The following is a 46724-nucleotide window of genomic DNA, read 5'->3' on the forward strand; positions in this document are numbered from 1 at the left end:
GGCGGTTATGATCTGAACGCATTGGCCGAGGCGACACGCGCCCATGTGGAAGAACTGATGAAGGCAGCACGATGACCGATACCCCCGTTGAGCAGATGACGTTTGAACAGGCGATGAAAGAGCTTGAGGCTGTAGTCGGCCAATTGGAACGCGGTGATGTGGCGCTGGATCAGTCGATTGCGCTGTATGAGCGCGGCGCGGCTTTGAAGAAGCGCTGCGAAGATGAGTTGAAGCGCGCTGAGGAAAAAGTCGCCGCCATCACGCTGGACGCTAACGGGCAGCCAACCGGGACGACTCCAGTCGAAGGTCAGTAAATGTTTCGCGACAGGCTGGCGCAGGATGCGGCGCGGGTTCAGAGTCATTTTGACCTGGTTCTGGGCGCGCTTGACGATCTGGATGTGACGCGGGCCATGGCCTACGCCACCGAAGGCGGAAAGAGTCTGCGGGGGTTTCTGGTTCTGGAAAGCGCGCGTCTGCATGGCGTTGAGGCCGCTCAGGCAATCTGGCCCGCGACCGCGATTGAGGCGTTGCACGCCTATTCCCTCGTTCATGATGACCTGCCCTGCATGGATGACGATGACCTGCGACGTGGGCGCCCGACGGTTCACGTGAAATGGGACGAAGGCACTGCCGTTCTGGCCGGGGATGCCTTGCAGACCCTGGCCTTTGAGCTTTGCACGCGGCCCGAAGTCGGCAAGCCCGAGATTCGCGCCGAACTGGCGATGACTCTGGCCAAGGCGAGCGGGGCGCAGGGCATGGTTCTGGGTCAGGCGCTGGATATTGCGGCTGAAACGGCGTCTGCCCCGCTGTCGCTGGACGAAATCACGCGGCTGCAAGCAGGCAAGACGGGGGCGTTGATCGAATGGTCCGCCTGCGCGGGCGCTCGGTTGGCGCAAGCCGATCCGACACCGTTGCGCCAATATGCCCAAGCCCTTGGGCTTGCTTTTCAAATCGCCGATGACATCTTGGATATCGAGGGTGATGCCGAAAAGGCCGGCAAACGGCTGCAGAAAGATGCGGATGCGGGCAAGGCAACCTTTGTTTCGCTTCTGGGGCTGGATGCAGCCAAGGCCCGTGCCGCCGAGCTGGTGGGCGAAGCCTGCGCCGCGCTGGATGGGTATGGTACTAAGGCTGAAACCTTGAAGGACGCTGCTCGCTTCGTTATTGCCCGGGACAGCTAAGCCAGGAACGCGCCAAATGTCTGACCGTCCGAATACGCCACTGCTGGACCTTGTGAACCGCCCTGCGGATCTGAAGCAGTATTCGGACGCGCAACTGCATCAGGTGGCGCAGGAATTGCGGGCCGAGACGATCTCGGCCGTGTCGGTCACCGGCGGGCATCTGGGCGCAGGCCTTGGTGTGGTTGAACTGACGACGGCGCTGCATGCAGTCTTCGACACACCGCGCGACAAGATCATCTGGGATGTGGGGCATCAGTGCTATCCGCACAAGATCCTGACCGAACGCCGCGACCGTATCCGCACCTTGCGTATGAAGGATGGCCTCAGCGGCTTCACCAAGCGCAGCGAGAGCCCCTATGACCCGTTTGGCGCGGCGCATTCCAGTACCTCGATCAGTGCCGCATTGGGCTTTGCCGTCGCGCGTGATCTGGGCGGTGTAACACCTGAAGGGCTAGGCGATGCTATAGCGGTGATCGGCGATGGCTCGATGTCTGCGGGCATGGCGTTTGAGGCGATGAACAACGCAGGCCACCTGCGAAAGCGCCTGATCGTGATCCTGAACGACAATGAGATGAGCATCGCGCCGCCCGTGGGCGCTCTGTCGACCTACCTGTCGCGCATCTACGCTGAGGAACCGTTTCACGAGCTGAAGGCCGCCGCCAAAGGCGCGGTTTCTCTGCTGCCCGAGCCGTTCCGCGAAGGAGCCAAGCGCGCCAAAGAGATGCTCAAAGGGATGGCCGTTGGCGGGACATTGTTCGAAGAGCTCGGGTTCTCTTACCTCGGCCCGATTGACGGGCATGACATGGACCAGTTGCTGCCGGTTCTGCGCACCGTCAAGGCACGGGCCACGGGGCCGATCCTGATCCACGTACTGACCAAAAAGGGCAAGGGCTACGCCCCGGCCGAGCAGGCTCGCGACAAAGGCCACGCGACCGCCAAGTTCGATGTGGTCACGGGTGAACAGAAAAAAGCGCCCTCAAACGCGCCGTCCTATACGTCGGTCTTTGGCAAAACGCTGGTGGAAGAAGCCGCGCGGGATGACAAGATTGTCGCCGTCACTGCCGCCATGCCCGATGGTACCGGGCTGAACCTGTTTGCAGAACGCTACCCATCGCGCTGTTTTGACGTGGCGATTGCGGAGCAGCATGGTGTGACCTTCTCGGCGGCGCTGGCGGCAGGGGGGATGAAGCCCTTCTGCGCGATGTATTCGACCTTTTTGCAGCGCGGCTATGATCAGGTTGTGCATGACGTGGCGATCCAGCGCTTACCAGTGCGCTTTGCCATCGACCGTGCCGGCCTTGTTGGCGCGGATGGGGCCACCCATGCCGGGTCCTTCGATATTGCCTATATGGCAAATCTGCCGGGCATGGTCGTCATGGCCGCCGCAGATGAGGCCGAGCTGATGCATATGGTTGCCACTGCCGCAGCCCATGATGATGGCCCGATTGCGTTCCGCTATCCCCGAGGTGAGGGCGTTGGCGTTGACCTCCCCGAACGGGGCGAAGTTCTTGAAATCGGCAAGGGCCGGTTGATGCAGAAAGGCGCGCGCGTGGCTTTGCTGTCCTTCGGCACCCGTCTCGCCGAGGTGCAGAAAGCGGCCGAGGCATTGTCTGCTCGCGGCATCACCCCGACCATTGCGGACGCGCGCTTTGCCAAGCCGCTGGACCGGGATCTGATCCTTAATCTGGTCGAAAACCACGAGGCGCTGATCACCATCGAGGAAGGCGCTGTCGGCGGCTTCGGCAGTCATGTTGCGCAGCTTCTGGCAGACGAAGGCGTGTTTGATAGCGGGTTCAAATACCGCTCGATGGTCTTTCCCGACATCTTCATTGATCAGGCCAGCCCAGCGGATATGTACGCGGTGGCGGGCATGAATGCCGAACAGATCGAAGCCAAGGTTCTGGAGGTTCTGGGCGTTGCGACCATCGGCGAAAAACGCGCCTGATCGCCGCGTTTAACCCAGTTCTTTCAACCCCAGCCGCACGGCCCGGTTGGGGTTTTGCTTAAGGATATGTGCGCCAAGGCGACGGGCGAGGTCCTTGTGCCCTTTCTTGACCGCGCGATTGAACAGCTCTCGCTGATAGCGCGGGAATTGTCTGCGGGCGCGCAGAAGGGTGTAGAACTCAGCCTCGGTCAAGGTTCCGTTCAACGCCCCCAGAATGATCGGGTGCAGGATACCCATCTGCAGAAGAGAGGACCCCAACCGATGCCCCAGCAGCGGCGCGCGCAGATGCGAGACGTTGGTATTCGTGAACCGCGCTGCGTGGCCCGCATCCAGCGGCTCATAAGGGTCATAGAGGATCGACACCCGTCGTGCGGCCTGACTGACCTGCGCGGCATCGCCATAGGGGCCGGTAAAGTCCCGATCCCACACGGTTTTATAGCGCGTCTCCCACGGCACCACGGACTTGTCGACCGTGCTTTGCGGTGAGATCGCAACCACATCGCAGCCCGGTGCTGCCGGAGAAAAGGCGCAGGCCGCATAGCCGCCCATCGAGGCCCCATAAAAGACAACACGCTGAAACTGCTGGAAGAAACCGCTTTGCTTCAGGTTATCGAATTGGTCATAGACCCAGGGTTCGCGATACCAAGTCCAGCCGCCCGCGATGGCCGACAGCATCGACCAGTTCTGCTCTTTGATGAAGGAATATCCCCATGGGCGGCGATCTTTGCGATTGTTCATCGCCACGTCCAGATTGTCGAAGGTCACGACCAGAGTGTCCTTGGACCGCGGCATATAAAGCAGCGAGTGCCCGTTCTCACCGGGTCGATACCAGCCGTCCTTGCCTGCAAGATCCGTCGCGATCCGCGCCCAGCTGCTTGCGGCATCGGTGGGTTCTGGCGGTTTTGGCAGAACCTTCACGCGGGTGACCTCGTGCCCATCAACCTCATGCGTGGCGATCTTTTCATTGGTCCCGAAGGCCTTGAGGAAGGGAAACGCGCCCGAACCTTTGCGGATATCCATAAACAGCCGCGTGTCGGAATGCAGCATCCGGGTCAGGAATTTCTCAAGGAACGGCACCTTGTAGCGATCGCCGAATCCTTCGAGATTGCACAGCACATCCACCGGTTTGAGCCGGTCCTGGGAGGTGATGATTTCGATCCGGTCCCGGTCAACCTCATGATCGGTCAGAAAGGCGACATAGTCGGCGATCCACGGCTCCTCTTCGGATTTGAACTTGCCGCGACGGTTGACGTCGACCAGCTTGACGTCGCAATCGAACTTGTGATGCAGCGCCAGAACAAAGCTGCGCGCCTTGCCGGTCAAATCCGCGACCGAGCGGACCTCGGTCAGGTCGACCTCATCAATCAGCGCGCCGTCAAACACCGTGTGCCCACGCCCTTTGATCGGCGCGAGGACGGGGTTGATGCGCGTCTCGGCCACAAGCTTGGCAAGATATGTGCCCTTGGGCGGCAGGCCGTTGTGATGGTTGCCCAGCTGACGTTTGTTGGAGGCCCACAGATGAAGTGCCGTGGTGTCTTCGGTAATCAGCTGCTTGGCCAACGCCACACGACGCATGAACTTATATCGCTCGGGGAAGGTGACCGGGTAAAAAGCGCTGACGGGCAGGGCGTGGTGCTCCAAACCCATGGCGTGAACAAAATGGGTCACCATCATCGGCCCCCAGACACCCCATGGCTGCTGCGAAATGTGAACCGGATTGCCACTTTCCGCCGCCTGCTGCATGGCGCGCTGTTTCGCCTTTGGCAGGAACGGTGCGATGGAATAGCGATCCTCGGTGAAGTCCAGCATCTGGCGCAGTAGCTCACTGTCCGACGGCATTCCCAGCACCGCGTTGTTGATCCGAGGCGAGTCCGGCAGCTCATACCCAAAGACATAGTCGCTGTCATACGTCATGGGGCGGTGGCAGAAGACATCCGTATCGACCCAGATCATGCCCGGACATCTGTGGATCATGTGCAGCCGGAACCAATCGGCAAACAGGGCAAACGAGTTCTTCTGCTCGTATTTGATGAAATCGTCGGTATCTATGATCTCGCGCCCGTCACGACGTGTCACGCCATCGGGGACGTTGGGGATATCCTCGTAGGAAAACAGGGTGATCTTCTGCCCCTTATCCACAAAGGATTTCAGGCAAAGCTGTTCAAGCCAACTGAGCGGACCACCGATCCATAACGTGCCGACCTCGCGCGTGCGTGCCATCCGCGTATCCTTGTGCCTGCGTGTATTTTGGCACACGCGTCGTTTTCTTGATCCTAAGGTCTTGCGCCGCGCTTGGGTACCGCCAGATTACGCAGCAGGCGCGAATAGTTGGCCGGGCGTGACCTTGGTGCATCCCGTTTTGCGCCGCATAGACAAGACCCAAGCGCCAAAACAGGCAAGCGAGCAGACAGTCATGAGCAATGAGACTTATACAGTCGTCTCCACGATGAAAAACGAAGGCCCCTACATCATTGATTGGGTGGCGCATTACAAAACGCTGGGCTTTGACCACATTCTGGTCTGCACGAATGACTGCACCGACCCCACCGTCGAAATCCTTCTGCGCCTGCAAGAGATGGGGCTGGTCACCCAGCACAACACGATCATTCGCAGCGGCGGCATTCACCGTTCGGCCCTGCGGCAGGCCTCGCGTCGCTACGACATCGTGATGGAGGCCAAATGGGTCTTTGTCTGCGATGTGGATGAGTACCTGAATATCCATATGGGCGATGGCTCGGCCCGCGCGCTGGTCGAAGGGTCTGGTGCGGATGCGGATGTAATTTCGGTCCCTTGGCGGGTCTTCGGCCCGGACCATATCGAACGGTTTGATGACGCGCCCGTCACCCAGCAATTCACCATGGGTGAGTTTGAATGGAACGCGGAGGAGCGGCCCAACACCGGTAAGTTCGTCAAATCCCTCTATTCCAACCAGCATAAATTCAAGCGGATGGGCCTTCATGCACCGGTATCGCTGGATGAGCATGTCTCGGACACCAAACGTGTTTTGCCCGGCGGCGCGGATTACGTCGTAGATGGCGCCCGCACCGAGAACCCGCCTCTGTTTACCCACGCACAAGTAAACCACTACGCGCTGCGCTCGATGGAGAGTTTTCTGATCAAACGCGCGCGCGGGCGGGCGAACCACAGCCACCATGTGCTAGGTATGGAATACTGGGACAGGTTCAACCTCAACGACGAGAAAGACACCTCGATCGAGCGCTATGCACCCCAAAGCAACAAGCTGGCGGAGGAACTCAAATCCGACCCCGTGCTGGGCGATCTGCATGCACGGGCGGTGGAATGGCACCGGCGCAAGGCAGCCTCAATGAAGCTGGATCCGGAAATGGATGAGCTGGTCAAGGGGCTGAAAGCCGCGCTTTAGGCTCTAATGTTGGGTTTCCCCGTCATGATCGACGGTAAAGAACCAATCCTTGTCGGGGTCACGCTCCAGCACGTCATCCGGAATGGATGAGGGGCCTTTGAGGAACACGTTCGCCCCGAAATGCCGGTGCAGGCGCGCAAGCTTTTCCAGACGCGCGCCTGTCAGTTCGGCGTAGAAAGCGGCGTAGTTCGGTGTGGCCTTCAGTTCCGCGATCTTGGCACGGTGGCAATCTACCGAATGGGCATGCGCGGAGGCGATGTCGGGATCGCTGAGCAGCCGATCCAGTTCGGCTTGCATCGCTGGCACCATGCGCGCGATAGAGTGATCCTCGGCGTAGTTGTTGTTCATACGGAACCAGTAGGCGAGGCCCTGATCCCGCTCAACATGGTTCACCCGGCCCCTGTCGCGCTTGACCAGAAAACTCTCGGCCGAGCGGACGGCATAGTGGTTCAGCTGCACAAGATCATAGCCATAGGTGTTGATCGTGGAGCGCCAGCCATTGCGAAACATCGAACGCGGCATCGGCGCGCCGGACCCGTTGACCCAGTTGATCTCCTCCCACAATTGCGGATTGAGGCCCTTGGGGCGATGTACACCCAGCTTTCTGAACAGCCCGATATTGCGGAACAGCGTCTTGAACCCCCAGGCCTGATGCGGTTTGCGGGCGTATTCCGGGGCGCAGCGCTGGAACTGTTCGATAATGGGCCTGTCTTCGAACCCGTGCAGATCGCCATTTCCGAACAGCCGCCAGGTCATCGCGATCATGTTGGCGTCAGGCACAGCGGCAAACAGCGCGTCCAGAGTCCCGTCACCACATTTGATGTTCACGTATTCATCTACATCAATGCAGGCGACCCACGTGGCATCCCTGACGATCTGCTCATCATCGGCGGAATGCAGGGCCGCGTGCTGCGGGCGCATGTCCATCTGACGAAACGGGTTGTCTCGGTGCTGAACCAGGCCTTTGCTTTGCAGCATCTCCAGCATCGTATCGGTGCCGTCTGTGCAGTCATTGGTGTAGATCAGGAAATCATCGAACCCTATGGCACGGTGATAGGCGAGCCATTCCAGAATGAATGGGCCTTCGTTCTTCATCGTGGTCACGATGGCACATCGCCCGCGCCCTGTTTCCTTTGAATTGACCTTCAGCTCCGGCATCCGCACTGGCTTGTACCCCCAGGTCGTGACGGATTGGTGCAACAGCGGCTCATGCTCGATCAGAGAGGTCTTGGGCACGATTTTAGAGATCGAGCGTGTCGGGTGTCGCAACAGCATATGGCGGTAAAACCCCATAGTTAGGGTCGAATCCGGGCGCGCATTTCCGACCCGGACCAACCGCCAGACCGCATCAGGGGCAGACTTGGCCGGCGCGATGCACCAGCGCTGCCGACCGCCCGTGGCATCGAACTGCACACAGATATGATCACCGAAATGCGCCTTTTGTCCCGCACGCACGCGCCACGGATAGCAATGCCGTCCGAACAACGCGATCAGTCCACCCTCGGATGCAACGGCTGCGTCGAAGACGAATGTATCTGTTTCGACCATCAGATCATGCACGTCGATATTTGCCACGGCGCGCGCCTGCGCCAGAAACCGTGTGCGCAAGATCTCATAGACCGAAAACACGCCAAGCGGGCTGTCCCATGGGCTAGGGGGCGGGACCTCCATCCGGTCCTTGCCCGGAGACTCGCTAACGCAAAACGGGTGCGCCTCGGGTGGCAGGTCGGGTTTGCCCAGCGGCACCGGGCTTTGGACCAGAACCACCTGACAGGGCAAGGCATGGCTTTCCAGACCCTCGCGAAGCGCGGCGGCAAACCCATCCTCGGCACCGGGAGGGGCACGGTCGAGGATCACGGCAGCCTCAAGCCCCTGTGTTTCAATGTGGTAGGCCAACCACTCCAACACGATCCCAGCGCTTTCGCCGTTGCGTTGAGCGATGAACGCATTCTGCCCCTCAAACAGCGCGCATTCCGAGGGCGCACAGTTCAGATCAAAGGCCTCCCCGCAGATCGTAAATCGAGGGTGGGCGTCCTGCGGCAAGCGATATCGCAGAATGCGCGCGTCGCCCACGGCGCCTGCCTCCTCAGCTACGCTGCCCTCAGGGGGGATGACTTCCTCAGCCGCAATCAAACGATCAAAGAACAACGTGACTGCCTGCGCGCCATCGTCCTGATGCACGACCGCATCGAGCAGGATCGCGACACCCAAATCCTGACCTGCAAGCTGCCGTTCGATCAGCCCCATCACTCGGCCGCCTTTGACAAAAGCGAGACCTGTCGGGCAACAAACGCAGCCCCCTCTTGAGCGGAGGGCGGGATGCTGTTGACCAGCCCTAGGCGGAACTCCAGCCGCACGGCCTCGATGTCTTGCTGCAGGGCCGCATAGCTGGCACGGTGCCAGTTCAGGCAGGCCTCATGCGCGGCGGCTACGCCGGGCAGGTCCATCAGGTCGGCATAAACAGCCCGGGTCGCATTCATCATTGTGGAAATGCTTGTCTCTTCGACCGTGTTCCAATTGCGCTCGGCCCAATAGGTCGTCCCGATCTCGCGGTCCATGTGGTTCGGCAAACCGCGCGTGCGTTTGACCATGAACTCTTCGCGCGAGCGCAGGGCATAGTGGTTCAGCCAGACCTGACGCGCGCCCATTGGCAGACCATAGAGCGAAATCGCGCCATCATTCCCCGCGAAGCCCGCAGGCAGGTCCACCCCATCCGGGCCGATCCAGCGCGCGGGTTTTGACGGTTTACTGCGGGGCCGATGCACCCCCAGCTTCTGAAACGCAGCTGGACGGTGGAGCGATTTGAACAGGTGGCCGAGCGGAAAATGCAGGTCCTCGGGCGCGGCTTGCATGAACCTCTCGGGCGTTAACCCGCTTTCACGCTTCAACTGACCACCTGCGCCAAAGAACCGCCATGGCAGGGCAAGAGCGTCAAAGGACCCTGATGCTGCCTCGAACCGGGTCAGTAGATCGAGCAGCGAAGCCTCCCGCAGACAAAGAAACTCATCACAGTCGAAAAACAGCGCCCAGTCGACCGAAGCGTAAGCCGGGTGATCCGAGGCGTATTTCAACGCCTGCCATTGCACGGCCTTGTTGCCCTTAGGGGTGAAGGGAAGATGCTCAATCCGCGCGTCCTGGGCCAGCGCATTCAGCAACGCGTCGGACCCATCCGAGCAATCATGGCTTAGGACCAGAAACTGGTCGACGCCCGCCGCAAGGTGATGGGCCAGCCATTCCACCAGAAACGGCCCGTCATCCTTCTGACATGTGATGCCCAATAGGGTCATGCATGACCTCTGACTGCTCTTGGTCTTTTCATCCACTTATAGGCGGATCAGAACAAGAAAGCCACGCGGTTGATCAGGGAAGGGAGCCCTTGGGTAGCGCCAAAAAAACAACGCCCCGCGTCTGGAGGAACGCGGGGCGGGTGTTGCGGCAGTCAGGGAGGAGGAGACCGCCGCAGGAGCTTAAGGCGCGTTAGTTCACGGCCTTGGCATCAACCACATCTTTTTCGATGGCCTTGCCCGAGGAAATCTGAATCCGGCGCGGTTTCAGCGCTTCGGGCACTTCGCGCTTGAGGTCGATGTTCAGCATGCCGTTCTCATGGCTGGCACCTGTCACGCGAACATGGTCGGCCAGGGCAAAGCGACGCTCAAACGCACGGGTGGCGATACCGCGGTGCAGATAGCTGCGGTCTTTGTCGTCGGCGGCTTTCTTGCCAGCCACGATAAGTGCGTTTTCTTTCACTTCGACGGACAGGTCTTCTTCGGAAAAACCGGCGACAGCGACGGAAATCCGATAAGTGTCGGCGTCGGTTTTTTCGATGTTATATGGGGGATAGCTGGGCTGTGCCACGTCGTTGGTCAGAACGCGGTCCATCATGTCGGCGATCTGGTCGAAACCAATGGTGGCGCGGTGCAGCGGTGCAAAATCAAAACTACGCATGTGTCGTTATCCTCATCCTAGAGCGATTTACGATGTTCAGCCCTCCAATCTGGACGGGCCTCGGGTGATACCGGACCCCGTTGTGGCGATCCGATACAAATCAAATGGGTAACGATTTACGTAAGTTCAACCCCCGCCCGAGCTGATGAATTTCGCTCCTGAACCGGACTTGCCCGAACCCACCTGCAATCTGCGGATCGTGGCTTTGGGTTGGGGCGCATCCCGCCGCATGATCGCCTTGAGTTCGGAGACGACCGGAGACAGTTCCATCCCGAAGCCGATCTTGCGTCCCCCACTCTCGCCAATGGCGGAGACAACCGAAAGAATCTGCCAGCGCGACCCGTTTTTGGTCAGAACGGCCGACCCTGATGAGCCAAAGGTGACGTCGCAATCAAAGGTGATCAGCCCGTCTCGCCGATCCAGGATTCGACAGGATTTTTCGCGCGTTATGGCCTCGGACCGGCCTCGCCCGTACGAGGCGACACTGAGCTCCGAGCCGATGACGGGCCCCTGATACAAGACAAACGGATCGGCAATCGAATAGGGGATCGGCTCATCCAGCCGCATCAGCGCCACGTCTTCGCGCACACCTTGAGACGAAAGAGGGTCATTGGTCCCATAGCTTGGAAGCGTGGCAATCTGAACTACCTTGCGCTCGGCCAGAGCGACGCCATTGCTCAGCCCAGCGCGGAACGTCACCTCGCCCGGCTCATAGGCCTGTCCGGTGCGTTTGTCCAAGGCACAATGGGCGGCTGTCAGCACCATATCCTGCGCAATCAGCGTTCCCGTACAGAAAGACCGCGTGCCGACATCAAGCCGGCCGATCGCCTCCCACCCGTAGAGGTCATCGCGATCCGTCAGTGTGCGTTTGTTGCTTTGGGCCTGCGCCGCCGTGGCCACCAAAGAGGCGCACAGGACGAAAAGGGCAAAGGCATTCCTCATGGCCGGATAAACCTTGCCCCGACATTCTTGCCAGACCCGGTGCTGCCCGAAGACAGGCCAAACCCATTTCCATTGGACAGCTCCGCCTGCAGCAGTTGTAGCGATCCATCCAGCGCGGTGCCCAGCGATACGTTTTCCCCGTTAAGCTCGGCTTTGGCCGACACCACAGATACGATACGCGGACGCTCACCGCTCAGCGAGAAAATCGGCGCGCCAGAGGCCCCGAAATCGACATCGCAGGACATTACCAAAACGCCCCGATGCCCGGCCATGACCGAGCAAACCTGCTGCAGCGACGGGGCCTCGGCCCGGTCATGCGCGTAAGACACCACACCCACCTGCTCGCCTTGGTCGGGGCGCGCGCCGGTCTCAAAAGGAATAACGGTGGTGTTTCGAACCGGCTGCCAGAGCTCAATCAACGCCAGATCATAGCGGACACGGTCGCTGGTGGCCCTGCCATTGTATACATATTTCGGATGAATCACGGCCTGCCGCGCAGGACGATAAGCCGAAGCGCTCCCACGTCGCCAACCCGCCAGAAACTCGATCCGCGACGGGTCGATTCGCTTCTTGGTATGTTTTTCGAACAGGCAATGCGCGGCTGTCAGTACCAGCGTGGGCGAGATCAGCGCGCCGGTACAAAATCCGGTGCCATCAATATCCAGCCGCCCCACGGCCATCCATTGCCGCCCGGAATCCGACGTCTCAAGGCTTTTCAGCCCGGTATCCTGCGCCGAGGCAGCCATTGGCAGCACACTCAGCACGATGGCCTTGATCCAGTTGCGCACGCGGTTCTCCGGCTATCCGTTCCGATCAACTGTTCTACGGGTCGCGTGGGGCGAAAATAGGGCACGTCGGCTTGGCGGAAATTTCCTGTTCAACTGATGCCAAGGCGCATCATCGCTGCCTAGCGCAGAGTAGGCACCTCGGAGGTCGCCCCACCCGCCTGCAAACCACGCGGCTCGGGACCTCCGGTGGCCCAATCCAGAAGCTCGACCGTATGGACGATCGGCAGCTCGGTTCCCGATCCGATCTGCATCATGCAGCCGATATTTCCGGTAGCGATCAGGTCGGGCTTTTTCGCCTCTATCGTTTGCGCCTTGCGCTGCTTCAGCTGGCCCGAGATTTCGGGCTGCATCAGGTTATAAGTTCCTGCACTGCCACAACACAGATGGCTGTCAGCGGGTTCAACAACCTTGAAGCCAGCGCGTTTCAGCAGGTCTTTAGGGTAGGTCTTGATCTGCTGCCCATGCTGCAGGGAACAGGCCGCGTGATAGGCCACGGTCAACCCCTTTTCTGATTGCTCGGGCAGGTCCAACTGCATCAGCACCTCGCTGATATCCATGGCAAGGGCCGACACCCGTGCCGCGTCCTGCGCCAGAGGGTCATTTCGGAACATGTGCCCGTAGTCCTTAACCGTCGTCCCACAGCCCGAGGTGTTGATGACGATGGCGTCCAGCCCGTCCCCATCCATCTCCCGCACCCAAGCACGAATATTGGCCGCGGCCGCCGCGTGGCTCTGCTTGCTTTTGCCCATGTGGTGGGTTAGCGCGCCACAACATCCGGCCCCTTCGGCGACCACCACCTCGCATCCCAACCTGGTCAGAAGACGGATCGTGGCGTCGTTGATATCGGTGTTCAAAGCCTTTTGCGCACAGCCCGTCATCAAGGCCACACGCTTTTTGCGCGGCGTTTTGGGCGCAAAGCTCTGCGGGTCGTCATTGCGACTGACCGGAGGGATATGTTTCGGCGCCATGTCCAGCATCGCCCGCAGCCGAGCATCCGGCATCAGAAATCGGAACGGGCGCCCCAGCTTGGCCCCGATCAAGGCCCAACGAAATCGCATCGGATAAGGCAGGATCTGCGCCAGAACCCAGCGCAGCACACGATCGGACAATGGGCGCTTGTAGTTGTTTTCAATATACTCGCGCGCGTGATCGACCAGATGCATGTAGTGCACTCCCGACGGGCAAGTCGTCATGCAGGCCAGACAAGACAGGCACCGGTCGATATGTTTGACCGTCTTCTCGTCCGGTACACGCTCATTCTCAAGCATATCCTTGATCAGGTAGATACGGCCGCGCGGGCTGTCCAACTCATCGCCCAGCACCTGATAAGTGGGGCATGTGGCGGTGCAAAACCCACAATGAACACAGCTGCGCAAGATCTCGTTCGAGCGTTGGATCGCAGGGTCCTGCAGCTGTTCTTCGGTGAAAGTCGTCTGCATCGGCCTACCCCATCAATCCCGGATTAAACAGGGCCCGCGGATCGAACCGCTGCCGCAAACCTTGGCTCAAGGCTGCAACCGGTGCGGGTTCCGGTTGAAACCGGCCCAGCGCCTGAACGGTCTCGGGTTTCGCCCGCACAATAGAGGCATGACCCTGAAAACCGCCAAGACGCGCGCGGACGTCGGTGCCCTCATCCACCAACGCCCAGATCAAACCGCCGCCCCAATCGAGCAGGAGTTTATTCGCCTCAAGCCGCGCAGTGATTTCCGGCGCATCGCTGGGCTTGACTGAGATACGCCAGACATCGCCCTCTTTCACCGCGAATGGGGTCACGTCCCGGATCGCACGCCATGTGGCACCTGAATCCTCAACAACGGCGACCTCGCCGAACCCGGACAGCACTTCCTGCAATCGTCCGACACGATACGAAACTGAGTCCGCAAATCCCTCAATCCGCAGCAATGCCTGACCTGTTTCGGGGGCAAAGGCAGCCCCGCTCACCTCATAAGGCGACCTCAACGCGGCAGACAGAACCTCAACCGCGCCCGTGGCATGGGTAACCGGCACCCCCAGGGTCACGACCGCTTCGGGTTTCGGCAACACTTTCAACGACACTTCGGTCAGCACCCCAAGCGTCCCCCAGGAGCCTGCCATCAGCTTGACCAGATCATAGCCGGTGACATTCTTCATCACCCGCCCGCCATTCTTGACGACCTGCCCTTGCCCGTCGACATAGCGCACGCCCAGCAGAAAATCCCGACACGCACCGGCCTGCACCCGCCGTGGCCCCGAGATATTGGCGGCAACAACCCCGCCAATCGTCGGCTCACCCGAGGTGCCCAACAGCGCACGGTAATCCGCAGGCTCGAACGCCAGTTGCTGACCTTCGGCCTCCAGCGCGGCGTCAATCTCAGCCACCGGGGTTCCCGCCTGCGCAACCAAAGTCAGCGCGCCGGGTTCATAGAGCGATATCCCACGCAACCCATCCACATTCAAAACCGCCCCCGGGCCATCCACCCCGCGCGTCCCGCCGCCTGCAATACGCACCGGCCCCTGCAACCCGGCCACGATCTCGGCCAGTTCCGTTTCTGTCTCTGGTCTCATGACACTTCTTCTGTTCTAAAATACCTCGGGGGGATGGGGGCAGAGCCCCCTATTCCGCAGCCATCCGGCGCGCCTGTGACACGTCCAACGGAAACACCTTGGCTGGGTTCAGCAACCACTGCGGGTCGAACACATCCTTCACCGCCATCTGTGCCTCAAGATCGGCCGCGCTATATTGATGCGACATCAGATCCCGTTTCTCGATGCCCACCCCGTGCTCCCCGGTCAGGCAGCCGCCCACATCTACGCAAAGCTTCAGGATATCGGCACCAAACGCCTCGCATTTCTCCAGATCACCGGGCTTGTTGGCATCGAACAGGATCAGCGGGTGCATATTGCCGTCGCCTGCGTGGAAAACATTGCCGACGGGCAGGCCGTAGTCCTCGCTCAACTCACCGATGCGGCGCAGAACCTGTGGCAGCGCCGAGACCGGGATCGTGCCGTCCAAGCACATGTAATCGTTCATCTGCCCCATCGCGCCAAAGGCCGATTTCCGACCCAGCCAAATCTTAGCGCTTTCTTCCGCCGACTGGCTTTCGCGCAGTTCCACCGGGTTGTGGCGTTTCGCGATCTCAATGATTTTCGACAGCTGATAGTCGATCTCGGCATCCGAGCCTTCGACCTCGACAATCAGCAGCGCGTGGCAATCTGGGTACCCAGCATGGGCGAAGTTCTCGCACGCCTTGATGCAGAGCGTATCCATGAACTCGATCGCAACTGGCAAGATACCCGACTTGATGATGTCCGATACGCACTGACCGGCGACCTCATTGTCATCGAACCCCATCAAAACAGGCCGCGCGCCTTCGGGTTTGCGCAGGATGCGCAGCGTCGCCTCGGTCACGACGCCAAGCTGCCCTTCTGAGCCGCAGATAACCCCCAAAAGGTCCAGCCCGCCGGAATCAAGATGTGCGCCGCCGATCTCGACCACTCTGCCATCCATCATCACCATGGTCACACCCAACAGGTTGTTGGTGGTCACGCCGTATTTCAGGCAGTGCGCCCCGCCCGAGTTCATCGCGATGTTCCCCGCAATCGCACAGGCCAGCTGGGAGGATGGATCGGGCGCGTAGAAGAAATCCTCCTCTTCTACTGCGCCGGTCACGCTGAGATTGGTGCGGCCGGTCTGAACGCGAATGAAGCGGTTGTCATAGTCGGTCTCCAACACGTCGTTCATGCGTGCCACGCCAAGGATCACACAATCCGCCGTCGGCAGCGCCCCGCCGGCCAACGAAGTCCCCGAACCGCGCGGGACCACCGGCACGCCCTCGTCATGGCAAATACGCAGCACGTCCGAGACCTCCTGCGTGGTCGAAGGCAGCACCGCCAGCATGGGCGGGCAACGATACGCGGTCAGCGCGTCACACTCATAGGCCCGCGTTTCCGACGGGTCGTGAATCACCGCATCCTCAGGCAAAACCTGCAGCAATCGCGCCAGAACGGCCTGCTTTCGCGCAAACACATCAGGATTTGGCTGGGGCATTTCCATGGCTGATCCTCCAATTTGGTAAAATAATATTACCAATTTCTCCGTCTGGCAAGTTTTATGATCTGACCCTACTGTCGCGCCATGACCTGGATTGATCGCGCGCTTATGTTTTCGACGCTGGACTATGCGGCCGTCCTGCTTTTGCTGGCGGCCTGGCAAGGGATCGGCTGGAAGATAGAACACCCATCGCCGGGCAAACTGTCTGTTGCGATGATGATGGATGATTTCCGCCGCGGTTGGATGCACGAGATGGTCACCCGCCAGCCCCGCATGTTTGACGCACAGGTCGTTGCAGCCATGCGGCAGGGCAGCACCTTCTTCGCCTCAACCACGATGATCGCCATTGGCGGCGGGCTTGCGTTGTTGGGCAATACCGAGCAACTGGCAGGCGTCGCCAGCGATCTGGCCATCGGCAGCGCCCCTGCATTGGTGTGGGAGATCAAGATCCTCGTTGTGATCCTGTTTCTGGCAAACGCGTTTCTGAAATACGTCTGGGCGCACCGCTTGTTCGGCTACTGCGCCGTCCTGATGGCCGCCGTGCCGAATGATCCCGATGACCCGGAAGCCTACCCGCGTGCCGCGCAAGCCGCCGAGATTTGTGTGACCGCCGCCCGCAGCTTCAACCGCGCGCTCAGGGCCACCTATTTCGCGCTTGCCTCGCTCGCGTGGTTCTTAGGCCCCATCGCGCTGATCATAGGCACCGTGATCACCTTTGGCGTCCTTTACCGGCGCGAGTTCGCCTCACATTCGCGAACGGTGCTTCTGACCTTGCCCCCTGACACCAAGACGTGATCTCTATTTCGCAACCAATTCCTTAGGATCTGCCCATGCGCTATCTGATTCTGACCGCTTTCCTTGCCACACCCGTTCTTGCCGATCCGCCGACCATCGAGAGCGTCTCGGCCAGCCGCAGCGGGGATGCGTGGCGTTTTGATGTCACGATCCGGCATCCGGATACCGGATGGGATGACTACGCCGATGGTTGGCGTGTTCTGGACATGGACGGGGCCGAGCTTGGCATGCGCGTATTGCATCACCCGCATGTGGACGAACAGCCCTTCACCCGCTCGCTAAGCGGCGTCTCGATTCCCGAAGGTATCACGCAGGTGCAGATTCAAGCCCGCGACAATGTCGGTGGTTGGAGCGAAGACACCACGATCATCGACCTGAACTAAGGATCAGAACACCCCGAGGCTCAGCCCAGCCGCCATAGCAGCGCCGATTTCGCGGCACTGATCCAGCTTGTCTTCGGGAATCATCTTCTCGGCCAGTATCGCCTCAGGCGACTGAGCATGAGTGCAAATGATCAAAGGCGGCTGCACTTCTTTCAACCGCCAGCCGGTGGCAATGCGGGCGGTTTGGCGGGCCGCGTTCTCTCCATCTGATCCGGCACAGATCATCTGGGCGTAGGGGCGGCCTTCGATCCAGCCCAGAACGGGATAATAGCTGCGATCGAAGAACTCTTTCATCAGGCCAGAAATCGCGGCGAGGTTTTCGGGGGCGCAGAAAATGTAGCCGTCGGCGGCCAGCAGATCGTCGGGCCCGGCCTGATCTGCGGTTTTCAGGACGATATCTGCCTCATCCCTGCCCGCCTCGGCCGCTGCTTCGGCCATTTGCCGAGCACCGCCGGTGCGCGAATGATAGACAATCAGAAGCTGCGCCATGTCAGACCCGTTTCAGACCCGGTGATAGGGGCCGCCCGACAAGATGGTTGCGGCCCGGTAGAGTTGCTCGGCCAACATCACACGGACCAGCATATGGGGCCAGACCATGGACCCGAATGAGATGGAAAAATCTGCCTCGGCGCGCAATGAGGGGTCAATTCCGTCTGCTCCGCCGATGATCAGTGCCAGATCCTGCCGCCCGGCGTCGCGCCAGTTCCCCAGCTTTTGGGCAAAATCGGGTGAGGACATAAGCCGTCCACGCTCATCCAGCGTACAGATCACCGCTCCTTTGGGCAGCGCCTTGCGCAGCAACCCGGCCTCGGCGCCCATCCCTGCGTTTTTCTTGTCTTCAACCTCGATCACCCGCGCAGGACCAAGGCCCAAGCCACGGCCGGTGCGGTCAAAACGGGTCAGGTAATCGTCAAGCAGGGTTTTCTCGGGTCCGGCGCGCAATCGCCCGACCGCAACTATGCTGATACGCATATCTCTCTCGCCTCCGGCCCTTCAATAAAGGCCGGGATGGCGCCTCAGTTGGCTGAGGCGCTGCCGCCCGCAGGCTGCCACATCTTTTCCAGCTGGTAGAATTCACGTACTTCGGGGCGGAAGATATGGACAATTACGTCGCCCGTATCGATCAACACCCAGTCGCCGGCATCCTTGCCTTCGACCTTCGAGGTAAAACCGAATTCCTGCTTGATGCGATCCGTCAGCTTTTCCGCCATGGCTGCCACCTGACGAGTCGACCGACCCGAGGCAATCACCATGTGATCCGCAACAGAAGACTTACCTTGCAGGTTGATCTGCACGACGTCTTCGGCCTTGTCGTCGGAAAGTGAGGAAAGGATACGCTCAAGCAGCTTGTCGCTGATTGACTGAGAGTGGGCCATTACACTGGCCCCGTCATCGGCGGGCAAACCCGCCTGGGTATGTAGAGACAGGACATAGTCCTCCTTTGCTGCGCGCCGTAAAACCCGGCGCAGGGTAAATTCAAGGTAGCAAGCGACCCATGACATTTCAATGAAGCACGCCTGATGCCTCGCATGAATGTGCCCTGATGGCATCTGGGGGCCTTACAAGACCTTGATAGACTCGGCCAGTGTCTATATCTGACCGGAATATGAGACTCAATGTAGCCCAACTTCAGAATCTGGAAGACCGCGCGCGGTTGCGCGAACGGTTCTATGGGGCTGCCCGCACGGTTCTGGCCCGCCTATCGGCGGCCTAAGCCACCTCGCCAGCTATTTCTCATTACATACGGGAGAGGACCGATGTCCCCCAAAACACTCTATGACAAGATCTGGGATGCCCATGTCGCGCATGAAGCCGATGATGGCACCTGCCTGCTTTATATCGACCGCCACCTGGTTCACGAAGTAACCAGCCCGCAGGCGTTCGAAGGCCTGCGCATGGCGGGCCGCAAGGTGCGCGCGCCGGAAAAAACGATTGCCGTGCCGGACCACAACGTTCCGACCACACCAGACCGCGTGAACGGGATCGAAAACCCCGAATCGCGCATTCAAGTCGAAGCGCTGGACAAGAACGCCAAGGATTTTGGCATTCACTACTACCCGGTGCATGACGTGCGTCAGGGCATCGTCCACATTGTCGGCCCTGAGCAAGGCTGGACCCTGCCCGGCATGACCGTTGTTTGCGGCGACAGCCATACCGCCACCCACGGCGCGTTTGGTGCTCTGGCTCACGGCATTGGTACGTCCGAGGTTGAGCACGTTCTGGCCACCCAGACCCTGATCCAGAAGAAGTCCAAGAACATGAAGGTCGAGATCACCGGCAAATTGCAGCCGGGCGTGACCGCGAAGGATATCACTCTGGCCGTAATTGGTGAGACCGGCACCGCTGGCGGCACCGGCTATGTCATCGAATATTGCGGCGAAGCGATCCGTGATCTTTCGATGGAAGGCCGTATGACCGTCTGCAACATGGCGATCGAAGGCGGCGCGCGCGCCGGCCTGATCGCGCCGGACGAAACCACGTTTGAATATGTCAAAGGCCGCCCGCATGCTCCGAAAGGCGTTCAGTGGGAAGCTGCGCTGGATTGGTGGAAAACGCTCTACACCGACGAAGGCGCGCATTTTGACAAGGTCATCACCCTGCGCGGCGAAGATATCGCGCCGGTCGTTACTTGGGGCACCAGCCCAGAGGACGTGCTGCCGATCACCGCGACCGTCCCGCACCCTGAGGACTTCGAGGGCGGTAAGGTCGATGCAGCCCGCCGTTCGATCGAATATATGGGTCTGGAAGCCGGTCAGAAGCTGAGCGATGTCGAGGTCGACACCGTCTTTATCGGATCCTGCACCAACGGCCGCATCGAAGATCTGCGCGCCGCCGCGGAAATTCTGAAGGGCAAGAAGATCAAGGACGGCATGCGCGCCATGGTCGTGCCGGGTTCGGGCCTTGTCCGCGCTCAGGCCGAAGAAGAAGGCCTTGCCGAGATTTTCAAAGAGGCCGGTTTCGAATGGCGTCTGGCGGGATGCTCGATGTGTCTGGCGATGAACCCCGACCAGCTGCAACCGGGCGAGCGCTGTGCCGCAACCTCGAACCGCAATTTCGAAGGTCGTCAGGGGCGTGGTGGGCGGACTCACCTGCTGAGCCCGGCAATGGCTGCCGCTGCGGCAATCACAGGACGGCTGACAGACGTCCGTGAATTGATGTAAGGTCCCCTCATATCTAGATATTTGAGGGATTGAACAAATGAGTGACTGGATCAAATGGCTCCTGCTGGGGCTCCTATCCATAGCGTTCGGTATCTTTGTGCTGGGCGCACCTGTCGTGGCATCTGTCGCCGTGACGGTGGTAACCGGCGTGTTGCTGCTGATCTCGGGCGTGCTGCAGGTTGTTGGCGGCTTCACGGTTGAAGGCGTTGGCAACAAAATCCTGTCACTCATCATGGGTGCGGTCATGCTGTTTCTGGGCTGGTCCTTTCTGGATCACCCGTTGCAGGGCACGCTGACGCTGGCGACTGTGATGCTGATCCTGTTCATGGCAGGCGGCATCGCGCGGATCATTCTGTCGTTCCAGATGAAGGGAACGCAGTTTTTCTGGCCCACGATGATCTCGGGCATCTTGTCGATCGTCCTCGCGGGCATCATCTGGAGCTATGTCGGGCAGCAACCGCAGGCCCTTCTGAGCATTCTGGGGATCTTCCTGGGCATCGAGATGCTGTTTAACGGGTTCGGATTGGTCTTCATGGCGTTCTTCGTCAAGAACGCACCCAAAGACGAAACAACTGAAGCGAAAGAAGCTTAAACGCGAGGCACGGGCGCGGCCCTACCCCGCAGGAGTGTAGACATGGAAAAGTTTGACAAAGTCCACGGGGTGGCCGCCCCAATGCCACTGATCAATATCGACACCGATATGATCATCCCCAAAGTTCACCTGAAGACCATCAAACGGTCCGGCCTCGGCGTCGTTTTGTTTGACGAGATGCGCTATCACGAGGACGGGCAGGAAAACGAAGAGTTCGTGTTGAACAAACCCGCCTATCGTCAGACTGAGATTCTGGTGGCCGGCGACAATTTCGGCTGCGGATCCTCGCGCGAACACGCACCTTGGGCGATCAAGGATTTCGGCATCAAAGTCGTGATCTCAACCAGCTTCGCCGACATCTTCTTCAACAACTGCTTCAAGAACGGCATCCTGCCCATCGTAGTTGAAGAAGAGCACCACGCGGTTCTGATGGATGACGCGCATAAGGGTGAAAACGCCCGCATGACCGTGCATCTGGAAGATCAGAAGATTACCACTTCGGACGGTGTTGAGATCACCTTCGACATCGACCCGCACCGCAAGCACTGCCTGCTGAACGGTCTGGACGATATCGGCCTGACGATGGAAAAAGACCATCACATCGACAAGTTCGAGGATCACGCCGGTCAGGCCCGTCCCTGGGTGTGATTCTGGGGACGAATCTGTTGATACTCAACCTAACGGAGTCGCCAAGGCGGCTCCGTTCGCATTCTTGGGGTTGAAAATCAGAGAAACACAACATGTAGGTCTCAAATTGAGATACACGTCGGATTTGCGTCGAAATTGATGCAATCCCGCACCAGTTGCGCCATCATTTTGCCCGAAATCACGTGTTATCTGCACCCTGGCTTGAGCGAATTACCGCTTATCGTCCATGTTTGGTCGAAAGAGGTATCCGTCATAAAACGCAGGCGACGGGCGCAAGTTGGAATGAAGCCGACGTAGAATTGGCTGGTTCCGGTTTGAAAAAGGGTTCGGATAGTGATTGCACGCACGACAGGGGCGGCGATACGTGGGATTTTGGTCGCCGTTATGGTGTTAACCCCCGCGTTGTACCTGCCAGTTTCATCGACGAACGGGACCGAGGTCGTTGTCTTCCTCGCGATCCTCGCGTTCATCCTGACCTTTGCCGAATATAACTCGGCCTTCCCCAGCTTTATCGAATTCCGTGATGCGCCGCCCGTGAACCGTTTGCGCTTCGTTGGCCTGATGTCGATGGTCACGTTCCTGACGCTGATCTGCAAAAACGCCTATACGCCGACTGAAATGACCCGCTTTTCCTACGCGATGGGCTTGTCCGTCGCGAATGTAGTCGATTTTCCCTATTCACCGGTTCGGCTGATCGTTTTGATGCTGCCCGCAGACGCTGCCCAGCCTCTGGTTGAGCTTGTGCGCGTCGCTGCCAGCATCGCCTACATGGCTGCGCTGGTGACCATCGCAAGCTTTGCCTATGCAGTGAAACTGCGCGGCTGGCCGACCGGAAACGGGGCGTTCAATGTGTGGACAAACCTGCCTCTGTTCGACCCAACCAAGGGCGGTGACGTGGTAACACGCCTGCAGCGCGATGGGCGCCTGAACATCTGCATCGGCATCCTGTTGCCGTTCCTGATCCCGGCAGTGATGAAGCTGCTGACAAATGTCTTACTCCCGATCTCGCTGAGCAACCCTCAGACCCTGATCTGGACCATGTGCGCTTGGGCGTTCCTGCCCGCAAGCATGATCATGCGCGGCATGGCGACCCTTCGGATTGCCGGGCTGATCGTCGAGAAACGCCGCGCCTATTCCACGACCGAGTCCACTCAGACCGCATGATCCGTACCTTGATCCTGCTGTTGCTGCCTCTGGCCGCACAGGCAGAGAGTCTGCGCGTTGCCACCTATAACACCGAACTCAGCCGCAAAGGCCCCGGGTTACTACTGCGCGATATTCAACGCGATGACGTGCAGGTGCAGGCCGTTGTAGATGTCCTTGTAGCGGTCCAGCCCGACATTCTGGCGTTGCAGGGGATCGACTGGGATATGGATGATCGGGCGTTGACCGCTTTGGCGGATGCGTTGCGCGCGGCCGATCTGGACTATCCCCACCTTTTTGCCGCGCAGCCCAATACCGGGATAGATAGCGGTCTGGATCTGGACGGAGACGGGCGCACCCAAGGACCGGGCGACTCACAGGGCTGGGGCTTGTTCACGGGTCATGGCGGGCTGGCCGTTCTGTCCCGCTATGAGATTGCACAGGACGAGGCAAAGGATTTTGCGTCCGTGTTGTGGTCAGAACTTCCGGGTGCTGAACTGCCGGTTCTGAACGACGCGCCCTACCCGTCAGCGCAGGCACAGGCGGTGCAGAGGCTGTCCTCCACCGGGCATTGGGTGGTTCCCGTCACCACGCCTTTTGGTCGCCTGAACTTGATGACCTTCCACGCCACCCCTCCAGTTTTCGACGGGCCAGAGGACCGCAATGGCCTGCGCAATCGCGATGAGATCCGGTTCTGGTCCCTGCTGCTCGACGGTCAACTTGGCCCCGCCCCGGAAGGCTCCTTTGTCATCGCCGGCGACGCCAATCTGGACCCCGGCAAGAGCGACGGACGCACCGAGACCATCGCCGCGCTTCTCTCTGACCCACGCCTTCAAGACCCCCAGCCCAAGACCGCAGAGGGCGACGCCGCAACTGTAAACTGGAAAGCCGTCGGAGAGCTGAGGGTGGACTATGTCCTGCCCTCAGCCGACATACAGGTCATCGATTCAGGCGTATTCTGGCCCAACCCTGGGGACCCGATGCGCGAGACCGCCCAGCGCGCCAGCCGTCACCGGCTGGTGTGGGTCGATGTCGCGCTGCCATAAGGCCTAGAGCGGGCCTGTGTGGGTACCACGCGCAGGATAGTTGTTGCCGAGGGTGAATTTCAGACCGCCAACAATATCCGCCATCGCCGGGCGTCCAAATGGCGTTGTCTGCTGCCACGCGTAATACAGCGTCCGGTCCGTAGCGATATAGAAATGCCCCGGCTCGGCAAAGAAAGCGGGCTCGGCACTGCCTTCACGTGCGGTTGAGATGTTCAGACCCCAATCCTCTCGCGCGGCGGCCAGCGGCAGGCTGTGCCCGACACGCAGACGGGACACACCGGCCTTTTCAGCAGCCTCGGCCGCGCGGTCGGCGGTATCGGTGGTGATCATGATGACCTCGACGCCCAGCGTGGCAAAATCATCCAGCGCCGCTTCGACCTCGGTCATCTGCCTGATGCAGATCGGGCAATGCAATCCCCGATACTGGATCACCAGCGTTCCGTTTTCGCCTTTGTCGGCCTCAAGATCGAACACCCCGTGCCCGACTGTTTCAATTTTTAGGCCTGGGACGGGATTTCCCGGTGTCAACATGTATTTTCCTCGTGATTCACTCGGATCGTCTCATTGACCCGGTGCCGCGCAGACGCTAGGCCCTTTGCGACAAAACGCAAGGAGACTGTCGATGTCCAACCCCTCGCTCCTCATCCTGCCCGGAGACGGAATTGGCCCGGAAGTTATGGCCGAAGTGCGCAGAATCATCTCATGGTTCGACACCAATCGCGGCCTTCACTTTGACGTGAGCGAGGATCTGGTCGGCGGTGCGGCCTATGACGCCCATGGCAAACCCCTTTCGGATGAGACCATGGCCAAAGCCCAAGAGGTGGACGCGGTTCTGCTGGGCGCTGTTGGCGGCCCGAAATACGACGATCTGGACTTCAGCCTGAAGCCCGAACGCGGGCTGCTGCGCCTGCGCAAGGAAATGGACCTCTATTCCAACCTGCGTCCGGCCCAGTGCTTTGATGCGCTGGCGGATTTCTCGTCGCTGAAAACCGATGTTGTGGCCGGTCTGGATATCATGATCGTGCGCGAGCTGACCTCGGGCATCTATTTCGGCGAGCCGCGAGGCATCTTCGAAGAAGGCAATGAACGTGTGGGCGTCAACACCCAGCGCTATACCGAATCTGAGATCGAACGCGCTGCGCGCTCAGCCTTTGAACTGGCGATGCGCCGGAACAAGAAGCTGTGCTCGATGGAAAAAGCCAATGTTATGGAATCGGGCATTCTGTGGCGCGAAGTGGTGAACGAGGTCGCCAAGGATTACCCTGAGGTCGAAGTCACCCACATGTATGCCGACAACGGCGCGATGCAGCTGGTGCGCGCGCCCAAACAGTTCGACGTGATCGTGACCGACAATCTGTTCGGCGACATCCTGTCGGACTGCGCCGCAATGCTGACCGGCTCGCTGGGCATGCTGCCGTCGGCGTCCTTGGGTGCCCCGATGGAGAATGGTCGTCCCAAGGCGATGTATGAGCCGGTACACGGCTCGGCCCCGGATATCGCGGGTGAAGGCAAAGCCAACCCGATCGCATGTATCCTCAGCTTTGCCATGGCGCTGCGCTACAGCTTTGATCAGGGGGCCGAGGCCGACCGTCTGGAAGCCGCGATCGAGAAAGTGCTGGCCGACGGTGTTCGCACCGCAGACCTGCTGGCCGACGAAGGCGTGACCCCGGTTTCGACCTCGGAAATGGGCGATGCAATCCTGGCGGCGCTGGACGCCAGCGTCTGATCCACATTCAGTTTACATTGAAAAAGGCGGCACATCGGGTGCCGCCTTTTTTTGTGCATGGACAGCAGCGCGTTAGTTCCCGCCGAAGATATCCCGGATCAGGTTGTTGATGGCGCGCTCGAATCCTCCGCCCTGTTTACGGCGGGGCTGAGGTTGCGCGACCTGCACAGGCGGTTCTGGCGCGATCATCGGCAGAGGCGTGGGCATCATCCCTTCGGTCACGCGCAGCATCGTCTCTTTCCAGATTTCGGCCGGCAGCCCGCCTCCGGTGACACCGGACAGGGGCGTGTTGTCGTCGTATCCCATCCAGACACCCGCCACGTAGTCGGCCGTGAACCCGATGAACCACGCATCCCGCGCTGCCTGCGTCGTTCCGGTCTTGCCCGCCACCTGCCACCCCGGCAGTTGGGCGCGCCCACCTGTGCCCTCGGACACCACACGTTCCATCATCCAGATCAGTTCCTTGGCGGCTTTGTCATTGATCACCCGCTCACCAATCCCTGTAGTCGTCACCATCACCGGGGTTTCATCGCCCAGCAGCTTCAACTCGGTCAGGCCGTAGGGTTCAACCGACGAGCCGCCGTTCAGAATACCCGCATAAGCGCCCGTCATCTCGATCAGCGTGCTCTCTGAGGCGCCCAGCGCCAGCGCGGGGCCTTGCGCCAGATCGCTGGCGATCCCGAAACCGGTGGCCACGGTACGCACATTATCTAAGCCCGAAATCTCGGCCACTTTCACCGCCGGAATGTTCAGTGAGTTCTTGAGCGCATCCGCCAGCGTGACCTGCCCGTAGTATTTGTTGGTGTAGTTCTTGGGGCACCACTGCCCCGATCCGGGAATGTTCACGCAGTAGGGCTCATCCATCACCGTGTCATAGGGCGAATACCCAAGCTCCAACGCAGTGGCATAGACGAAAGGCTTGAACGACGACCCGGTCTGCCGCAGCGCCTGTGTCGCGCGGTTGAACGCGCCCGAGACGCGGGTTTTGCGGCCGCCGACCATGGCGCGCACCGCCCCATCCGCTGACATCACGACAATCGCGGCCTGCGCTTTTGATCCTTCCCGGACCTTCTCCTGAAAGATGAATTGCAGCGCCTCTTCCGCCGAGGTCTGGATGCGCGGATCTAATGTCGTGCGGATCACCACATCCTCGGTGGTATTGCGGGTGAAGAACTCTGGCCCGCTGGCCATGACCCAATCGGCGAAATAACCGCCTGCACGCGCGGCGGCGGCCTCGGAGAGTTGCGCAGGACGGGCACGCGCTTCACTGGCCTGTGCGCCGGACAGGTATCCCTGCGCCTCCATCAGCCCGACTACAAGTCGCGCGCGATCCTGCGAGCGTTGCAGGTTGTTCGTCGGCGCATAGCGCGATGGGGCCACCAGAAGACCGGCCAGCATCGCGGCTTCTGCCGGAGAGACCTCGGCCGCAGATTTTCCGAAATAGCGCTGGCTGGCCGCTTCGAACCCACGTGCGCCAGCCCCCAGGAATGCGCGGTTCAGGTAGATCGTCAGGATTTCGTCCTTGGAGTATTTCACCTCCATCGCCAGGGCATAAATCGCCTCTTTGCCCTTGCGCCAGAGCGAGCCCTGACGGCAATCCGCCTCATAAGCGGCCTCCGACTCCCACGCGGCAGGGTCGTAAGGTACGCCCAGACACAGCAGCTTGGCCGTCTGCTGCGTGATGGTCGAGCCGCCATGGCCCGAGAGCGGACCGCGCCCTTCGCTCAGGTTGATGCGAACAGCGCTGGCCACACCGCGCGGGCTGACGCCGAAATGGCGGTAGAACCGTTTATCCTCGGTCGCGATGACGGCGTTCTTGAGGTGGGGTGAAACGGTATCGGCGGTGATCACCCCGCCAAACTGGTCCCCGCGCCAGGCAAAGACCTTGCCATCGCGGTCCAGCATCGTTACCGACCCGCGCGCGCGACCATCCAGCAAGGCATCGACATCGGGCAGCGAGGTATAGACCACCCCAACCGCCAGCGCGATCAGCATGGCGACCACGGCCCCAACGCGCCATGTCACGCCCCAGACCAGACGCCAGATCCAGCGGAACAGACGACGGAAAAAACCACCACCATTGCCGCCCGGCCGCTTGCGCGTTTTCTTCCGTGCCGTCTTGCGCGTCGTGGTTTTTCGGGCGGTCGACTTCTTGCCCGCAGGCTTGGCAGCCCGCTTGGTCGTCGAAGGTTTGCGCGCCTTCGAAGGGTATCTTTTATCCGCGACCAGTGTCGGTTTGCGGCGTTTGGACTCAGACATGCTCAAACTCTGCCCGTTTATACTTTTGCCTCACCATACCCTGACGTCCCGCCTATGTTGAGGTCCGATTTTCCGGAACTACCCTTCCCATTTTCGCCTATTTTTTAATCACCAAGCACTATTTGTGCAAAAATTGTGCAATATTGCGTCATTTTCAGTCGGTTTCACGTCGGGGAATCGTTCCTTAACGCCCCGACACGCGCTCTTTTTCTGCACGTGCAAACAAGCCGGCCCGATCCGGAGTAGTAGAGGGGACAGACGTGAAACTGATCATTGCGACAATCAAGCCGTTCAAGCTCGAGGAGGTGCGCGAGGCACTGACCGAAGCGGGCGTACGCGGCATGATGGTGACCGAAATCAAGGGCTTCGGCTCGCAATCCGGTCACACTGAAATCTACCGTGGCGCGGAATACGCCGTGAACTTCGTACCCAAGATCAAGCTTGAGATCGTGGTACCTGCAACGATGGCCGATCAGATCGTTGAAACCATCACCAACACCGCCAAGACCGGCAAGATCGGTGACGGCAAGATTTTCGTCCTCGATGTCGAGCAGGCCATGCGCGTGCGAACCGGGGAAACGAACGAAGAGGCGCTGTAAGGCGCCCACACTCACTATCATTCGAGGACTGACTATGAACCTGATGAAATCTCTCATCCCTGCTGCCGCGATTGTCGCGCTGCCGCAGATGGGTCTGGCGCAAGAGGCTGCCGCCGAAGGCGAAGCTGCGCTGCACACCCAGTATATCTTCACGACCCTGCTGTTCCTGATGGCGGGATTCCTGGTCTTCTTCATGGCGGCAGGCTTTGCCATGCTGGAAGGCGGTTTGGTGCGTTCCAAGAACGTGGCCATGCAGATGATCAAGAACGTGGCGCTGTTCTCCATCGCCGCGATCATGTATTGGCTGGTTGGCTTCAACACGATGTACCCGGGCGACTTCAATGGCTTCTTTGCAATTGGCGGCCCAACCGTGCTGGACCCGGTTGGCGTTGACCCTGCCGAGGCTGCTTTGGACTATGCCTCGATCGGGTCGGACTTCTTCTTCCAGCTGGTCTTTGTGGCTGCAACCGCGTCCATCGTGTCGGGTGCCGTGGCCGAGCGGATCAAGCTGTTCCCCTTCCTGATCTTCGTAGTCGTGCTGACCGGTATCCTGTACCCGATCTCGGGCTCCTGGCAGTGGGGCGGCGGCTGGTTGTCTGAAGCTGGCTTCTCGGATTTCGCTGGTTCGACCGTCGTACACTCGGTCGGTGGCTGGGCAGCCCTGGCAGGCGTTATCGTTCTGGGCCCGCGTATCGGCAAGTACAAGGACGGCAAAGTGCATCCGATGCCCGGTTCGAACCTGGCGCTGGCCACTTTGGGTACGTTCATCCTGTGGCTGGGTTGGTTCGGCTTCAACGGCGGCTCGCAGCTGGCGATGGGCACCGTGGGTGACGTAACAGACGTTTCGCGCATCTTTGCCAACACCAACATGGCCGCCGCTTCGGGTGCTGTTACAGCCCTGATCCTGACCCAACTGCTGTACAAAAAGCCTGACCTGACCATGGTCCTGAACGGCGCGCTTGCCGGTCTGGTTTCGATCACCGCTGAACCTCTGGCCCCGACCCTGTTCGGTGCGCTGTGGATCGGTGCAGTTGGCGGTATCATCGTGGTCTTCACTGTCCCGATGCTGGACAAATTCAAGCTGGACGATGTTGTTGGCGCAATTCCGGTTCACCTGTTCGCAGGTATCTGGGGCACCATCGCCGTCATCTTCTACGGCGAGGCGTCCCTGGGCACCCAGTTGCTGGGTATCGCGGCCTACGGTGTGTTCACCTTTGTTGGCGCACTGATCCTGTGGACCATCCTGAAAGCCATCGTTGGCATCCGCGTCAGCGAAGAGGACGAGATCAACGGCCTCGACATGGCAGAGCTGGGTATGGAAGCTTACCCCGAGTTCTCGAAAGGGTAAGTGCCGCCTACAACACCTTTGAAATGGCTCGGCGCAATGCCGGGCCATTTTGCTTTTGGTTGATCCCTTGCACCCTCAACTCTGGTATATGGCTGAACACTGGACACAGCCGACCAATCAACGGTCGCAAAGACGTACATCAGATCGGGAGAGAGTTATGTACAAGGTGCTGGACCAAAGCGAGGGCAATATCCTCGGCCTAGAAATTGCCGGCAAAATCGACATCACGCAGGAACGTGAGTTGATCGAAAAAGCCGAAGACATACTAAAAGATCACGCCAAGATCAGCGTGCTCGTGGTCGTTGACAAAGGGGTCTCTGCCACATTTGAGGCCGCAATGACTGATCTGAAATGGATCATCAAGAATATGAAAAAACTTGGTAAGCTGGCGATTGTCGCTGACAGCGTGTTCTTGGGTCACCTGGTCGAGATCGACGCGAAATTTGCCGCCATGCTCGATATCGGTGAAAAGCACTTTACCACCGACGAACTTGATAAAGCCTGGGCTTGGATCAAGTCCTGACCGCCAAAGCAAGAAAGCCGCGAATTTCGCGGCTTTCTTGTTTTCCAAAGGGTGGCTTAGCAGCCCACATCCACGATCGCTTTTGCCAAAATGGGCACTGTGTTTGCGTTCAGACCGGCGATGTTCAGGCGGCTGTCGCCGACCATGTAGATCCCGTGGTCCGCACGCAGTTTCTCAACCAGCTCAGGTGCTGCACCCAGACGTGAGAACATACCGCGGTGTTGGGCGACAAAGCTGAACCGATCCGACCCGGTCAGGCGCTGAAGCTCATCCGCCAGTTGCTGACGCAGGCCCAGCATGGACAGGCGGACTTCTTCCAACTCGGCCTGCCAATCGGCACGCAAGGCGTCATCGGTCAGGATCGTGGTTACAACGCGCGCGCCGTGATCCGGCGGGAACGAGTAGTTCTGGCGATTCAGGAAGGCCAACGTCGATTGGTTCAGCGAGGTCTGCGCCGCGTCATCGCTGATCGCCATCAGAAGGCCGGTACGTTCACGGTACACGCCGAAGTTCTTCGAGCAGGACGCCGCGATCAGGCAGCGCTTGACCGACGATGCCACCAGACGGGTGGCCTGCGCGTCTTCCTCAAGACCGTCACCGAAACCCTGATAGGCGATGTCGATCATCGCCACGAGGCCCAGTTCGTTGATCAGGTTCACAACCTCTTGCCACTGCATCAGGTTCAGGTTCGCGCCGGTGGGGTTGTGGCAGCAACCATGCAGCAGAACCACGTCGCCCGCCTTGGCAGTTTTCAGGTCCTCGATCATGCCATCGAAATCGACGCCACGGGTTTCGCCGTCGAAGTAGCGATACTGGACAGTCTCCATGCCCAGATAATTCAGGATCGACAGGTGGTTCGGCCATGTCGGGTTCGACACGAATACGCGGGCCTCGGGGTTGGCCATGCGGATCATCTCGAACGCCTGACGGCAGGCACCGGTGCCACCCGGGGTCGCAACGGCGGCAATATTAGCGCGCGGTACTGCGTCGCCGAGGATCAGGCCGATCATCGCATCGGCATAGGCCGGATCACCTGCCAGACCGGTATAGGCTTTGGTCTCCTGCTCTTCGAGAATGCGCTTTTCGGCGGCCTTAACGGCGCGCATCACCGGGGTCACGCCCTCGGCATTCTTGTAGACGCCGACGCCCAGATCAATCTTCTGGTCACGCGGGTCTTCACGGTACATCTGCATCAGCGCCAGGATCTTGTCGGCTGGCTGCGGCTTGAGGTTCTCGAACATCAGTTCTCTCCGGTTGCGACAGGCAGGGTTGGGAAGGCGCCCCATTCGGCCCATGACCCGTCATAAAGCGAGTGGTCTTTTTTGCCCATGCGCTCCAGCGCAAGGCTGAGGATCGCTGCTGTCACGCCCGACCCACAGGAGGTGATCGCGGGTTTAGACAGATCCACGCCTGCGGCCTCGAATACGGCGCGGCAATCCTCGGGCGATTTCATCGTGCCGTTCTTGTTCAGCAATTGGCCGAAGGGCACGTTGCGCGATCCCGGGATGTGGCCCGAGCGCAGACCTTCGCGCGGCTCGGCCTCGGTGCCCGCGAAACGGGGGGCAGAGCGGGCGTCGATAATCTCATGATCGGCCAGCTTGGCGGCCGCCGAGACCTGGGTCACATCCCGCACCAGATGGTTCTGCACCCGCACCGTCATATGGCGATCCCGGATAACGGGTGGCAGGTCTTCGACTTCGCGCCCCTCGGCCTGCCATTTCGGTAGACCACCATCAAGAACGGCGACATTCTCTTGCCCCATCAGCCGGAACAGCCACCAGACACGCGCGGCCGACATCAGCCCGGCCCCGTCATAGACTACCACCTGATGACCATCGCCCACTCCCATAGCGCGCAGGCGCGACATGAATTTCTCGACCGGTGGGGCCATATGCGGCAGGTCCGAACGGTGGTCTGAAATGTCATCGATATCGAAGAACCGGGCGCCGGGGATATGTGCCGCGTCATATTCCGCCTTGGCATCACGGTTCTGCGCAGGCAGGTACCACGATCCATCCAGGATTCGCAGATCCGGGTCCTTCAGATGGGCGGCAAGCCAGTCGGTAGAAACGAGGGTTTTGGGATCGTCTTGCATCAAAGCCTCCCCTTTGCGCGGTTGGGTTTTCCCTATACGCGCAAAGGGCCGTATTCAAGCCGGGTTAGCGCTATTCCGCGCGCCGTTTCAGCCGGAAATACTGAATTATCCCGATCACGCTGATGACAATCCAAAACCCCTCGATCAGCATCGAGGCCAGATTGAAGTTATGCAGCAGAGAGTAGGCGATCAGCACCGACCCCAGCAGATTGATCACCGGAAAGGCCAGATCGTCGGAATTCATCATCCGCATCTGCGTTGCAAAATAGGCCGCGACCACGACAAGTGCGCCAGCTGATCCCACGGCATCCACGATAGTCAGGCTGTTCAGCACGTCCGTCATTGCAAATTATCCTGAAAGGCCGGGCTACCCGACCGAGGCCAACTCGGCCGGTTGAAAATAGTGATGCATGTTCAGAAAGGCTGCCCCATCTGGCCCAGCGCGATAGCCATGCGGCAGATCGGCGGCAAAGCGCAGTCCCTCACCGGCTTTGAGGGCGACCCATTTGCCATCCTGCAAAACTTCAAGCGCGCCGTTCAGCACAAAGACCTCCTCGGTCACCCCGGCGGCGTGGGCCGGGGATTCGTGGCTTTGATTGGCGGCCAGTTCGACATGGAAGGTCTCGGCCCCAAGGGCGGGATCGAAGGGAAAGACGATCTTGACCTGAATGCTGCCCGGAAAGGTCACGGTCCGGAACACGCCCTGCGCGCGCGCGTCCGATGTTCCGATCAAGGCGCTGAGCGGAACCTGAAACCCCTTGGCGATTTTCCACAGGGTCGCGATGGTGGGGCTTGATTCGCCACGCTCGATCTGGCCCAACATGGCTTTGCTGACACCCGTCAACTCGGCCACTTTGGACAGGCTGAGGCCCGATGCTGCCCGCACTTCTTTTAGTTTCAGCGTAATTTCGTCCGATTCCATATCCGCGCCCAACGATTTGTCTTGTGCGTTATAACGCACATGTGGTACGTGCGCTATAACGTACGCACCCCGCATATCGCAACCGGGGCAAAAGGGAAACAGCATCATGCCAATGTACCGATCCAGAACTTCTACCCATGGCCGCAACATGGCCGGTGCGCGCGGCTTGTGGCGCGCCACCGGTATGCAGGATGACGATTTCGGCAAACCGATCATCGCCATCGTCAACTCGTTCACCCAGTTCGTGCCCGGCCACGTTCACCTGAAAGACCTGGGCCAGATGGTTGCGCGCGAGGTTGAGGCCGCTGGCGGCGTCGCCAAAGAGTTCAACACCATCGCGGTAGATGACGGCATCGCCATGGGCCATGACGGCATGCTTTATTCGCTGCCCTCGCGCGAGGTGATCGCGGATTCGGTCGAATACATGGTCAACGCGCACTGTGCCGACGCGATGGTCTGCATCTCGAACTGCGACAAGATCACCCCCGGCATGCTGATGGCCGCGATGCGCCTGAACATCCCTGCGATCTTCGTCTCGGGCGGTCCGATGGAGGCCGGCAAGATCGACATCGCCGATCTGGACGTGAAGAAGATCGACTTGGTCGACGCGATGGTTGCCGCAGCGGATGACAAGTACACCGACGAACAGGTCAAACATATCGAGGAAAACGCCTGCCCCACCTGTGGCTCCTGCTCGGGCATGTTCACCGCGAACTCGATGAACTGTCTGGCTGAGGCGCTGGGTCTGGCCCTGCCGGGCAATGGCTCGACTCTGGCAACCCATTCAGACCGCAAAGAGCTGTTCCTTGAAGCCGGTCGCCGCATCGTCGAGATCACCAAACGGCACTACGATCTGGACGAGAAGGGCTTCCTGCCCCGCGAAATCGCCACCTTTGATGCGTTCGAGAACGCGATGTCGCTGGATATCGCCATGGGTGGATCGACCAACACTGTTCTGCACCTGCTGGCCATTGCCTATGAGGGCGGCGTCGATTTCAACATGTCCGACATGGACCGCCTCAGCCGCAATGTGCCGTGTCTGTGCAAGGTCGCGCCCAACACCGAGAACGTGCATATGGAGGACGTCCACCGCGCAGGCGGCATCTTCTCGATCCTCGGAGAGTTGAGCCGCGCCGGGCTTCTGCACGAAGACTGCAGCACCGTGCATTCAGCTACCATGGGCGAGGCGATTGCCAATTGGGACATCAAGGTTGCCAACAACCCGAAGGCGCAAGAGCTGTTCAAAGCGGCCCCCGGCGGGGTCCGCACCACGCAGGCCTTCAGCCAGTCAAACCGTTACAAAGCGCTGGACACCGACCGCGAAGGTGGCGTCATCCGCTCCAAGGAGCACGCCTTCAGTCAGGACGGTGGTCTTGCGGTTCTGTTCGGAAATATCGCCCGTGACGGTTGTATAGTGAAAACCGCGGGTGTGGATGAGAACATCCTCAAATTCACCGGTACGGCCTATGTCTGCGAAAGCCAGGATCAGGCGGTCAGCGACATCCTGACCGGCAAGGTGAAAGAGGGCGATGTGGTGGTTATCCGCTATGAAGGTCCGCGCGGCGGGCCGGGCATGCAGGAGATGCTGTACCCGACCTCGTACCTAAAATCCAAAGGTCTGGGCAAAGCATGCGCCCTGTTGACTGACGGTCGTTTCTCGGGCGGCACATCGGGCCTGTCGATTGGTCACGTCTCGCCTGAGGCGGCTGAAGGTGGCGTCATCGGCTTGGTGCAGACCGGCGACAAGATCGAAATCGACATCCCTGCCCGCTCGATCCATCTGTCGGTCTCGGATGAGGATCTGGCCGAACGGCGCAAGGTTCAGGACGAAAAAGGCTGGGCCCCAGCAGCGCCGCGCAAACGCAAAGTGTCCACTGCGCTGAAGGCTTATGCAAAGCTGACCACTAGCGCAGCAAAGGGAGCCGTGCGAGAGCTGTAACGCCTTCGGGAGCGAAACCCAAAGGCCCCACCCGCCCAGCGGATGGGGCCTTTTTTTGGGGCGGATGGAGCAATCCTACTGTCGGACTGTCCTCTTCGGTACACACTCATGCGACCGACACGTCTTGAGGCCCATCCATACTACAGAAACTGGCCGTCAGTTCATCGCCCACGAACGGAACGTCGAGGGACCCCCGACTCCCATTTAGCTGGGAATCGATACCTCACCGACCAATGGCACAATCCCAAACGCTCCCGCGCCCGATCCGTGCCATCGGCTACGCCGATACTCCGTTTTCGGACTTGGGCCCGGCGCCACGCAAAGCGTAGCGCCGGGCCCAACCAGAGGAGATGTCTCCTAAGAGACATTGACGATGGGCGGGAGCATTCCCTTGCCTCAAATCAGCCAGGGTTACGATCCGAGTTTCGCGTGGATTTCATCCAAGTCGATCTCACCCACCGGCATCTTGTTTGCCGGGTTCTCGAAATCGTATTTGAACAGCTCGAAATCCTGTTTGTAGATCTCATAGACCAGATGCATCGAAAGATCGTCGAAATAGCCCTCGACAGGGTGAGCGCGCTTGGGCCCGTGGCCTTCGGATTCATTGAACCTTGGGATCTCAGATAGGGTCACGGGATGCGCGGTCTCGATATGGTTCAAAACATCCTGCATTCCGTCGTTGAACTTCTCAGTCCAGAAAATGTTGTCATAGCGCCCGCCATTAACCACAAAGGTCGACACATGCCCCGACATGGCCGACCAGTGGATATCCGGGTCCATCGGCCTGCGCCACCGGATCGTATCCCGCGCAAACAGAAGGAAGCGGCGGAAACTGGCGATCTGGTCGAACTCACCCTTTCCATCGTCGCCGCCAACCTCGATACCGTAGTTATAAACCAGCGTCGGCACCAGCTTGCCTCGGTACCGCTTGCCGTTGCGCTGAATACCGCAGATCTTGTCGAAGAAAGAGCTGAGGATCCGCGTATAGGGATTGCGCACACAGGTGAACGCATAAGACCCGTGATTGCGCACATTAGCCGAGATCGTGCCCTGGCTGTGGTCAAAGGCCCATTTATGCATCCCGTCCTTGGCATCATGAATGTCGCCATCAAAAAACCGGCCATGATCGGAATAATACATGATCTGGCCAATGGTCGAGCAGGCACATTTAGGCACAACACGGTACACCATGCTTTCGCTTTCGGTCATCCAGGTGCCGGGGAACCCCATCTGCTATGCCTCCTCAAAATCTCGGAACTTGTTACGCGCAAGTCGTTTTACAAGCAAAGAACCAAAACTATTCGGTTTATTCAATCGCTCATCCTCAGTATCACGAGTGCAAGCGGGCAGAAACGGAAATAGCGGACCAACATGGCGAAGATTGCCTACATATTGCTGTGTCACAAGGACCCCGACGCGATCATCGCGCAGGCTGAGCAATTGACCGCCGTCGGCGATTATATGGCAATCCATTTCGATGCACGGGCCAAAGCGTCGGACTATGACCGCATTCGTGCAACCCTGAAGGACAACCCGAACGTCACCTTCGCCGCCAAACGCATCAAATGCGGCTGGGGTGAGTGGTCTCTGGTGCAGGCAACTCTGCACGCCTTGCAAGCAGCCGAAAGCGCCTTTCCGCGTGCCACACATTTCTACATGTTGTCGGGCGATTGCATGGCCATCAAAACGGCAGAATACGCCCATAACTTTCTGGACGAACACGACACGGATTTCATCGAAAGCCACGACTTTTTTGCCAGCAACTGGATTAAGACCGGCATGAAAGAAGACCGGCTGATCTACCGCCATTACTTCAACGAACGCACGCAGCCCAAACGGTTCTATACCTCTTACGAGTTGCAAAAACGCTTCAACGTCACACGCAACATCCCCGACGATATTCAGGTGATGATCGGCAGCCAGTGGTGGTGCCTGCGCCGCCGCACGGTCGAGATGATTCTGGATTTCCTGAAACAACGGCGCGATGTGGTCCGGTTCTTCTCCACCACCTGGATTCCCGACGAGACCTTCTTTCAGACGCTGGTCCGGCACCTGATCCCGAAGAACGAGATTGAAAACCGCACGCTAACCTTCCTGATGTTCTCGGACTACGGCATGCCGGTGACCTTCTACAATGATCACTTCGACATGTTGCTGGGGCAGAATTACCTGTTTGCGCGCAAGATCAGCCCCGAAGCGCATGAGCTGAAAGAGCGTCTCGGAACCCTCTACGCCAGTACTGGTGTCGATTTCCCGATCTCGGATGAGGGGCGCAACCTCTATGCCTTCCTTGCCGGGCGCGGGCGTGTAGGCCGCCGGTTCGGCCAGCGGTTCTGGGAGGCCGGGAATACGTTTGGCCCGGAACGAGAGCTGTTTCTTATCGTCTGCAAGAAGTGGCATGTTGCAAAGCGGCTGGTGGATCAGATCGCTTCGGTCACCGACATTCCTTGCGTCGAATATCTGTTCAACGAGCAGGACACTCCGCTGCCTGATCTGGGCGGGATCGAGACGACCCTGACCAAACGTTCACGCCACAGGCGGGCCGTTGTGCGCATGCTGTTTGATCATTTCGGATCGAACCAACTGGCGCTTTGCCTCGATCCAGCCAATCTGGACGCCATTCAGGATTTCTGCGGCGACGCCGCCAAGACCCATGTATTGGAAATCGAGTGTCAGTATTCCGACGATTACCTGATCGGCCATGCGCGCCGTGTCGGCCTGGCAGGTGAAAACAGCCCATCCGAGACCGTCGCACGCCTGTTGCCCACCCTGCGCAATGATCTGGAACACGAGTCCGAGGAAATCCGCAAGGCCGGGATTGATGGCTATCTGCGCCTGCGCGAGACATCGGATCGGGCCGAGAATGAGGCCGCAATCACCAAGTTCCTTGGGGTGAAAACCGAGACAGCCCAATCCATCATGAAACTGGACTACCTGTTTTCAGATTGACGGCCCGGCGGCGTGACCCCGCCGCCGGACGAGTGTTCAGATGTCGAACTTCACGCCTTGCGCCAGCGGCAGCTCTGCCGAATAGTTCACCGTGTTGGTTTGACGGCGCATATAGGCCTTCCACGCGTCCGAGCCGCTTTCGCGCCCGCCGCCGGTTTCCTTTTCACCACCGAAGGCGCCACCGATCTCGGCGCCGGACGGGCCGATATTGACGTTGGCGATACCGCAATCCGATCCGGCGGCTGTCAGGAACTGCTCGGCCTCGCGCATGTTCAGGGTGAAGACGCATGAGGACAGGCCCTGCGGCACACCGTTCTGAAGCTCGATGGCATCGTCGAAATCGTCATAGCCCATGACATACAGGATCGGCGCGAAGGTCTCAGTTTTTACCGTTGCTGTCTGGCCGGGCATCTCAACAATGGCAGGCTCCATATAGACGCCGCCCGGCACGCCGTCGGTGACGCGCTTTCCACCAAAGACCACGCCGCCTTCGGCTTCAGCCGCCTTCAGCGCCGCTGTCATCGCCGCGCCCGAGGCCTCATCGACCAGTGGGCCGATCAACGTGCCCTCGGCCATCGGATCACCAATGGGCAATCCGGCATAGGCTTTCTTCAGACGTGCGACCAGCTCATCCTTGATCGAGTTTTGGACGATCAAGCGGCGCAGTGTCGTGCAGCGCTGACCCGCCGTTCCAACCGCCGAGAAGACAATCGCCCGCACCGCCATTTCCAGATCAGCCGACGGACCGACAATCATCGCGTTGTTCCCGCCAAGCTCCAGAATGCACTTGCCGAACCGCGCCGCCACAATCGGCGCAACCGCGCGACCCATACGCGTCGAGCCGGTGGCCGAGATCACTGGCACGTCTTCGCTGGCCACCAGAGCTTCACCCAGAGCAGCGCCGCCAATCAGCGTTTGCAGCAGGTGGTCGGGCGCATCCTCAAACCGGGCCAGCGCACGTTCAAAGATCTTCTGGCAAGCCATCGCGGTCAGAGGCGTCTTTTCAGACGGTTTCCAGATCACCGGATCGCCGCAGACAAGCGCCAGCGCCGCGTTCCACGACCAGACCGCGACCGGGAAATTGAAAGCAGAGATCACGCCGACCGGACCTGCCGGGTGCCATGTCTCCATCATCCGGTGGCCGGGACGTTCCGAGGCAATGGTCAGACCGTAAAGCTGCCGCGACAGGCCAACGGCAAAGTCACAGATATCGATCATCTCCTGCACCTCGCCCAGACCTTCCGAGGTGATCTTGCCCGCCTCCCAGCTGACCAAAGCGCCCAGATCGTCCTTGGCGGCGCGCAATTCCTCACCCAGCAGGCGGATCAGTTCCCCCCGCCGCGGGGCAGGCACTGTGCGCCACGCTTTGAAGGCCGTTTTGGCGTTGGCCAGAATGGCCTCCATGTCAGAGGCCGGTGTTTCATGCACGTCAGCCAGGGTGCGCCCGTCGATCGGAGACCTTACCGCCAACGTTCCGCCTGTCAGCTCCGCTGCGGTCAGATCGAGGTTTGCCAGAGTGGTTTCTGCAGTCATCACAACGTCTTTCATCTTTTACGCCGCCTTGTTCTGTGGGGTTACGTCGCCCGCCCGATAGAGCCGGCCAAATTCGGTATTGAGGAAATCGGACAGCTTCACCTGCTCCTGCCGGACAAAGCCGGTCGAAGGCAGAACGCCCGTACGCATCAGATCAACCACGCCGAGTACGCCCGCTGCAGTGGTGACCTGAATGGCGCTCCAGACTTGTCCGTTGATCTCACGCGCGAAACTTTTATTGATCAGGGATTTTTCGCGCAGGGCACCGTCGATCTTGCCCTTGGCAGTACAGTAGACAAGCACCACATCCTGATCCGTGCGCGGCAGGGCGGCCTCAAAAATCTCTTTCAGAAGATCGCGGCGTTGACCCAGCCCCAGATCGTTCAAGAGCAGTTTCAGGATATCGCAATGACCCGGATAGCGGATCGAGCGGTAGGACACCGCCCGCGCCTTGCCCTCAAGGGTTTCGGGAAGGGTTCCAAGGCCGCCTGAGGTGTTGAAACACTCATACTCCACCCCGTCATGGCCCAGGACCTCATAGTCCTCCAGCGGAGCGGTCTTCACCCGCTCGCCGTTCACGATGGCATCGCACGGGTTGCAGTATTCGTTGATCAGCCCATCGGTCGACCAGGTCAGGTTGTATTTCAAAGCGTTGGTCGGAAAGAGAGGCAAGGCCCCGACCCGCATATGCAGGCTGTCGATTTCATCAAACTCAGCTGCCAAGGAGGCCCCCGCGATGCCGACAAAGCCGGGTGCCAACCCGCATTGGGGCATGAATGCGGTCTTGCTGTTTTCTGCCAAATCACGCACGGCATTGGTCGCCGCGACATCCTCGGTCAAGTCGAAATAATGTGCTCCGGCCTGCTGGGCGGCTTGCGCGATGTTCGGTGTCAAAAAGAACGGAGCGGCCGAAATCACCGCGTCAAACGTCTTCAGCCCTTGCGCCAGACCTTCAATATCCGAGGCATCAATCTGCTTGGTCACCACACCCAATTTGGCAATATCGCCCAAGGCCCTAAGGTCATGATCCGCAACCGTAACGCTGTAGTTCGGCGACCCTTTCAACAGCGTGGCAATCATCTGCCCAATCTTGCCAGCCCCTACGATGCAAATATTCCAACCCATAACGCGCCTCCTCCCTCTGATTTTCAATCCAGAGTGGCGGAGAACATCGTCATTTCGCAGGGGCTAAATTGACGATTTAACGGGTGATTTCGTCATTTTACCGGGTGTTTTCTCTTTTTGACGAAACACGTTTTGGACATAGGTCGCGAAGCTGTCATCAAAAGCAGAGACGCGTTCATTATCCGAAGGCAGGGCCTGGCGTCAAAATCCGGCCGTGCGCTCAATCAACCAATACATCGACACGGAACCAATGCCATAGGCAGCAACGATCGTGGCCTTTTGGCCCAGTGGCAACGCTACCTGCCGCCATACTGCAACCACAAGGGCCAAAGCCCCAATGAAACACAGCTGCCCAGCTTCAACGCCAAGGTTGAACGCCAGCAGGGCCGCAGGAATGTCGTTCGCAGGCAGACCGATATCCGCCAGAGCGCCAGCAAAGCCCAGCCCGTGCAAAAGTCCGAAGCCGAAGCAGACGATCCATGGTTTCTCCTTTGACAGCCGGAACCTGCCTTTGCCATCCTTTGCAATCTCCATCGCCAGAAAAACGATCGAGAGCGCTATGACAGCTTCGACTGGTGGCCCAGGAACGTTCAGAACGCCAAAGGTTGCAAGCGCCAAAGTGATCGAGTGCGCCAGGGTAAACGCGGTGACGGCCCCGACCAGCCGCCAGCGATCACGGACCAGAATAAACAAGGCAAGGACAAACAGAAGATGGTCCCAGCCTTCCAGGATATGCTCGAACCCCAAGACGGAATATGCGGCCAGAACAGACCATGTTGACTGTGCCATCGGCATGGTCTGGACGGCAGCATCCGGCGTGAAACGAAGGGTCAGCGGTTCTGACTGAAACGGATGCAGGCGCACCAGAACATCGTTGTTTTGGGTCTCCAAGCCCTCAATCGCGATGGGCTGACCGGCAATATCCAAGTTGCATTCTGTGACCCACGACGAGACCCATGCCCTGTTGTCGGCCACCGGGTCTGGCCCTCGTGCCGGGGCGCAGACTTCGGGCAAAACAGCGTCAATCGCCATCGGTTGGCCATTCACATCCGGTTTGCGCCAATGAACGCTCCAACTATCTGATGCGATTTGGCGTATTTCCAGATATCCGGGATCAAGCGCATGCGCAGTTGCCCTGTCTGCCGTGAATAAAAACAGCAGCAAGATCAGAAAAGAGAGTGCCGCCTTCATTCAGAAAGCTCCGCAACACTCGGAACGATGATTTCGTAGCCTTGGGCCAGTGTTTCATATTGCGCCTGGGCCAAATCCTCGCTTGTCGCGCGCAGCCAGTCGCGCAAAACAACCTCGTGAATCTCTTCCAATGGCGGGTTCTGACTGGGTTCAATCTCAAGGACCTTGACCAGATGAACACCGTAGCCCGACAGAACCGGACCGGCCCATTCCCCTTCTGCGAGGGGTGTCAAACCATCCGAGAACCCATTTCCGTAAACCGAGTCGACAACCCGTGTGGCTGACAACGGCATCGACGCGGGCAAAAGGGTCGATCTGCTGAGATCGGCCGGTTCTTGCTGCGCACGCAACGCGTCCAAGGCCCGTTCGACTTCGCCATCAGCGGGGTTTTCGCCCAGAAAGACCTGCGCGAAAGCAATCTTTTGAGGTGTCGCGTATTGATCCAGATTTTGCTGACGAAACGCCTCTAGCACTTCGTCTTCCGGAACAACTGATGCGGCAATGGCTTCGGTCAGAAAGCCCATCTTTTGGCTGAGTCGAGACCGGATGACCGTGTCACCTCGATCAAGACCAAGCTTCTTTGCTTCACGCACCAGAACCTCTTCCCGGATTGAGGCGTCGACCAAGGCTTGCAGCTCGGCCGCGTTGGGTGGGCGTTTCCAGCGGGCTTCGAACTGTTCAGACAGCAGCGTTACGTCCTGCTCGGTGATTTCTATCCTTTCACTGTCTACGGCTGCTTCGGATTCCGGAGAAACGATGTGGAACCAGATGAATATGGCCGCTCCGATCAGGAAGAAATGGAACAGCGGTTCTTTTAGCAAACGCATGAAGGCTCCTGCGGGAAATGCACTCAGGTTCTGACCGTCGATTTTGGAAACGGTTTGCACACAAATCTAAGCCCGGCCTGCGGTGAGGCGCAAGGAAACCGCCGGAGTGATATTCCGTGCTCCGGCGGTCGGCTGAGTTTTCAAGACAGCTCACTCGGACGGCGTATACCAAATCGGCGAGGAATAGGCGCGCTCCTGATGTGTCAGGATCGCGTCTTCGGGCAATTCGGCCCCGAACCGAAGTTTGTCATACAGGATCCAGCGCGGGGTGGGGATTTCGATGGCCCGGACATAGTAGAAGGCACGCTCATTCGGGTCGAAATCAGGATCGGACCAAACGGTGACCAGTTCCGCCGTGCCGATTGTGTTGGTCCAGCTGGCGGTATCAACGTCAACCGTATTTCCAACCGCAGGGATCTTGCCATTCCCGTCCGCTACGCGATCGTCCGACCACGCTACATCATAGACTTTTTCCTGCATGGCGCCTTCGGGATCCAGCCACCCTTTGACCACCTGCACGCGATCAAGATTGGCACCAACCGGGTCACGCAGCGCCGCGATCAGGAAGGACGGAGCCCCATCCCCTTCGCGCGGACGCAGGTCGGATCCCATTGGGACACCCTTGGTGTAACCGACATCCGCAAGGAAGCGGGTTTCTACATCCGCGTCACTGAAATCCCATCCGCCAAAGAACCGTAGGCCAATACGGGGGCCGGTTGTGGCATATGTCTCGCGCCGCTTGAACGCGTCAAAAATCGCTGCGCGTGTGTTTTCGGTCGCCCAAACGGCCGTGTACCCGGACGCCACAAGCAGATCGCCAGGGATTTCGCCAAGGTCATTGGCAATGAACGGATGCTTGATCCTCGATGCCGAAGGCTCGACACTGACGGACTTGCCGAAGAAGTTGTCCTCCTCCGCGGTGGCCAAAGAGGTATGACTGTCTGTCGCCCCTCCCATTCCGAACTTGTAAGGGTTCACGCCGAACTTTTCTTCCAGCATCAAACCGCGTTTCAGCGCTTCGCGGGCGTATTCTCCGGCCAGCATGTCATCGGTTTTCAACTCGGTGATATCAAGATTGCCTACGTCCCAGTTTTCGTAATCTGCAAATTCGTCATCGGGGCTAAGGAAGGGGTGCGCTTCGCCGTCACCCTTGATTTGCGTGACCTCATAGTGTGGCTCCCATTTCGCACGGGCTGCGACGTAGTCCTCGTCGACCTTGCCGCCGTGATAAGTATCTTCTGTCGGAAACATCCAACCATTCGACAGGTTGCCGTTATGGGCAAAGGCCACAGCCCGGCCACCGGTTTTTTCCTGATACTCCTCCAACCACGCATAGAGCGACTTGGGGTCCGTATCACCATAGGGCGGTTGCGTGACCGGGGGCACCATCTGAAGTGCCCGGATGGGACCATCCCGCAGCATGACATTGCGGTGCAGGTTGAATCCCTTCGGGACCGAGGTCCACTCAAACCCGATGAAGGCCGTGAACTCGCCGGGGTCGTTGTGCCGCTCAGCGGCGAGAACAATATGTTCCCACGTAAACGCAAATGCGTCTGCGCCCGGGCTGTAGGATTCCAGAAGCACCTCGGGCAATGTCATCTGCGAAAAATTGGTGATGATATCAAAGGCCGTTTTTCCAGCCTCTTCTCCTCCGGCCTTGTAGCCTTCGTACCATTCCAAGCCTTTGGGATCAGACAGAACGCCCGGCTTACCAGCCTGAAGGTCGGGGGCAAAGCCCATCAGGTCAGTATGGTCCGTCAGGACCATCCAATCCAGCGGTCGTGAAAGCCGGACAGGTTGACCTGTAGAAGAGATGACTTGCTCTCCCTTGGCAAAGCGCCAGGCCTCATCGGGCAGCAATGTGTTGCCAAACGCACCGGCATCCAGCGATAGCCCCGTGTGAAGATGCGTATCCCCCCAAAGTGGACGTTCAGGGAAACTTCGGTTGGCGTAAGGTGAATACGGTTGGTCCTGGAACAAGCCTTCTGCGGCCTCTTCGCTTGGAACCGCGTCAGACAGAGCGCTCGTTGGTGCCAACACAAGCGAAACCAAACAGACGGATAGCCGAAACATATTCACCTCCCTATACAAAAAATGAAGTCAGGTACCTTCGGGCACACATGCGAACAACATATTAGAATTTACCTATATCATAGGTCTCTGCTTTCTTTGAAATTTTTTTGGAAAGCGTGCTTCAGTCTTAATTTGAACGTCCATCGCCGCCAGTTCGATCTGCTCTATGGCGCGCTTTGCTCCGGCCCTTCGCCAAACTGTTCAAGCGTTCCTTGTTGTTCGAAACCCAAGCAACACAAACACCGTTCGAACGCAGCTTAGTCAGATGCCACACCAGTCCCCAATGCCAGGTTGAGGGCAAACTGAGTGGCCGGGTCCGTATCAGCCCGGGCAAGCAAAGCCTCAAACTGCTGGTGTAACTGAGAACTCCTCCATTGCCGCGTTGCAATTGCAATCTGCAGGGCCAGGTCCGAGTCCGTTTCTAAAGCTTCCGAGAAAATCTGGATGATTTGAGGCTTGAATCTTGCCTGCGATTCACCGGCCTCAGCCAAAGCGCGAATAAGCGACTGTCTGTCGACCGACGTCTTTTGCCCGTCTTGCAGCGCCAATCCGATTGCGTTGATAGCGGCTTCCTCTTCCGCTTCTATACCGGCAAGTGCCCACTCATAAGAATGTAAGTCGCCCGAAGCCAGCACATCAGCGAAACGCGCCTTCACAATCGAGCGCGCCTGTGAATCTGTTTGCAGACCCAACAGGCGAATTGCGACGGATCTGTAGGGGAAGCGGTTCAAATCGTTGAAGTCCCTCAGAATCTGCCTTGTCGTAGACGTGTCACCGATTGGGCGCACAAGCTTGTAGGGTGCCCGCCCGATTTCTATCAGGGCCGCGTTATGAAGCGCGGTGTCCGGGTGCCACAGATATTCGGCAAAAAACTGAACACGGTCCTGAGTGTCCGTTTCGCCGTAGGTCCACAATGCACCGGTCGAGCGTAAGTCCTCAAAAAATTCAGCTCTGTTTGGGTCGACCAGAAAAATACGCCGCCACGCCTTCGAGAAGCTTCGATCAGTGCTTTCTTGATAATCCGGCCCGTAGGTCAACAAAACAGATCTTGTAGGATCCAAGCGAAAGGCGCGCCGTGTCACGCTATCAATGAGGAAGGGAATGTCCGGCACGTCGTCGAGGTTTTCCCATTGTCCTTTCAGAACCTCCTGCACACCGTATTTGAATGGATTTTCGGTCGAAGGACCAGCCAACACTATGAAGTCAGCCGACAGGATGTGATCTGCAAGCGATGCCTCGGGCCGCTCGATACAAACCCCACACGCGTGTCCGGCTCGCGGTTCAACAAGCCCGAAGATAGTCGCTAATATGATCAGAACTATTCTCAAGCTGCAGAAAAAACCCCTTAAACCAAGTGCAAAGCCCTGCACCATAGGATCAGAGTAGCAGCTAAGGATTTTTTATCCAGCCGGAGATTAGTCTGTGGATTTTTAGCTTTTTGTCTTTTTCAGCTACTACCCGGATCGAAACTGGCCAAAGTATGGGCCGGATCGTCGAACACAACAGTGTTGCCTATCTTTGCGGCCAGACATCGGACGCATCTTCATTTGCGGGTTGTTGTCTGAGATTCGATTGGTCTCTGACGATGGGACGTATGCGATTGAACTTGTTGGGGAACTGGCAGGTTTGCTTGC

44 protein-coding genes (1 of these 44 only partly in view) are annotated in these 46724 nt (G+C 59.1%); 19 read left to right on the forward strand and 25 right to left on the reverse strand.

Annotation, left to right across the window (positions count from 1 at the left end; all coding sequences use genetic code 11):
- The 4 genes in view from ACR0JF_RS18120 to dxs are tightly spaced (at most 16 nt apart) and all read left to right on the forward strand, a layout consistent with a single transcriptional unit that may run on beyond the window.
- Positions 1-75: the 3' end of a histone deacetylase family protein gene (locus ACR0JF_RS18120; RefSeq protein WP_170661755.1), read on the forward strand. The gene continues 852 nt to the left of window position 1, outside the view; only the last 75 of its 927 coding nucleotides appear in the window; the start codon falls outside the window, past its left edge; its stop codon occupies positions 73-75.
- Positions 72-314 (forward strand): exodeoxyribonuclease VII small subunit, encoded by a 243-nt coding sequence (locus tag ACR0JF_RS18125; protein WP_120634800.1) that lies wholly within the window; start codon positions 72-74, stop codon positions 312-314. Before ACR0JF_RS18120 ends, ACR0JF_RS18125 begins: the two co-directional genes overlap by 4 nt.
- Entirely contained in the window at positions 315-1181 is an 867-nt protein-coding gene (locus tag ACR0JF_RS18130) for a polyprenyl synthetase family protein (protein ID WP_170661753.1), read from the forward strand.
- Positions 1182-1197: 16 nt separating this feature from the next.
- On the forward strand, positions 1198-3126 hold the full coding sequence (dxs, locus tag ACR0JF_RS18135; protein WP_170661751.1) for a 1-deoxy-D-xylulose-5-phosphate synthase: 1929 nt from the start codon (positions 1198-1200) through the stop codon (positions 3124-3126).
- A gap of 9 nt (positions 3127-3135) precedes the next feature.
- On the opposite strand, the gene ACR0JF_RS18140 is transcribed toward dxs, so the two are convergent.
- A complete protein-coding gene (locus tag ACR0JF_RS18140; protein ID WP_170661749.1) occupies positions 3136-5346 on the reverse strand; it encodes a hypothetical protein in 2211 nt (736 codons plus the stop codon).
- A 193-nt stretch (positions 5347-5539) separates the two neighbouring features.
- Here ACR0JF_RS18140 and ACR0JF_RS18145 point away from each other — a divergent pair, with 193 nt between their 5' ends.
- Entirely contained in the window at positions 5540-6508 is a 969-nt protein-coding gene (locus ACR0JF_RS18145; RefSeq protein WP_170661747.1) for a glycosyltransferase family 2 protein, read from the forward strand.
- Between the two features lie 3 nt (positions 6509-6511).
- Here ACR0JF_RS18145 and ACR0JF_RS18150 read toward each other — a convergent pair whose 3' ends face one another.
- The 8 genes from ACR0JF_RS18150 to ACR0JF_RS18185 all read right to left on the reverse strand — a co-directional run bounded on the left by ACR0JF_RS18150 (position 6512) and on the right by ACR0JF_RS18185 (position 16216).
- A complete protein-coding gene (locus ACR0JF_RS18150; protein ID WP_170661745.1) occupies positions 6512-8755 on the reverse strand; it encodes a glycosyltransferase family 2 protein in 2244 nt (747 codons plus the stop codon).
- Positions 8755-9795, reverse strand: a complete 1041-nt coding sequence (locus tag ACR0JF_RS18155; protein ID WP_170661743.1) for a glycosyltransferase family 2 protein — start codon at positions 9793-9795, stop codon at positions 8755-8757. Before ACR0JF_RS18155 ends, ACR0JF_RS18150 begins: the two co-directional genes overlap by 1 nt.
- A gap of 190 nt (positions 9796-9985) precedes the next feature.
- Positions 9986-10453: an Hsp20 family protein gene (locus tag ACR0JF_RS18160; RefSeq protein ID WP_170472764.1), complete on the reverse strand. Its 468-nt coding sequence runs from the start codon at positions 10451-10453 to the stop codon at positions 9986-9988.
- 126 nt (positions 10454-10579) lie between these two features.
- A complete protein-coding gene (locus ACR0JF_RS18165; protein ID WP_170661741.1) occupies positions 10580-11395 on the reverse strand; it encodes a trypsin-like serine protease in 816 nt (271 codons plus the stop codon).
- Positions 11392-12183, reverse strand: coding sequence for a trypsin-like serine peptidase (locus tag ACR0JF_RS18170; protein ID WP_480526893.1), 792 nt, complete (start codon positions 12181-12183; stop codon positions 11392-11394). Before ACR0JF_RS18170 ends, ACR0JF_RS18165 begins: the two co-directional genes overlap by 4 nt.
- Before the next feature lie 119 nt (positions 12184-12302).
- Positions 12303-13622, reverse strand: a complete 1320-nt coding sequence (glcF, locus tag ACR0JF_RS18175) for a glycolate oxidase subunit GlcF (RefSeq protein ID WP_170661739.1) — start codon at positions 13620-13622, stop codon at positions 12303-12305.
- A 4-nt stretch (positions 13623-13626) separates the two neighbouring features.
- Positions 13627-14727, reverse strand: coding sequence for an FAD-binding protein (locus tag ACR0JF_RS18180; protein ID WP_170661737.1), 1101 nt, complete (start codon positions 14725-14727; stop codon positions 13627-13629).
- 49 nt (positions 14728-14776) lie between these two features.
- Positions 14777-16216 (reverse strand): FAD-linked oxidase C-terminal domain-containing protein, encoded by a 1440-nt coding sequence (locus ACR0JF_RS18185; RefSeq protein WP_480669599.1) that lies wholly within the window; start codon positions 16214-16216, stop codon positions 14777-14779.
- 81 nt (positions 16217-16297) lie between these two features.
- On the opposite strand from ACR0JF_RS18185, the gene ACR0JF_RS18190 reads away from it, so the two are divergent.
- Both ACR0JF_RS18190 and ACR0JF_RS18195 read left to right on the forward strand, forming a co-directional pair.
- Entirely contained in the window at positions 16298-17008 is a 711-nt protein-coding gene (locus ACR0JF_RS18190; RefSeq protein WP_170484917.1) for a DUF599 domain-containing protein, read from the forward strand.
- 35 nt (positions 17009-17043) lie between these two features.
- Positions 17044-17391: a hypothetical protein gene (locus tag ACR0JF_RS18195; protein WP_170379764.1), complete on the forward strand. Its 348-nt coding sequence runs from the start codon at positions 17044-17046 to the stop codon at positions 17389-17391.
- Positions 17392-17394: 3 nt separating this feature from the next.
- Here the strand turns inward: ACR0JF_RS18195 and ACR0JF_RS18200 are convergent, their stop codons facing one another.
- The 3 genes from ACR0JF_RS18200 to rsfS are packed head-to-tail and all read right to left on the reverse strand — an operon-like array spanning position 17395 to position 18767.
- Positions 17395-17880: an NAD(P)H-dependent oxidoreductase gene (locus ACR0JF_RS18200; RefSeq protein ID WP_170379766.1), complete on the reverse strand. Its 486-nt coding sequence runs from the start codon at positions 17878-17880 to the stop codon at positions 17395-17397.
- Between the two features lie 12 nt (positions 17881-17892).
- Positions 17893-18363 (reverse strand): 23S rRNA (pseudouridine(1915)-N(3))-methyltransferase RlmH, encoded by a 471-nt coding sequence (gene rlmH / locus ACR0JF_RS18205; RefSeq protein WP_170379769.1) that lies wholly within the window; start codon positions 18361-18363, stop codon positions 17893-17895.
- A gap of 44 nt (positions 18364-18407) precedes the next feature.
- Positions 18408-18767, reverse strand: coding sequence for a ribosome silencing factor (gene rsfS, locus ACR0JF_RS18210; protein WP_170379770.1), 360 nt, complete (start codon positions 18765-18767; stop codon positions 18408-18410).
- 230 nt (positions 18768-18997) lie between these two features.
- Between rsfS and ACR0JF_RS18215 the strand changes: the two genes are divergently transcribed.
- The 6 genes from ACR0JF_RS18215 (at position 18998) to ACR0JF_RS18240 (ending at position 23981) form a co-directional block, all read left to right on the forward strand.
- Positions 18998-19105: an isopropylmalate isomerase gene (locus tag ACR0JF_RS18215; RefSeq protein ID WP_152611973.1), complete on the forward strand. Its 108-nt coding sequence runs from the start codon at positions 18998-19000 to the stop codon at positions 19103-19105.
- A 43-nt stretch (positions 19106-19148) separates the two neighbouring features.
- Complete coding sequence (gene leuC / locus ACR0JF_RS18220) at positions 19149-20552, forward strand: 3-isopropylmalate dehydratase large subunit (RefSeq protein ID WP_170661733.1); 1404 nt, start codon at positions 19149-19151, stop codon at positions 20550-20552.
- Positions 20553-20589: 37 nt separating this feature from the next.
- Positions 20590-21144 (forward strand): HdeD family acid-resistance protein, encoded by a 555-nt coding sequence (locus tag ACR0JF_RS18225; RefSeq protein WP_170379776.1) that lies wholly within the window; start codon positions 20590-20592, stop codon positions 21142-21144.
- Between the two features lie 42 nt (positions 21145-21186).
- Complete coding sequence (gene leuD, locus ACR0JF_RS18230; RefSeq protein WP_170661731.1) at positions 21187-21792, forward strand: 3-isopropylmalate dehydratase small subunit; 606 nt, start codon at positions 21187-21189, stop codon at positions 21790-21792.
- A gap of 333 nt (positions 21793-22125) precedes the next feature.
- Positions 22126-22956 (forward strand): hypothetical protein, encoded by an 831-nt coding sequence (locus ACR0JF_RS18235; protein ID WP_170661729.1) that lies wholly within the window; start codon positions 22126-22128, stop codon positions 22954-22956.
- Positions 22953-23981, forward strand: a complete 1029-nt coding sequence (locus ACR0JF_RS18240) for an endonuclease/exonuclease/phosphatase family protein (protein WP_170661727.1) — start codon at positions 22953-22955, stop codon at positions 23979-23981. Before ACR0JF_RS18235 ends, ACR0JF_RS18240 begins: the two co-directional genes overlap by 4 nt.
- Positions 23982-23984: 3 nt before the next feature.
- Here ACR0JF_RS18240 and ACR0JF_RS18245 read toward each other — a convergent pair whose 3' ends face one another.
- The gene (locus ACR0JF_RS18245) at positions 23985-24512 is read right to left on the reverse strand and encodes a redoxin domain-containing protein (RefSeq protein WP_480669600.1); all 528 of its coding nucleotides are present in this window, start codon (positions 24510-24512) and stop codon (positions 23985-23987) included.
- A 91-nt stretch (positions 24513-24603) separates the two neighbouring features.
- On the opposite strand from ACR0JF_RS18245, the gene leuB reads away from it, so the two are divergent.
- Positions 24604-25707: a 3-isopropylmalate dehydrogenase gene (leuB, locus tag ACR0JF_RS18250; protein ID WP_170379785.1), complete on the forward strand. Its 1104-nt coding sequence runs from the start codon at positions 24604-24606 to the stop codon at positions 25705-25707.
- Positions 25708-25779: 72 nt separating this feature from the next.
- Here the strand turns inward: leuB and ACR0JF_RS18255 are convergent, their stop codons facing one another.
- Positions 25780-27966, reverse strand: coding sequence for a PBP1A family penicillin-binding protein (locus ACR0JF_RS18255; protein ID WP_170661723.1), 2187 nt, complete (start codon positions 27964-27966; stop codon positions 25780-25782).
- 260 nt (positions 27967-28226) lie between these two features.
- On the opposite strand from ACR0JF_RS18255, the gene ACR0JF_RS18260 reads away from it, so the two are divergent.
- From ACR0JF_RS18260 to ACR0JF_RS18270, 3 genes are all read left to right on the forward strand, one after another.
- Positions 28227-28565 (forward strand): P-II family nitrogen regulator, encoded by a 339-nt coding sequence (locus tag ACR0JF_RS18260; protein WP_170379789.1) that lies wholly within the window; start codon positions 28227-28229, stop codon positions 28563-28565.
- A 34-nt stretch (positions 28566-28599) separates the two neighbouring features.
- The gene (locus ACR0JF_RS18265) at positions 28600-29913 is read left to right on the forward strand and encodes an ammonium transporter (RefSeq protein WP_170555187.1); all 1314 of its coding nucleotides are present in this window, start codon (positions 28600-28602) and stop codon (positions 29911-29913) included.
- Between the two features lie 157 nt (positions 29914-30070).
- Positions 30071-30436 carry a SpoIIAA family protein gene (locus tag ACR0JF_RS18270; protein ID WP_170662008.1) on the forward strand — a complete coding sequence of 122 codons (366 nt, stop codon included), beginning with the start codon at positions 30071-30073 and terminating at the stop codon, positions 30434-30436.
- A 56-nt stretch (positions 30437-30492) separates the two neighbouring features.
- On the opposite strand, the gene ACR0JF_RS18275 is transcribed toward ACR0JF_RS18270, so the two are convergent.
- The 4 genes from ACR0JF_RS18275 to ACR0JF_RS18290 form a co-directional block, all read right to left on the reverse strand.
- Complete coding sequence (locus tag ACR0JF_RS18275) at positions 30493-31677, reverse strand: amino acid aminotransferase (RefSeq protein WP_170661721.1); 1185 nt, start codon at positions 31675-31677, stop codon at positions 30493-30495.
- The gene (sseA, locus tag ACR0JF_RS18280; RefSeq protein ID WP_170379797.1) at positions 31677-32531 is read right to left on the reverse strand and encodes a 3-mercaptopyruvate sulfurtransferase; all 855 of its coding nucleotides are present in this window, start codon (positions 32529-32531) and stop codon (positions 31677-31679) included. The genes ACR0JF_RS18275 and sseA overlap by 1 nt, the downstream gene beginning before the upstream one ends.
- A 70-nt stretch (positions 32532-32601) precedes the next feature.
- Positions 32602-32874 carry a CBU_0592 family membrane protein gene (locus tag ACR0JF_RS18285; RefSeq protein WP_170379799.1) on the reverse strand — a complete coding sequence of 91 codons (273 nt, stop codon included), beginning with the start codon at positions 32872-32874 and terminating at the stop codon, positions 32602-32604.
- Positions 32875-32898: 24 nt separating this feature from the next.
- Positions 32899-33453, reverse strand: coding sequence for a helix-turn-helix domain-containing protein (locus ACR0JF_RS18290; protein ID WP_170379801.1), 555 nt, complete (start codon positions 33451-33453; stop codon positions 32899-32901).
- Between the two features lie 106 nt (positions 33454-33559).
- Here ACR0JF_RS18290 and ilvD point away from each other — a divergent pair, with 106 nt between their 5' ends.
- Positions 33560-35392, forward strand: a complete 1833-nt coding sequence (gene ilvD / locus ACR0JF_RS18295; RefSeq protein WP_170661719.1) for a dihydroxy-acid dehydratase — start codon at positions 33560-33562, stop codon at positions 35390-35392.
- A 411-nt stretch (positions 35393-35803) separates the two neighbouring features.
- Here the strand turns inward: ilvD and ACR0JF_RS18300 are convergent, their stop codons facing one another.
- Positions 35804-36622: a sulfotransferase family protein gene (locus ACR0JF_RS18300; protein WP_170661716.1), complete on the reverse strand. Its 819-nt coding sequence runs from the start codon at positions 36620-36622 to the stop codon at positions 35804-35806.
- A 141-nt stretch (positions 36623-36763) separates the two neighbouring features.
- Between ACR0JF_RS18300 and ACR0JF_RS18305 the strand changes: the two genes are divergently transcribed.
- A complete protein-coding gene (locus tag ACR0JF_RS18305) occupies positions 36764-38341 on the forward strand; it encodes a DUF5928 domain-containing protein (RefSeq protein WP_170661714.1) in 1578 nt (525 codons plus the stop codon).
- A gap of 36 nt (positions 38342-38377) precedes the next feature.
- Here ACR0JF_RS18305 and amaB read toward each other — a convergent pair whose 3' ends face one another.
- The 6 genes from amaB to ACR0JF_RS18335 form a co-directional block, all read right to left on the reverse strand.
- Positions 38378-39874 (reverse strand): L-piperidine-6-carboxylate dehydrogenase, encoded by a 1497-nt coding sequence (gene amaB / locus ACR0JF_RS18310; RefSeq protein ID WP_170662006.1) that lies wholly within the window; start codon positions 39872-39874, stop codon positions 38378-38380.
- An 18-nt stretch (positions 39875-39892) separates the two neighbouring features.
- Complete coding sequence (locus tag ACR0JF_RS18315) at positions 39893-40999, reverse strand: saccharopine dehydrogenase NADP-binding domain-containing protein (RefSeq protein WP_170661712.1); 1107 nt, start codon at positions 40997-40999, stop codon at positions 39893-39895.
- A 201-nt stretch (positions 41000-41200) separates the two neighbouring features.
- Complete coding sequence (locus ACR0JF_RS18320; protein WP_170661710.1) at positions 41201-42190, reverse strand: HupE/UreJ family protein; 990 nt, start codon at positions 42188-42190, stop codon at positions 41201-41203.
- Complete coding sequence (locus tag ACR0JF_RS18325; protein WP_170661708.1) at positions 42187-43017, reverse strand: peptidyl-prolyl cis-trans isomerase; 831 nt, start codon at positions 43015-43017, stop codon at positions 42187-42189. The genes ACR0JF_RS18320 and ACR0JF_RS18325 overlap by 4 nt, the downstream gene beginning before the upstream one ends.
- A 150-nt stretch (positions 43018-43167) precedes the next feature.
- Positions 43168-45090 (reverse strand): DUF3604 domain-containing protein, encoded by a 1923-nt coding sequence (locus ACR0JF_RS18330; RefSeq protein ID WP_170661705.1) that lies wholly within the window; start codon positions 45088-45090, stop codon positions 43168-43170.
- 257 nt (positions 45091-45347) lie between these two features.
- The gene (locus tag ACR0JF_RS18335) at positions 45348-46418 is read right to left on the reverse strand and encodes a hypothetical protein (RefSeq protein WP_480669601.1); all 1071 of its coding nucleotides are present in this window, start codon (positions 46416-46418) and stop codon (positions 45348-45350) included.
- Positions 46419-46724 lie beyond the last annotated feature (306 nt).

It is taken from the genome of Ruegeria sp. BG11 (assembly GCF_056538565.1).

Coding starts and splice junctions, on each gene's coding strand:
- ACR0JF_RS18125 (WP_120634800.1), top strand. CDS start 72: ATGACCGATACCCCCGTTGAGCAGATGACGTTTGAACAGGCGATGAAA.
- ACR0JF_RS18130 (WP_170661753.1), top strand. CDS start 315: ATGTTTCGCGACAGGCTGGCGCAGGATGCGGCGCGGGTTCAGAGTCAT.
- dxs (WP_170661751.1), top strand. CDS start 1,198: ATGTCTGACCGTCCGAATACGCCACTGCTGGACCTTGTGAACCGCCCT.
- ACR0JF_RS18140 (WP_170661749.1), bottom strand. CDS start 5,346: ATGGCACGCACGCGCGAGGTCGGCACGTTATGGATCGGTGGTCCGCTC.
- ACR0JF_RS18145 (WP_170661747.1), top strand. CDS start 5,540: ATGAGCAATGAGACTTATACAGTCGTCTCCACGATGAAAAACGAAGGC.
- ACR0JF_RS18150 (WP_170661745.1), bottom strand. CDS start 8,755: ATGGGGCTGATCGAACGGCAGCTTGCAGGTCAGGATTTGGGTGTCGCG.
- ACR0JF_RS18155 (WP_170661743.1), bottom strand. CDS start 9,795: ATGACCCTATTGGGCATCACATGTCAGAAGGATGACGGGCCGTTTCTG.
- ACR0JF_RS18160 (WP_170472764.1), bottom strand. CDS start 10,453: ATGCGTAGTTTTGATTTTGCACCGCTGCACCGCGCCACCATTGGTTTC.
- ACR0JF_RS18165 (WP_170661741.1), bottom strand. CDS start 11,395: ATGAGGAATGCCTTTGCCCTTTTCGTCCTGTGCGCCTCTTTGGTGGCC.
- glcF (WP_170661739.1), bottom strand. CDS start 13,622: ATGCAGACGACTTTCACCGAAGAACAGCTGCAGGACCCTGCGATCCAA.
- ACR0JF_RS18180 (WP_170661737.1), bottom strand. CDS start 14,727: ATGAGACCAGAGACAGAAACGGAACTGGCCGAGATCGTGGCCGGGTTG.
- ACR0JF_RS18185 (WP_480669599.1), bottom strand. CDS start 16,216: ATGGAAATGCCCCAGCCAAATCCTGATGTGTTTGCGCGAAAGCAGGCC.
- ACR0JF_RS18190 (WP_170484917.1), top strand. CDS start 16,298: ATGACCTGGATTGATCGCGCGCTTATGTTTTCGACGCTGGACTATGCG.
- ACR0JF_RS18195 (WP_170379764.1), top strand. CDS start 17,044: ATGCGCTATCTGATTCTGACCGCTTTCCTTGCCACACCCGTTCTTGCC.
- ACR0JF_RS18200 (WP_170379766.1), bottom strand. CDS start 17,880: ATGGCGCAGCTTCTGATTGTCTATCATTCGCGCACCGGCGGTGCTCGG.
- rlmH (WP_170379769.1), bottom strand. CDS start 18,363: ATGCGTATCAGCATAGTTGCGGTCGGGCGATTGCGCGCCGGACCCGAG.
- rsfS (WP_170379770.1), bottom strand. CDS start 18,767: ATGGCCCACTCTCAGTCAATCAGCGACAAGCTGCTTGAGCGTATCCTT.
- ACR0JF_RS18215 (WP_152611973.1), top strand. CDS start 18,998: ATGAGACTCAATGTAGCCCAACTTCAGAATCTGGAAGACCGCGCGCGG.
- leuC (WP_170661733.1), top strand. CDS start 19,149: ATGTCCCCCAAAACACTCTATGACAAGATCTGGGATGCCCATGTCGCG.
- ACR0JF_RS18225 (WP_170379776.1), top strand. CDS start 20,590: ATGAGTGACTGGATCAAATGGCTCCTGCTGGGGCTCCTATCCATAGCG.
- leuD (WP_170661731.1), top strand. CDS start 21,187: ATGGAAAAGTTTGACAAAGTCCACGGGGTGGCCGCCCCAATGCCACTG.
- ACR0JF_RS18240 (WP_170661727.1), top strand. CDS start 22,953: ATGATCCGTACCTTGATCCTGCTGTTGCTGCCTCTGGCCGCACAGGCA.
- ACR0JF_RS18245 (WP_480669600.1), bottom strand. CDS start 24,512: ATGTTGACACCGGGAAATCCCGTCCCAGGCCTAAAAATTGAAACAGTC.
- leuB (WP_170379785.1), top strand. CDS start 24,604: ATGTCCAACCCCTCGCTCCTCATCCTGCCCGGAGACGGAATTGGCCCG.
- ACR0JF_RS18255 (WP_170661723.1), bottom strand. CDS start 27,966: ATGTCTGAGTCCAAACGCCGCAAACCGACACTGGTCGCGGATAAAAGA.
- ACR0JF_RS18265 (WP_170555187.1), top strand. CDS start 28,600: ATGAACCTGATGAAATCTCTCATCCCTGCTGCCGCGATTGTCGCGCTG.
- ACR0JF_RS18270 (WP_170662008.1), top strand. CDS start 30,071: ATGTACAAGGTGCTGGACCAAAGCGAGGGCAATATCCTCGGCCTAGAA.
- ACR0JF_RS18275 (WP_170661721.1), bottom strand. CDS start 31,677: ATGTTCGAGAACCTCAAGCCGCAGCCAGCCGACAAGATCCTGGCGCTG.
- sseA (WP_170379797.1), bottom strand. CDS start 32,531: ATGCAAGACGATCCCAAAACCCTCGTTTCTACCGACTGGCTTGCCGCC.
- ACR0JF_RS18285 (WP_170379799.1), bottom strand. CDS start 32,874: ATGACGGACGTGCTGAACAGCCTGACTATCGTGGATGCCGTGGGATCA.
- ACR0JF_RS18290 (WP_170379801.1), bottom strand. CDS start 33,453: ATGGAATCGGACGAAATTACGCTGAAACTAAAAGAAGTGCGGGCAGCA.
- ilvD (WP_170661719.1), top strand. CDS start 33,560: ATGCCAATGTACCGATCCAGAACTTCTACCCATGGCCGCAACATGGCC.
- ACR0JF_RS18300 (WP_170661716.1), bottom strand. CDS start 36,622: ATGGGGTTCCCCGGCACCTGGATGACCGAAAGCGAAAGCATGGTGTAC.
- ACR0JF_RS18305 (WP_170661714.1), top strand. CDS start 36,764: ATGGCGAAGATTGCCTACATATTGCTGTGTCACAAGGACCCCGACGCG.
- amaB (WP_170662006.1), bottom strand. CDS start 39,874: ATGACTGCAGAAACCACTCTGGCAAACCTCGATCTGACCGCAGCGGAG.
- ACR0JF_RS18315 (WP_170661712.1), bottom strand. CDS start 40,999: ATGGGTTGGAATATTTGCATCGTAGGGGCTGGCAAGATTGGGCAGATG.
- ACR0JF_RS18320 (WP_170661710.1), bottom strand. CDS start 42,190: ATGAAGGCGGCACTCTCTTTTCTGATCTTGCTGCTGTTTTTATTCACG.
- ACR0JF_RS18325 (WP_170661708.1), bottom strand. CDS start 43,017: ATGCGTTTGCTAAAAGAACCGCTGTTCCATTTCTTCCTGATCGGAGCG.
- ACR0JF_RS18330 (WP_170661705.1), bottom strand. CDS start 45,090: ATGTTTCGGCTATCCGTCTGTTTGGTTTCGCTTGTGTTGGCACCAACG.